Annotated in this window: 51 protein-coding genes (2 of these 51 cut by a window edge); 10 read left to right on the top strand and 41 right to left on the bottom strand. The window is 43.1% G+C overall.

Annotation, left to right across the window (positions count from 1 at the left end; all coding sequences use genetic code 11):
- From OW255_RS20310 to OW255_RS20345, 9 genes are all read right to left on the bottom strand, one after another.
- A protein-coding gene (locus OW255_RS20310) for a ribose-phosphate pyrophosphokinase (RefSeq protein ID WP_268115157.1) crosses the window boundary here: on the bottom strand, positions 1-1058 show its 5' portion. The gene continues 121 nt to the left of window position 1, outside the view; the window shows 1058 of its 1179 coding nt (coding positions 1-1058); the start codon lies at positions 1056-1058; the stop codon falls past the left edge of the window.
- Between the two features lie 342 nt (positions 1059-1400).
- Positions 1401-2402, bottom strand: a complete 1002-nt coding sequence (locus OW255_RS20315; protein WP_268115158.1) for an ATP-binding protein — start codon at positions 2400-2402, stop codon at positions 1401-1403.
- 36 nt (positions 2403-2438) lie between these two features.
- Complete coding sequence (locus tag OW255_RS20320; protein WP_268115159.1) at positions 2439-3494, bottom strand: DnaD domain protein; 1056 nt, start codon at positions 3492-3494, stop codon at positions 2439-2441.
- A gap of 262 nt (positions 3495-3756) precedes the next feature.
- The gene (gene murC, locus OW255_RS20325) at positions 3757-5136 is read right to left on the bottom strand and encodes a UDP-N-acetylmuramate--L-alanine ligase (RefSeq protein WP_024837981.1); all 1380 of its coding nucleotides are present in this window, start codon (positions 5134-5136) and stop codon (positions 3757-3759) included.
- A gap of 212 nt (positions 5137-5348) precedes the next feature.
- On the bottom strand, positions 5349-6140 hold the full coding sequence (locus OW255_RS20330; RefSeq protein WP_268115160.1) for a hypothetical protein: 792 nt from the start codon (positions 6138-6140) through the stop codon (positions 5349-5351).
- Between the two features lie 184 nt (positions 6141-6324).
- Positions 6325-6828 (bottom strand): QueT transporter family protein, encoded by a 504-nt coding sequence (locus tag OW255_RS20335; protein WP_024837979.1) that lies wholly within the window; start codon positions 6826-6828, stop codon positions 6325-6327.
- Between the two features lie 414 nt (positions 6829-7242).
- A complete protein-coding gene (locus tag OW255_RS21015; RefSeq protein ID WP_326498140.1) occupies positions 7243-7332 on the bottom strand; it encodes a putative holin-like toxin in 90 nt (29 codons plus the stop codon).
- A gap of 264 nt (positions 7333-7596) precedes the next feature.
- A complete protein-coding gene (locus tag OW255_RS20340) occupies positions 7597-8451 on the bottom strand; it encodes a type II CAAX endopeptidase family protein (protein ID WP_268115161.1) in 855 nt (284 codons plus the stop codon).
- 116 nt (positions 8452-8567) lie between these two features.
- Positions 8568-9356 (bottom strand): AAC(3) family N-acetyltransferase, encoded by a 789-nt coding sequence (locus OW255_RS20345; protein ID WP_268115162.1) that lies wholly within the window; start codon positions 9354-9356, stop codon positions 8568-8570.
- A gap of 216 nt (positions 9357-9572) precedes the next feature.
- Here OW255_RS20345 and OW255_RS20350 point away from each other — a divergent pair, with 216 nt between their 5' ends.
- The gene (locus OW255_RS20350; protein WP_268115163.1) at positions 9573-9905 is read left to right on the top strand and encodes a PadR family transcriptional regulator; all 333 of its coding nucleotides are present in this window, start codon (positions 9573-9575) and stop codon (positions 9903-9905) included.
- The gene (locus OW255_RS20355; RefSeq protein ID WP_268115164.1) at positions 9898-11340 is read left to right on the top strand and encodes a permease prefix domain 1-containing protein; all 1443 of its coding nucleotides are present in this window, start codon (positions 9898-9900) and stop codon (positions 11338-11340) included. The genes OW255_RS20350 and OW255_RS20355 overlap by 8 nt, the downstream gene beginning before the upstream one ends.
- A gap of 44 nt (positions 11341-11384) precedes the next feature.
- Here the strand turns inward: OW255_RS20355 and OW255_RS20360 are convergent, their stop codons facing one another.
- Genes OW255_RS20360 through OW255_RS20370 form a run of 3 tightly spaced genes read right to left on the bottom strand, consistent with a single transcriptional unit; the run spans position 11385 to position 12877 of the window.
- On the bottom strand, positions 11385-11942 hold the full coding sequence (locus OW255_RS20360; protein ID WP_268115165.1) for a DUF1697 domain-containing protein: 558 nt from the start codon (positions 11940-11942) through the stop codon (positions 11385-11387).
- Between the two features lie 32 nt (positions 11943-11974).
- Entirely contained in the window at positions 11975-12496 is a 522-nt protein-coding gene (locus OW255_RS20365) for a hypothetical protein (protein ID WP_035317726.1), read from the bottom strand.
- A 30-nt stretch (positions 12497-12526) separates the two neighbouring features.
- Positions 12527-12877 (bottom strand): VOC family protein, encoded by a 351-nt coding sequence (locus OW255_RS20370; RefSeq protein ID WP_268115166.1) that lies wholly within the window; start codon positions 12875-12877, stop codon positions 12527-12529.
- Between the two features lie 205 nt (positions 12878-13082).
- Between OW255_RS20370 and corA the strand changes: the two genes are divergently transcribed.
- The 4 genes from corA to OW255_RS20390 all read left to right on the top strand — a co-directional run bounded on the left by corA (position 13083) and on the right by OW255_RS20390 (position 16878).
- Positions 13083-14147 (top strand): magnesium/cobalt transporter CorA, encoded by a 1065-nt coding sequence (gene corA / locus OW255_RS20375; RefSeq protein WP_268115167.1) that lies wholly within the window; start codon positions 13083-13085, stop codon positions 14145-14147.
- A 35-nt stretch (positions 14148-14182) separates the two neighbouring features.
- Positions 14183-14872, top strand: coding sequence for a Crp/Fnr family transcriptional regulator (locus OW255_RS20380; RefSeq protein ID WP_024837972.1), 690 nt, complete (start codon positions 14183-14185; stop codon positions 14870-14872).
- A 118-nt stretch (positions 14873-14990) separates the two neighbouring features.
- Complete coding sequence (gene ric / locus OW255_RS20385; RefSeq protein WP_268115168.1) at positions 14991-15689, top strand: iron-sulfur cluster repair di-iron protein; 699 nt, start codon at positions 14991-14993, stop codon at positions 15687-15689.
- A 1-nt stretch (position 15690) separates the two neighbouring features.
- Positions 15691-16878 carry an oxygen-binding di-iron domain-containing protein gene (locus tag OW255_RS20390; protein WP_024837970.1) on the top strand — a complete coding sequence of 396 codons (1188 nt, stop codon included), beginning with the start codon at positions 15691-15693 and terminating at the stop codon, positions 16876-16878.
- 73 nt (positions 16879-16951) lie between these two features.
- On the opposite strand, the gene OW255_RS20395 is transcribed toward OW255_RS20390, so the two are convergent.
- Genes OW255_RS20395 through OW255_RS20405 form a run of 3 tightly spaced genes read right to left on the bottom strand, consistent with a single transcriptional unit; the run spans position 16952 to position 22196 of the window.
- A complete protein-coding gene (locus OW255_RS20395) occupies positions 16952-18835 on the bottom strand; it encodes a hypothetical protein (RefSeq protein WP_268115169.1) in 1884 nt (627 codons plus the stop codon).
- Positions 18836-21109, bottom strand: a complete 2274-nt coding sequence (locus OW255_RS20400) for a glycosyltransferase family 2 protein (protein WP_268115170.1) — start codon at positions 21107-21109, stop codon at positions 18836-18838.
- Complete coding sequence (locus tag OW255_RS20405) at positions 21099-22196, bottom strand: bifunctional glycosyltransferase family 2/GtrA family protein (RefSeq protein WP_024837967.1); 1098 nt, start codon at positions 22194-22196, stop codon at positions 21099-21101. Before OW255_RS20405 ends, OW255_RS20400 begins: the two co-directional genes overlap by 11 nt.
- A 327-nt stretch (positions 22197-22523) precedes the next feature.
- Between OW255_RS20405 and OW255_RS20410 the strand changes: the two genes are divergently transcribed.
- A complete protein-coding gene (locus OW255_RS20410; RefSeq protein ID WP_268115171.1) occupies positions 22524-24203 on the top strand; it encodes a methyl-accepting chemotaxis protein in 1680 nt (559 codons plus the stop codon).
- A gap of 83 nt (positions 24204-24286) precedes the next feature.
- Here OW255_RS20410 and OW255_RS20415 read toward each other — a convergent pair whose 3' ends face one another.
- The 15 genes from OW255_RS20415 to OW255_RS20485 form a co-directional block, all read right to left on the bottom strand.
- Complete coding sequence (locus OW255_RS20415) at positions 24287-25699, bottom strand: cellulase family glycosylhydrolase (protein WP_268115172.1); 1413 nt, start codon at positions 25697-25699, stop codon at positions 24287-24289.
- Positions 25700-25995: 296 nt separating this feature from the next.
- The gene (locus OW255_RS20420; RefSeq protein ID WP_268115173.1) at positions 25996-26931 is read right to left on the bottom strand and encodes an ABC transporter ATP-binding protein; all 936 of its coding nucleotides are present in this window, start codon (positions 26929-26931) and stop codon (positions 25996-25998) included.
- Positions 26932-26935: 4 nt separating this feature from the next.
- Complete coding sequence (locus OW255_RS20425) at positions 26936-28000, bottom strand: ABC transporter ATP-binding protein (RefSeq protein ID WP_268115174.1); 1065 nt, start codon at positions 27998-28000, stop codon at positions 26936-26938.
- Positions 28001-28010: 10 nt separating this feature from the next.
- Positions 28011-29072 (bottom strand): ABC transporter permease, encoded by a 1062-nt coding sequence (locus OW255_RS20430; protein WP_268115175.1) that lies wholly within the window; start codon positions 29070-29072, stop codon positions 28011-28013.
- Complete coding sequence (locus OW255_RS20435; protein ID WP_268115176.1) at positions 29062-30006, bottom strand: ABC transporter permease; 945 nt, start codon at positions 30004-30006, stop codon at positions 29062-29064. Before OW255_RS20435 ends, OW255_RS20430 begins: the two co-directional genes overlap by 11 nt.
- Before the next feature lie 27 nt (positions 30007-30033).
- Positions 30034-31716, bottom strand: a complete 1683-nt coding sequence (locus tag OW255_RS20440) for a peptide ABC transporter substrate-binding protein (RefSeq protein ID WP_268115177.1) — start codon at positions 31714-31716, stop codon at positions 30034-30036.
- 341 nt (positions 31717-32057) lie between these two features.
- Entirely contained in the window at positions 32058-32585 is a 528-nt protein-coding gene (locus OW255_RS20445; protein ID WP_268115178.1) for a shikimate kinase, read from the bottom strand.
- Positions 32582-33196, bottom strand: coding sequence for a flavin reductase family protein (locus tag OW255_RS20450; RefSeq protein WP_268115179.1), 615 nt, complete (start codon positions 33194-33196; stop codon positions 32582-32584). The genes OW255_RS20445 and OW255_RS20450 overlap by 4 nt, the downstream gene beginning before the upstream one ends.
- A gap of 13 nt (positions 33197-33209) precedes the next feature.
- Entirely contained in the window at positions 33210-34880 is a 1671-nt protein-coding gene (locus OW255_RS20455; protein WP_024837957.1) for a putative manganese-dependent inorganic diphosphatase, read from the bottom strand.
- A 322-nt stretch (positions 34881-35202) separates the two neighbouring features.
- Positions 35203-36147 (bottom strand): ROK family glucokinase, encoded by a 945-nt coding sequence (locus OW255_RS20460; protein ID WP_024837956.1) that lies wholly within the window; start codon positions 36145-36147, stop codon positions 35203-35205.
- A 43-nt stretch (positions 36148-36190) separates the two neighbouring features.
- Positions 36191-38170: a transketolase gene (tkt, locus tag OW255_RS20465; protein WP_024837955.1), complete on the bottom strand. Its 1980-nt coding sequence runs from the start codon at positions 38168-38170 to the stop codon at positions 36191-36193.
- On the bottom strand, positions 38167-39441 hold the full coding sequence (locus OW255_RS20470; protein ID WP_268115180.1) for a DUF5711 family protein: 1275 nt from the start codon (positions 39439-39441) through the stop codon (positions 38167-38169). Before OW255_RS20470 ends, tkt begins: the two co-directional genes overlap by 4 nt.
- A gap of 73 nt (positions 39442-39514) precedes the next feature.
- Positions 39515-40819 (bottom strand): LysM peptidoglycan-binding domain-containing protein, encoded by a 1305-nt coding sequence (locus OW255_RS20475; protein ID WP_268115181.1) that lies wholly within the window; start codon positions 40817-40819, stop codon positions 39515-39517.
- A gap of 62 nt (positions 40820-40881) precedes the next feature.
- Positions 40882-41481, bottom strand: coding sequence for a spore protease YyaC (gene yyaC / locus OW255_RS20480; RefSeq protein WP_024837952.1), 600 nt, complete (start codon positions 41479-41481; stop codon positions 40882-40884).
- 142 nt (positions 41482-41623) lie between these two features.
- The gene (locus OW255_RS20485; protein WP_024837951.1) at positions 41624-42715 is read right to left on the bottom strand and encodes a hypothetical protein; all 1092 of its coding nucleotides are present in this window, start codon (positions 42713-42715) and stop codon (positions 41624-41626) included.
- 168 nt (positions 42716-42883) lie between these two features.
- Between OW255_RS20485 and OW255_RS20490 the strand changes: the two genes are divergently transcribed.
- Positions 42884-43150 carry a hypothetical protein gene (locus tag OW255_RS20490; protein ID WP_024837950.1) on the top strand — a complete coding sequence of 89 codons (267 nt, stop codon included), beginning with the start codon at positions 42884-42886 and terminating at the stop codon, positions 43148-43150.
- Between the two features lie 39 nt (positions 43151-43189).
- On the opposite strand, the gene OW255_RS20495 is transcribed toward OW255_RS20490, so the two are convergent.
- From OW255_RS20495 to OW255_RS20510, 4 genes are all read right to left on the bottom strand, one after another.
- The gene (locus OW255_RS20495) at positions 43190-43960 is read right to left on the bottom strand and encodes a DUF6612 family protein (RefSeq protein WP_051464710.1); all 771 of its coding nucleotides are present in this window, start codon (positions 43958-43960) and stop codon (positions 43190-43192) included.
- A 181-nt stretch (positions 43961-44141) separates the two neighbouring features.
- The gene (locus OW255_RS20500) at positions 44142-45488 is read right to left on the bottom strand and encodes a glucose-6-phosphate isomerase (RefSeq protein WP_268115182.1); all 1347 of its coding nucleotides are present in this window, start codon (positions 45486-45488) and stop codon (positions 44142-44144) included.
- A 110-nt stretch (positions 45489-45598) separates the two neighbouring features.
- On the bottom strand, positions 45599-46540 hold the full coding sequence (locus OW255_RS20505; protein WP_024837947.1) for a hypothetical protein: 942 nt from the start codon (positions 46538-46540) through the stop codon (positions 45599-45601).
- 128 nt (positions 46541-46668) lie between these two features.
- A complete protein-coding gene (locus tag OW255_RS20510) occupies positions 46669-47367 on the bottom strand; it encodes a 5'-methylthioadenosine/adenosylhomocysteine nucleosidase (protein ID WP_024837946.1) in 699 nt (232 codons plus the stop codon).
- 149 nt (positions 47368-47516) lie between these two features.
- On the opposite strand from OW255_RS20510, the gene OW255_RS20515 reads away from it, so the two are divergent.
- On the top strand, positions 47517-47768 hold the full coding sequence (locus tag OW255_RS20515; RefSeq protein ID WP_024837945.1) for a TIGR03905 family TSCPD domain-containing protein: 252 nt from the start codon (positions 47517-47519) through the stop codon (positions 47766-47768).
- A 295-nt stretch (positions 47769-48063) separates the two neighbouring features.
- A complete protein-coding gene (locus OW255_RS20520) occupies positions 48064-49083 on the top strand; it encodes a right-handed parallel beta-helix repeat-containing protein (protein WP_024837944.1) in 1020 nt (339 codons plus the stop codon).
- A gap of 66 nt (positions 49084-49149) precedes the next feature.
- On the opposite strand, the gene OW255_RS20525 is transcribed toward OW255_RS20520, so the two are convergent.
- The 7 genes from OW255_RS20525 to OW255_RS20555 form a co-directional block, all read right to left on the bottom strand.
- Positions 49150-49977 (bottom strand): carbohydrate ABC transporter permease, encoded by an 828-nt coding sequence (locus OW255_RS20525; RefSeq protein WP_268115183.1) that lies wholly within the window; start codon positions 49975-49977, stop codon positions 49150-49152.
- The gene (locus OW255_RS20530) at positions 49977-50858 is read right to left on the bottom strand and encodes a carbohydrate ABC transporter permease (RefSeq protein WP_331485712.1); all 882 of its coding nucleotides are present in this window, start codon (positions 50856-50858) and stop codon (positions 49977-49979) included. The genes OW255_RS20525 and OW255_RS20530 overlap by 1 nt, the downstream gene beginning before the upstream one ends.
- 40 nt (positions 50859-50898) lie before the next feature.
- Positions 50899-52218 (bottom strand): ABC transporter substrate-binding protein, encoded by a 1320-nt coding sequence (locus OW255_RS20535; protein ID WP_268115184.1) that lies wholly within the window; start codon positions 52216-52218, stop codon positions 50899-50901.
- Positions 52219-52360: 142 nt separating this feature from the next.
- Complete coding sequence (locus OW255_RS20540) at positions 52361-52984, bottom strand: nucleoside recognition domain-containing protein (RefSeq protein ID WP_268115185.1); 624 nt, start codon at positions 52982-52984, stop codon at positions 52361-52363.
- A gap of 139 nt (positions 52985-53123) precedes the next feature.
- Positions 53124-55823: a cation-translocating P-type ATPase gene (locus OW255_RS20545; RefSeq protein WP_268115186.1), complete on the bottom strand. Its 2700-nt coding sequence runs from the start codon at positions 55821-55823 to the stop codon at positions 53124-53126.
- Between the two features lie 15 nt (positions 55824-55838).
- Positions 55839-56480, bottom strand: coding sequence for a helix-turn-helix transcriptional regulator (locus OW255_RS20550; protein ID WP_024837938.1), 642 nt, complete (start codon positions 56478-56480; stop codon positions 55839-55841).
- A 203-nt stretch (positions 56481-56683) separates the two neighbouring features.
- Positions 56684-57671: the 3' portion of a sialidase family protein gene (locus tag OW255_RS20555; RefSeq protein ID WP_024837937.1), read on the bottom strand. Its footprint extends 134 nt past the window's final position; the window shows 988 of its 1122 coding nt (coding positions 135-1122); its start codon lies beyond the right edge, outside the window — the gene reads right to left on this strand; its stop codon occupies positions 56684-56686.

Consider the following 57671-nt stretch of genomic DNA (forward strand, 5'->3'; position numbering starts at 1 on the left):
ATATCTACATCAATGTAATACGGTCTGGAAAGAAGATCCGGTGTCTGGTATACCAGGTTGGTAGTAAGAATCCGGTCAATAAAACCATTTTCATAGTATTCATCAAACTTTGCAAGTCCATTGGTGAAGAGGCCAAAGGTCGCGCAGACAAATACCTTTCTTGCTTTTCTTCTTTTTAATTCTTTTGCTACGTCAAGCATGCTTTCCCCGGAGGAAATCATATCGTCTACAATGATTACATCCTTGCCCTCCACACTGCTTCCAAGGAATTCATGGGCAACAATGGGGTTACGTCCGTTGACAATCTGAGTATAATCACGGCGTTTGTAGAACATACCCATATCAAGACCTAATACGTTGGCAAAGTAAACAGCACGTCCCATACCGCCTTCATCCGGGCTGATGACCATCATGTGGTCGCTGTCGATTTCCAGCTCCTTCTCGTTCTTAAGCAGATGCTTAATGAACTGATAAATAGGCTGAACCGTTTCAAAGCCCTTTAATGGAATGGCATTCTGGACTCTTGGGTCATGGGCATCGAAGGTAATGATGTTCTCCACTCCCATATTTACAAGCTCCTGAAGAGCCAGGGCGCAGTCTAAGGATTCTCTGCTGGACCTCTTATGCTGTCTGCTTTCATATAAGAACGGCATAATTACATTAATTCTGCGGGCTTTTCCTGCGGATGCAGCAATGACACGCTTTAAGTCCTGGAAATGGTCATCCGGGGACATGTGATTGGTCATACCGCATAAGGAATAAGTAAGGCTGTAATTGCAGACATCAACCATGAAATAAAGGTCATCTCCACGAACGGATTCCTGGAGTGTTCCTTTCGCTTCTCCTGTACCAAATCTGGGAGTACTGGCTCCGATCAGATAGGTATCTCTCTGATATCCAGAAAAAGCAATGGTAGATTTGTGCTCGCTCTCACGTTCCTTTCTCCAGCCCACCAGGTAATCATTTACCTTGTTGCCCAGATCCTTACAGCTCTTTAACGGAATCAGGCCAAGAGGACCAACCGGAATGGTCTCTATAATTTTCTCTTCGTAAAGCATTCTTTTCTCCTCCAACGTATCTAAATACAATGCAACGGTTCTTTTATAACATTATGTGCCGCTTTAGTCAAGACAATCAAAAGGATTCCATATATTTTCTCAAGTAACCTTCATGATTTTTCCTGATTTATTCCGGCTGATTCCATATGTGGAAAAATATGGAACATTTTGTATGCTTCTGCAAAGCTCCACACATCTTATGTGCCTGTATCTGTGATGGTCACATGTGCGGGTCTATTCGCTTCTTAAGCTTCTACTGCCATATAAAAGCACACGACCAGCCAGGCCGTATGCTCTTTGGTAATCACTTTATTTTATGTCAACTCAATATCTTTTATCCTTCTATCGGTCGCTGACTTTTCCTGCTTTTTTCTTAATACGGATATCATCCCCGTACAAAGGAATGACCGTATAACGGCTGATCAGCCTGGACGTAACTCGTTCTGTGTATCGGTCCCTTAATTCATTGATGGGGTGATTGGTGGATATAATAGTAGACTTTGAGGAATTAAGCCGTTCATTGATGCAGTAAAACAGCTCAGATGAAGTAAAGCTGTTGTTAAGCTCTGTTCCCAGATCATCAATGATTAAAAGATCACAGTCTAAAATATACTGGTACATGCCTCTCATATCATCTTCGTCGTCATAATCAAACCGGTTTTTGGAAAACACCTCAAACAGATCATTGGCAGACAAATAGATGACCGAATAATACTGATCGATCAGCTCCTTTGCGATGCAGTTGGTAAGAAAGGTTTTTCCCACACCTGTTGGACCTGTAAATAATAGGTTTCCCCGCTCTTTGGAGAACGTATGGACAAAGCTTTTGCAGGTTTCTGCCACCTGGGCCATATATTGCCTTACCGTCCGGTTTAATTGGGGAATGACTCTGGTATCATCAAAATAATCCGTGGAAAAGGTTTGAAAGTTCTCGATTGCCACAATTTGTTCAATGTTTGACTGAGCATAAAGATACTTCATCTCCGACTGGCGGAAGCAGTGGCATTTCACCCCTTCGGCATATCCGGTGTCCTTACAGTCTTTGCAGCGGTACTGCATCTCCATATAGTCGGAGGAAAACCCTGCAGATCGTAACAGCACTGTCTTCTGCTCTCTTAAATCAGCTATCTCGCTGCGAAGCTCCTTTAAGGCTTCTTTATCTCCTTCCAGGAGTCTCCTGGCACAGGCAACCGCTCTCGTACTAATGGATTGGTCAAGCTCCCTGATTACCGGTATCCTCTCATAAACGTTTGCAATCCGTTCTTCCTGCTCATGACGGTTCTTAAACTGCTGCTGCCCGTATGCCCTCATGATGGCGTCGTACTGTGAATTGCTCAGCGCCATAATTACCTCCATTCTTTTGCTGCCCTATGTAAATAACTACTGCTGCTTTGTCAGCTGCTCCAGAATCAGTGCATCGTAATCAATCTCTCTTTGAGGAAAGTTCTGAAACTGATTCTGTCCGGTCCTTGGCTTTGTTGCTGACCCCTGGGCTGTCTGCTTCTTTCCGCTCTTTATATCTCCGCTTTTCACCCGTTCTGCGTACTGCTCGTCCAGCCGTTTGATTTCTTCCATGGTACGGACTCCAGCCTTTTTCCAGCCCTCTAAAATCTTATCTGCATAGGGGAAGCTGGGGGAATGGGTGGCGGATAAGGTTCGGTTGCAGGCCTCTATCACGATCTCTCTGGTAAAGCCATAGGTAGTAAACCAGCGGTCCATAAACTCCCGCTCCAAAGATCCCGGATTTCTGTCATTTAATCCAAAGGCCCTCATAACTGCATAGGAATCCTTGGAAAATGATACAGCACTGTTCTTTGCCTCATCAACAGTCCTGATTCCCTTCTCATGCCAGCTGATGGCAACGGTCTCTATGTATCGAATGCTTGAGTGCCCTCCCTGGACGCAGTATTCCACCACGTATTCCAGGAGTTCAGATGGCATATGAAGACCATCATAAAGATATGCAAATACTTCGCATTCTCTCTGGGTAAATACCTTGTTCATGTACTTTTGTGCAATGTAAAGAAGCTGAGAAAAATCCTCATCTCCTGCAAGCCCGCTTATCTTCTCAGGGGAATAGGGGGTTCTTTTTGCAGGTGTCTGGGGCTTTGTCAAAACTTCAGGCACAGCTCCGGAGCAGGCAGTCTCAGAGACCGCCTTAGATGGCTCTGCCTTCGATGGTTCTGCCTTAAGGGGAATCTCCTCCGTAAGCACTCCTGCCTTTTTCCAGTAAGCCAGAGCCCGCGCCACATCTGCTTCCGTGTGGTTCAGTGCATCCGCGATCATGGATATGGACACTTCTTCCCCTTGATGACGCATGAGAAACAAATATTCTTTGATGTATTCTCCATTGGCCATGGCCATATATTCATCTATGAAATCGTTGGATATCACCGTAGCGCTGATCCTTAAACTGCTCTTTACATTCACTGACATAACCTCACCTTTTTATCATGCTCTTATCATACCACAGGTCCTTAGAAAAGAAAATAGGGGCAGTTATCCACCAAATGAATTGTGGAAACTGTGGATAATGTGGAAATCTGGTATACATAATTTGGATTTTCATTTCCAATCCTGTCGATTTGCTGATAAAACCGAGATTTTGTAAATTGTAAGACTTTAAATTATGTAAATCAAAAAATCCACATAGTTTCTTAACATAAAATGTTGAAAACTATGTGGATAATGTGGATAACTATACTCCTAACAGGTTTTCTCCCACTTTTACAATGTCTCCGGCTCCCATAGTTATCAACAAATCACCGTGTATACAATTTTCTAAAATAAATGTTTCTATTTCTTCAAAAGATGGGATGTAGTGTACTTTTACTCCCATTTTCTCGATTCTATCTGCAATATCTCTGGAACTGATGCCTAAATTGTCGGTTTCTCTGGCCGCATAAATATCTGCCAGGATTACCTCATCCGCTAAGGATAAGGATTCTGCAAATTCGTCTAAAAACGCTCTGGTACGTGTATAAGTATGGGGCTGGAAAACAACCCAGAGTTTCTTATGTGGATAATGCTTTGCTGTTTCCAGAGTCGCTCTTATTTCCTGGGGGTGGTGGGCATAATCATCAATGATGGTCACACCGGAAAGCTCCCCTTTCTTTTCGAAACGGCGGTTCGTTCCTGTAAAACGCTTTAATCCTTTTTTGATCATCTCCATGGAAATACCAAGTTCATGGCATACCGCTGCGGCGGACAGAGAGTTATACACATTATGCTCTCCGGAGACTCCAAGCGTTACCGTATCAACCTCTTCCCCATCCACGTAAAGCTCGTAGGTAGCTCTTGCCAGTTCATCAAACCGTATATTCTTGGCCTGATATCTACTGTCCTCATTCTTTCCAAAGGTGATCACCTTACAGGGAAGTCCTTCTATGATGTCCTCCATGTGGTCGATATCTTTGTTTATCACTAATAAGCCCTTCTCCGGCAGCTTCTCTGCAAAGAGACGGAAGGAATGGCGTATATCTTTTAAATCCTTAAAAAAATCAAGATGGTCTGCTTCTATATTTAATATAACTGCTGTGGTAGGGTAAAAGGATAAGAAGCTATTGGTATATTCGCACGCTTCTGTTACAAACAAATCCGGGCCGCCCACACGAATATTTCCGCTGATGGAATTTAGTATACCTCCAACTGAAATAGTGGGATCTGTATCCGCACACAGGAGAACCTCTGTAATCATGGAAGTAGTGGTGGTCTTACCGTGGGTGCCGGAAACAGCGATAGCATTCTCATAATTTTTCATCATCTGTCCCAGAAGCTCTGCTCTGGTCAAAATGGGAATTCCTTTTTCGCTTGCTCTCATAAATTCAGGGTTATCCGGGTGAACAGCTGCTGTATATACTACTACATCAATCTCATCTGTGATGTTTTCTGCTCTCTGACCGTAAGCGACTGTTGCTCCTTTTGCCTCTAAGTGACGGGTAAGATCTGACTCATGGGCATCGGAGCCGGAGACTGTAAAGCCTTCATCAATGAGTATCTCTGCAAGCCCGCTCATGCTGATGCCGCCGATACCAATAAAATGTATTGCTTCCGGTTTATTAAAATCAATCTGATACATGTTTTTTCCATCCTTAATTTTGTATTCGGTATATCGTACTATGTTCACTTACTTTTACTGCTTTTCTTCTGGAAAGTCAACTCTTTCTTCTCTATTATATAAGAAAGCACAGAGAAAATCTACATTAGAATCCAGGACGCCATTTCTATGATATGAAAAAATGCACCTTACAGATTCTATGACCTGTAAAGTGCTATTTATGACACATATTATCAGGACCTGCCTGCTGCCAGAGGCTCCCCTTCTTCCAGAGTCGTCTTAACCACAAACGATATCATATAAATCATCTCTTTAAAGCTTCGGAAGGTCTGCTGTGATTTACCTTCCCGCCAGTAGATCATTCCCTGCCAGGTACAGTGCTCCCGAAACATGACCTTCACGGAAAATGAAGCCTTCTGTCCTGTCCTTATTAACTCCTCTGAGGCTTCTTTGGAAATTAGTCTTCCATAGTGGATACCAGTCACCGGATCATGGCCTTCTGTTATGCTGATATCCATGTAATTTCCCCAAAGGGGTAATGACCAGCGTTCAAACGACGCCTGGCTTAAGAGCTCTTCAACCTCTTCCTCTCCTAACCCATCGCCTTTTCTCAGCACAGCATCGGTAACCATTATAAATTGAAGCACACTGTCAAAGGAAGCAGTTCTGTTTCCATCGTCCCAAATCATGGTTCCCTGCCAACAGGCATGGTACCGGAAGCGTAGATAGATGCGAATGGTTGTTAAGGCTCCCTTTCTGTCGCTCCTTTTGATTCTCTCAATTTCAGAATCCCCAGGGTCGGAACCGGGGAGACTGCGTATCTGAAAGGTCTGCTTTGGAGCTCCCACAGAATCAAATAAATGGTCCATATTTTTGATCATCTCTGAAAAACTGCGAAACAGGACTCCAAAAGAGTCTTCTCTTTGAAAGATTGCTCCCTTAATTTCCCAGTCATCGTAGGAATCCACTGCTATTGTCAGATATCGGTCTGCCTCGCTAACCACGCTCATTCTACCAATTGCCATTTTAATCACCGTCGTCCTTATAGATTATATTTATTATATACAGCTGCGGTTACATACCAGTTACATTTTTAGTTGTTCAAAAATATTTTATTACAAAATGTAACTTTTTGCAATTATTTGTAGAATGAGAACAAAAAAACTTCCGGCCATATTCATGGAGCGGAAGTTTTTATATGGATTTCACTTATTCTGTTATAAAACGTCCAAAGATTATGTGCTTGTAGCGGGTCAATACGCCTAAAAAAAGATTACCGAGAACTCCAATAGCAAGTATTTCTCCCATTCCAACCGTCACCATGGCATACCAGATAAAATCCTGGGAGCCGTAGGCAAAGCGCAGAACCCAGGGAATGACGATGGTATTGGCTACGATTGGGGGAATGCATACCAGCCACTGATTTTTACGCAGCATATAAGAGCCAATGGCTCCGATCAGCGTAGCAAGACTTCCAAAAATTACATCAAGCAAAGCCGCACCGCATAAAAAGTTTGACAGCAGACACCCGATGAATAAGCCTGGAATCGCCGCCGGGGTAAAAAAGGGAAGGATGCAGAGAATCTCTGAAATCCGAAACTGAATGGGACCAAAGCTGATGGGTGCAAAGACCATGGTCAGCACGGTATAGATGGCTGCAATGGCTGCGGAAAAAACCAAGAAATAAGTTTTCCCTGAAGATTTGTAATTCATATTCTGTTCTCCTTTAGTTTTGTTTTAGGTGTGGAAGGTCTCGAACACACCGGTCTGATTTTGTGAAATCTCTTATAATATCAAGAGCTTCACGGCCTTATTACGGGTCATACTATAGCATAGTGGGAGGGAAAAATCAAGTGCGTACCCACAATTATACCCCATCTGGATTATACTGCATAAAAAGATTGATTTACATTTTTCTTAAAATACGTTCTTTACTTGATTCGTATAATAAATAAAGATGGTTCCATGTGTACCCTATAAGGATCTATGGGCTTGAAATACCTTACGAAATATGCTAATATGTTTATATAAAAGAGATAACCGCCCACAAAGTGGTTGACCTCGGAATAATGGTTTGAAAGATCGCCCCTGCTCCGGTCAGAGTACAAGGGGCGGTTTTTTATGTACTTACTTCTTTATCAGCGAATAGATAAAGGCAAGCAATGCAATGATGAACATTCCGAACTGCATTAAGTCCTTAAAGTCAAACATCAGCATCACCTCCCCTCAGGGAGGCCACCACCTTGTACATGATTATCTCATATTATTATGGTAACATATACCATTTCAGTGTACAATCATTATTTACAATTGATACATTGCGAGTTATTGTAGATTAAACGTCACAATAGCATAACACTGGTTATCCCATTATAATCAGAAAAAAGATGTCGTAAACCAGTTTTTCCTCTGGAAGCTGATTTACGGCATCTTTTAGCGTTTCAAGAAGAGACATCTATTTAATCCTCAACCGAATAAGACCTAAGTACGAAATGTTATCTTTTGATTCGCTCTGCTTTTTATATAAATAAAAAGTACGATTAAGAATGATACCGTTTGAGCAATTGAAATTCGGATCACCTGCATTTCATCGATACCAGAGCTGGTGGTTATATGTAAAAGATTAATTATGGTGTTATTAAAAAAATGATCTGCCATAGCCATCCAAAGTGACCCAGTAATTTTAGTCAGCAAACAAAACTTTACACCTGTAATTCCTGTTGTTAATATAAGCATAATTGCTGACAATATCATTCCTGTACCACTTATTTCTCCATCCAGCAGACTGCGCATAGGAGCTGCAATATGCCAGAAACCAAAGAGTATGGAGGAAATAAAGGCTGCTTTTAGAAACGTACATCTGGTCTCTAACATTCGAATAAAGAGTCCCCTGAAGATGCCTTCTTCCATAATGACATTAATTATATTCCCCACCACGCAAAAAATAAAAAATAACAATCCAGTCTGGATTCTCGTATTGCCATGAATTCCATAGCTAGTCACATAGATTTGCAACTCAGGATTATTACCGTTTAACTGCTGTATCAAAATTTCAGATCCATATGCAGCAAGATAAACAGCAGCACCTAAAGTCAAACCATAAAGCAAATATCTAACAACCAACTTGCTTGTAAATCCTACACTTGACCAGCTGAGAGAAAAGTAACGCAGTGTCAAAGCTAGTATTATAATTCCTGTCAGCTTATGAAGGAATGCTTCTCCAAATATACTGTAATCTGTACGAATTACCATATATTCCAATATTCTAAATAGAAAACATATCATATAAATGACCAAGATGCATTTCACCGGATTTTTAGTTAGCCCATCTTTCATATAAATTCTCCCATAACGTTAATATAGGTTATAGTGCCGCGTAATTTCCTAGTCAATATAACTATTACCTGGATAAGTCTGTCCAGGTAATAGTGTGAATGCAATTCATTTATGTCTTATTTCTTCTGCCACCACTCTTTTGGAATGGTATCCAATTCTATGAGACAGTTGATCTGATGGGACAGCACGTTCTTTGTCACCTCAAAAATCCCTTTCGTTTCGCACAAGATACAGGAGGCATCTCCGAATCTTGTTTTCACTGCTGCATTTCTATCGTAGAAAGCTTGTTCCAGCTTTGTGTAATTTTCTGAAATATGGTCCGTAACTGGATTGTCATGCCGGTATACGAAGGAAGGCTTTATGTGTCCGCCTGGCATCACAATCTTGAAATAAGTAGGTTCCTTTGTCAGGCGCTCTGGTACATTTAAGTGCTCTTCCACACAGTGGATAAACGTATTTCTCTCATGTCCAACCCCAAGAAGCAGGATTTTGCCGTTTCTTTCCATGAGACGGGTGTAGCAGCTAGTGGTGGAACAGGGGGTGGGTTGGTTTTCTTCCCCTTCGATAAACGCTTCACTATCCTTTCCATACACAGCTACGCTGTGAGTCGGGTGAAGAGATCTTAATACGCCTTCTCTCTTCCTGAAAAGGTTGGGTAAAATACCGACGCAGGCTGGCTCGATTCTTGGATCATACTCATTATGATACTCGGACATGGAATACCAGGTATGGGTTGGTAAAATAAGAAGACCCTCTGATAAGTATTCCATAAAAGCATCAAGAACCGTATCCGCCCCTCCTTCTACTTCACCAATGGATTTCATGGAAGAATGTACGAGAAGTGTATCATCAGGCATAATTCCCATATCCTTCAAATGCTGTATTAACTCATTTTTCGTAAACATAGTAACACCTTTCTTTCCCAATTTTTTAATAGTTGTGCTGTCTATAATCATAAGGGAGCCACAGGTATTTTGCAAGGGAGGTTAATCTTTCATTTATATTCATTCAGCCTTTGCAGCTTGACTTACCTGGATAATCTATGTATAATAGCTAACATACTTAGATTATCTATGTATACGAATCAATCACTTACATTCTTAAAGAAAGGAGTCAATTCTATGGATAAACGCTATATGGCCCTTGGAACTTCCATGCTGGTTCTAAAGCTTTTAAAACAGCAAAGTATGTATGGTTATCAGATCATTCGTGAGCTGGAACAACAGAGCCAGAATGTTTTTAGACTTCAGGAAGGTACTCTCTATCCTGTCCTTCACATCTTAGAACAGCAAGGAGCCGTTACCAGCTTTCAACGAACTTCGGAAAATGGCCGTCTACGTAAATATTACGCGCTCACCACACATGGTGAAACAATGCTGGATGAAAAATTGAAGGAGTGGGAGATTTATCAGACTGCTATTAACCAGGTAATAGGAGGTGTTTTATTTGAGTAAAACTAGTCCTGATTCCCAGGTGACTCATTTTCTTAATGAGGTGACTGATCAGATATCATATAAACCGTTGCGCCCCTCCATCCGTCAGGAATTGGAATCTCATATTCAGGACCGTATGGAAGATTATGAATCCCAGGGGTTCACGAGAGAAGACGCAGAAAGCCAATCACTTAAGGATATGGGAGATGCCCTTACGATTGGCATTGAACTTAATGAAGCACACAGGATTCAAAAATCTCCGTTGCTTCTATTTATTACAGCATTCCTGCTTCTCACGGGTTTTGTTTTCTCAAGCCTTGTAATATGGTCACCAGTACAGACAGTATATGCCCTTCTTTACTATATACCAGGAGTAATTCTTCTCGTATTTATAGTATTAAAGGGATATCCTCTTTTCATTCGCTATAGAAGAAAGTTGGCAATCTTTATAGGCTTTTTATATCTATTACAAATTAGTTTATTTATACTATCACTCTTTAGTGGAAGACGGTTTGGCATTGTTAATACTTCTTTTTTTGCCACATTACTGCTCGTCCCTGTAATTACAACCTTGCTATATTTTTTCCGACATAGTAAAAAGACACTTCTTGCAATCTTTGTTGGTTGTACTTATGCATGGCTGCCTTTTATGTACACCAGTTCCTGGTTTATTTGGGAAAGCGCCATTATCATTTTTCTTCTAAGTACGTTTGGAACCGTTTGTTTTATGATTCACCGGGAAATCATTAAAGGCAGAAAAAAATATCTCTATTCAGCTGCACTGGGCCTTTTACTTTTTCTTGGCAGCCCTCTTTTATTATCAGATTCAGGCAAGCGAACGGTGGAGAACTTTCTATTTCCCCAGCACTCAGTTAACAGAACCTTAGATGATACATACAATGCAATATTGATTCAGGAATTGCTTTCAAGAACACCTCTTAATCATGGCTTAGAACTTACCCCTGATGAAATGATGGATTATGGTACTGGTGCATGGTATTTTACTCGCATTACCTCAAAGAAACAAGGATACGATCCTAAATCAGTTCATTACAACGTAGAGGACGTAACGCTTTGGGACATTCTGCCTCAGCATTATTATAATAATTACATCATCTCAGTTTTTATTCTGATGTATGGCTGGATTGCCGGATTGATGTTCATAGGAGTCATTGGTGCTTTTTTCTTTCTTCTCTTTACAATTATTAGTAAAATTCATGGACATCTGGCCTCATCTTTGGCATTTGCCTGCGGTCAGTGCCTGCTTTGGCAGACGGTATTTTATCTGCTGGGAAATTTCGGCTATCAGTATTCCAATTTTCCCAATCTCCCTCTGATTTCAGAAGGAAAGCTAAGTATTATTTTTAATATGTTGCTTCTTGGAATGATTTTTTCTGCCTATCGTTTTGACCATGTAATCGAAGAGCCTGTAAATTACAAACCGATTATTTCCTGATAAGTATTCTAATTGAGCCAACAGGATTTTACTCTCTTGTCGGCTCAATTATTTAATCTAAAAAGCTCAAAAAGCTGTAATAATTTTTTAGTAGTATTGGCATTTCTTATTGTTACACTTTGATAAGCAGACTTGCCAACAATCTTTGACCATCTTGTTCTCGAAAACGTTTGAATCGGTGCTGACCAGAAAATCACCTGCCCGTAATAACTCACTTGCTCATACTCCGGTTTCGAATGCCCCACCATATCTATGACCTCCTCTGCTGTGGCAGGAGGTATCACAAAAATTGCATTATGTTTTGACTGTGCATCCTGGTCCCACCAGGTTGGTGCATGGGATAGAGCATCAGACAAATCCTTTTCAGATATAATCGTGACAGTTATAGCTAGATTAAAATAATTTTTAATGGCCAATTCACAGTTTTTTTTAATCGCTTCTTCCATATCTATATTACATGAAAATATAATATTGCCACTGTTGATATAAGTAACTACATTTTGATATCCCATCTCTTCAAACATCTTTTTTAATTCTGGCATCGCTATTTTGTTTTTACCGCCGACATTTATGCCGCGCAACAATGCGATATAATTTCCCATCAATTTATCCTCGCAAAGATCCTTCTTGTTTTTTATTTTTTTATTATAGTATCCATTCTATTTAACCAAAATTCATCTTGTACCTTTATTAATCGCTTCATTTCCTCCAGATAGCTTTCATTCCAGTTCTGAACTGCAATCAGCTCCCTTCCACATCGAAAAACACTTCTGCCATCGGGATAAAGATAGGTATAGCCTTCTAAGGTTCCTTTGCATCTTCCACAACCATAACAGCCGGTATAGCGTCCTTCAAATTCTTCAATCACCCGCTTAATACCTTGACTGAAAATATCTGAATACGATGGATTGGCATAGAATTTGAACCTTAAACCCGGTGGCCTTGACGGTATGCCATTGTCATGGTCTTCAAATTTCATGATAGATGTTTTTACTTTATTTTTTGAGAAATCTATGGAAAGATGTTTTGTCTTGTTTTTTTTGGGTGTGTAGCCCAACATATCTGCATATTCTGCTAAACTTTGAAACATTGGTTTGTATGAATCAGGAACTGCATTTAGAAATTCAATTAACAATGCCTTACTTTTTTCTTTCATAGCGTACCCCCAAATGTTATTTAAATAAATTTACTCTACCGGAAAGCTTCTAAACGTAATTAAGTTATGATCCGGGTCCAGGAAACTCATATTCTTAGCTCCCCATGGCCGCATGGTTGGAGGATCAACGATTTCTACTCCCATGTTTTTTAAGCGTTCATATTCCATATCAACATCATTTACTGTAAAAGCAATGCAGATATTGTGTGGGTTTACATTCCGTACAAGTCCATCATTGTAAATAGTTAATGAAGTTTCTTCCGTTAGAATTGCCTGGTGCACAGGATCACTGCTGCCGTTTTCTACCCCTAACAATGTCTTATAGAATTCAGACAAACGAATTACATCGCTGGTCATGAAGCATACCTCACCTACTTTCATAGCATCCTCCTTAAATCACTGCAATTTTATAAAGATATTATACTATAAAATTCCAAGCGTGCTATACTATAAACAAAAGAAATAAATAAAACTTTAGTCCTTAAAACCTTATGAATATAGACCCAAAGCAGCTTAAAAGTCCCCGACTTCTATTCAAAGGGCTATAGGATTAAGAGGAAACTAATTTTATAGAAAAGAGGATGTCATGGATTCAAAGGATACGATACAGCCCGGTAGTGCTGACAGGAAAAATCAAAGTAATAATGCCCCTGACATTACAGACAAGATTACAATAGAAATCATTGAATACAGTCCAACAAGCTATAAGACATACCAAAAGAACCTCAGGGATTTAGAACATTTAAAGGCGTTAAAAAATATTCCGGAGCACAGTGTGCGATGGATTAATGTTGATGGTGTGGATGATGAGACCGCGCTAAAGGCTTTGGGCAATTCCTTTCATATTCACCCACTGATTATACAAAGCATCTTAAGTCCCAATGAACGGGCAAAGATTGAGGAATATAAAGATTCTCTTCACGTGACCGCTAAAATGCTATATTACTCTAAAAATGAACTGGTGGTGGAAAAGTTAAATCTGATTCTTGGACCCAACTATGTAATTACCTTTGGGGAAATTTCAGGTGATGTGTTTGACGGCATACGAAACCATGTGAAGGCTGAGGGATCTCCGGTGAGAAATTATGGTGGGGATTATCTTATGTATTTGATTTTAGATGCCCTGGCAGAGAGCTATTTTGATATTCTGGAGACCTTAAAAGAACAGATTGATTCTCTTGAGGACCGGGTGATGGAGAAAACTGACCAGGACCATCTCTTAGAAATCAGAAGAATCAAAAAAGAGCTGATGAAAATAAGTAAATATATCTGGCCCTTAAGAGATGTGGCCTCCCTGTTAGGACGGGAAGCCATGGAACTGATACGCCCCGCCACAGAACCTTATTTAAGGGATGTTTACAACCGTATTGTTCAGGCCATTGATACAACGGAAATATGCCGGGATCTTCTCTCTGGTCTGGCAGACCTTCATTTATCCAATACCAGCAACCGGCTCAACGAGATCATGAAGGTTTTGACTGTCATATCTACCATATTTATACCTCTGACCTTTATTGCCGGAATCTATGGCATGAATTTTGCCTATATGCCGGAGCTAAAACTGCCATGGGGGTATGCCGCCACCTGGGGGGTAATGCTGGCTATTGCTGGCTGTATGATTTATTACTTTAAGAAAAAGAAATGGTTTTAATTTGTCCATAAAGCTTTATAGGAAAGGAGAATCTTATGGCTCATGAATGCAGCTGCTGCAACCGACTATGTACGTCCAGAATCTCTCTTTTTGATTCTCTCTCCTTTGAGGAGCAAAAGGAATTGATTACAAAGGCCCAGCATCTGGACTATGGAAAGGGCGATACCATATTTATTGAAAACGATCCAGCTGATAAGATTATGATTATTCGATATGGAAAGATTAAGATTAACCGATATTCCATGGAAGGAAAAGAATTTGTCCTGGATATCCTGGATGAAGGTGATTTTTATGGGGAGCAGAATATTTTTGGCGGAAACCTTTTGGAGGCCAATGCAGTGGCTTTAGGGGACAGCGGAGTCTGTATGATTTATCTCAAGGATATTCAGGATCTGATTTTACGAAAGCCGGAAATAGGAATTAAGCTTCTTCATGTCATCGGCCACAAGCTTTCCCTGGCCAATGAACTGGTACGTTTACTTTCTGTGAACAATGCAAAAGCAAGAATCGCAGGTTTTATTCTATTTCGAAGCAACCGAATCAACAGCGAGACCATAGAACTGACCAGAGAAGACATTGCTGCCTATATCAATGTGCGAAGAGAGACCATCAGCCGAAAGATGGGGGAGCTCTCCCGGGAAGGAGCCATTGCTTTAGAGGGAAATCGTAAGGTACGGATCTTAAAGAAAGACCTGTTAAGAGAAGCCTTTGAAAACGATGTGTAACAGAAATTATAATTATTTTAAAAAAAACTCAAATAATGATTTAAATCACATTTTTCTTTTCCTACCCGGGTTATACTAGGCTTACAAAACAGAGATGCACCGGAAAGGAAGGATAAATATGATTACACTTCAAATGAAATTAAGTGACATTGTTAAGGCTTATCCAAGAGCCGTTGATATTTTTAATGACTTTCACATTGACTATTGCTGCGGTGGAAAGGACCACCTTCTAGATGCCTTAAAGGAGCTTTCCATTGACCCCAAGAGCTTTATGGATGTGATGAATAAAAAACTGGCGGACGCTAAGAATAAAACCAGTAACGGTGAGGTTCTAAACGTAGACCAGCTTATGGATATGGAAGTCCCTGATCTGATTGACTATATTATTGACACCTATCATACAAAGGAAAGAAGGCTCATTGCAGAAATAGACGGCCTGATGAACAAAGTCCTTCTTGTCCATTATGAGCATCATCAGTCTCAGCTGGTTTCCCTTCACAGCCTTTTCTCTGATTTGAAAAAAGAGCTGGAAGAACATTTTGCCAAAGAAGAAAAACTGGTTTTCCCATACATGAAAAAAAGCTTTTCCGAAAGCAAAAGCGACGGTTACGTAAAGGAGCTGGAGGATGAGCATGATGCAGCTGGAGACCTCATTAAGGAGATTACAGCCTGCACCAATGATTTTAAGGCTCCCGAAGGCGCATGTGCTTCCTACCGCATGCTGTTTGAGAAACTAAACGAACTGATTAAGGATATTTATAACCATATATTCACTGAAAACTCACTGTTATTTCCAAAGTATGAGGGAGGACGTTAAGATGAAGAAACTTGTAAAGAACAATGTAAACTGGGTCGGTATTATTGATTGGGAGCTGGAATCCTTCCATGGAGCCGACTACTCCATCAATCATGGCTCCAGCCAGAACGCTTATTTGATTCAGGAGGAAAAAACCGTATTGATCGATACGGTGTGGAAGCCTCATTCCACAGAGTTTGTAGATAATCTGGAAAAAGAAATCGATTTAAAAGAGATTGACTTTATTGTAGCCAACCACGGAGAGGTGGATCACAGCGGCTCCTTGCCAGCTTTGATGGAAAAGATTCCGGGAACCCCTATTTACTGTACTGCCAATGGCGTTAAGTCTCTTACCGGACAGTACCATCACCCGGAATGGAATTATCAGGTGGTAAAAACCGGAGATTCCGTTGATATTGGAAACGGGAAAAAGCTTGTGTTCGTGGAAATGAAGATGCTGCACTGGCCTGACAGCATGGCAACCTACTTGACCGGAGACAATATACTCTTTTCCAACGATGCCTTTGGTCAGCATTTTGCTGTGGAAGAACTGTTTAATGACAAGGCTGACAAGTGCAGGCTTTGGGAAGAGGCTCTTAAGTACTATGCCAACATCTTAACACCATTTTCACCTCTGGTTAAAAAGAAAGTGGAAGAAATTCAGGGACTGAACATTCCGATTGATATCATTGCCACCAGCCATGGTGCGATCTGGAGAGAGAATGCCTTACAGATCGTTGAAAAGTACTACGAGTGGTCCCAGGATTACCAGGAGGACCAGATTACAGTGGTTTACGATACCATGTGGGATGGAACCAAGCAGCTGGCCCATAAGATCAGTGCTGAAATCGCTGAAATTTCTCCTGAGACCAGAGTAAAGATCTTTAACATTTCAAAGGCAGATAAAAATGATATTATGACGGAAGTATTTAAATCAAAGGCCATTGCCTTAGGCTCTCCAACGGTAGGAAACAATATTTTATCTTCTGTTGGCGGATGGCTTGACTTCTTAAAGGAATTAAAGTTCAAACATAAAAAAGCGGCTGTATTCGGCTGCTACGGCTGGAGCGGGGAAGGCACAAAGGTCCTTCGTGAAAGGCTGACGGATGCAGGCTTTTCCGTTGTGGAAGCAGAAGCCAAATGTCAGTGGAACCCAAGAGATGAGGACTTTGACAGAGCTGCCGGAATTGCTAAAGCATTGTGTGAATAACGTACGGCAGGAAACAGGGAAAGCCCCCTTTATAGAACCTAAACCAATTGGTTCTATAAAGGGGGCTTTCCAATTACGTCTGCGGTACAAGCTCCACCTTTTTTTCAGCGCCTTCACCACCGGAAGCAATGATTTTATAAATCCCTTCTCCACCGGTAACTCCATAATGCTTTTTCAGCAGATACTTGGCCGGAGCATCACTTTCTACCATGACCAGATAATCGTATCCGCTTAAGAGGTTTGTCATATTATCCTCATAGAAAGCACATATTCCGTCCACGTGAGGTGCGTAAAGCATATATTTCCCAAGGTATTGCATGTAATAATTGGTCACCTGGCTGTCTCTGTCTGACGCGTAGAATAAATATTTGCTCTGATCCACGTCTCCTTTTTTATACCACCGGTCTCCAGTCACTGCCTTGACCTCATAGGGCAATGTGGTCTCATACCCTTTCTGTATGGTATACATACCATTATATTCGGACATGAGAAGGGCCATGGACACGCCGATTACACCAATGACTCCCTTTTGATACCGGTCCTTACTCTCCACCGTTTTAAATGCCCGGTAATCCGGTACTTCATTCATCCGGTAGTAGAATGTATTTTCTATATCAACGGTGGCGCAAAGGATCAGACCGCCTGCAAATAGCACCACAATACTGGAAGCATACCGGTCAAAGCCTGCCAGCCGAATAGCTTCATCAAGAGGCATTGAAAAGATATAAAGGGCTAATATACCCAGATAATAGCTAATGAGCACCACATCAAGAGCAATCAATGCTTTCCATAAGTTCCATTTCTTTTTTAAGACGGTAATTGTAAATATCATGGTCAATATGACAGCCACATGAAACGCCAGAACACCCAGGGCGGGCCTGGTGTTTATATCAAGGGCGGATTTCACAAAAAGAGTCACGATTTTATTGATGTCCTCCCCGCTTTTGCCTGCTGAAGCATTGTTAAGGGTATCTGTGGAAACATCAAATTTATTTTTCACTCCCTGAAAGCTCACAGCCATATGAAGGCTCCAAAGCACATAGGGAAGAAATGAGGCAGAGATAGAGGAAAGAAGCATAATGCCTGTCTTTAACAGCGGTTTTTCTCGATTCTTAAGCCACTGATAGACCAGAAACAAAAGCCCAATGCCTGCATAGATCGTACCTGTATTTTTCACGATCATCAAAAGTCCTGCAATGGGAACGGTACAGACACAGGCTTTTTTCATACAATCCTTATATCGGTATGCGATTACAAATAAGACCAGGGTGTAGATGGGCAGGATAAAATCCACCAGCAGGTTATTAATACGGATGGTTATATTAAAAAAGGAGAGAACCGAACAGCCAGCCCCTAAAAACCCATAGAGGAGAAATCTCTTTTTTTCTTTAATTATGCCGAATATCCCATAGAAGCAGGCAAATATCAACAGTCCCTGGCCAATCAGCATGACAGCCTGGGAATGACCGGCAAACCGGCAGATATAATATAGAAACGAAGTCGTTCCAAGCGGATAGTTTTTAAAGTCAATCAGCTCTGAGGCCGCGGTGGGAAATGCGTTGGTACTAAGCATGACCTTTAATGCAATGGCCCAGTGGGAAAAATTATCATAATGGGTCAATTTACTGATGCTTAACAGATAAAGGAAGAACATGCTGCCCACAAAGAACATTCCCTGAAACAGGGTGATTTTAAAGTGAATGCACTCTTTTTTTAAGCATGTCTTACTTAAAAAGTAAGCAAAGGAAATAAGGCCAACTAAAAAAACAAGTATGGCACCAGGAAGTAAAAGGTTAAAAATACCTCCGATATAAACAACACAGGCTATGGAAGAAAAAACAAAGACAGGAATAAATTCCGGCAATAGCTTAAGCTTTTTCCCCACTAATTTAAAATAGCCGATCATGGAACACAGGAGCAGGATTGCCATGACAGCATGAACGATAATACTCATCATTTATTCTCCATTCTCCTCTGCACTGGTAAGGTCCATAAGGACCTGATTGATTTGATCTTTTTTCATAAGCTGATTGAGGTTAACTAACTCAAAAAGCTCTTCCGATGAATGTTTCACAAGCTTACCAGTCCTTTTAAGCACCAGCATGATACCGCTTTTTGTTTTGTATAGAAAGCGGTCATCCTTACTCTCTGTTACGAAATCTACCACGGAAAAGTATTTATAATTAAAGCTTTTTAACCTGCAGGCTCCCCCATTTTTAAATACGATCTTCTGATCCAGAATGATGCGGGGAAGGGCTCTTTTATCTGACACGGGCCTGCTGGTACGCATTTTCATATTTCGTATCAGGTCGTCATAGGCAGTAATCCATAAATCCATCTGCTTTGGCAAGGTATGGTTTCTGTCGTAAATGACCTGCATGAACTGGCGTTTGCTCTCCTCATTGACAGGCTTTACTTCTGCCGAGTACCGCCAGCCGCCTTTATACTCCTTCACATAAACGATCTTACCTAAAAGCTTTGCCTTATAATAAGGGGTCACTATAGTAAAATGAATGGTTTTATCCCCAGGAAGATAAATCGGTGTCTTAGAAGAAAAAGAGACTCCGGTATCCGATACATCTATGGTCTTCGCCTCATATTGTTTGTTCCCGTCCTCAATCAATATGGTTTCTTCCGCACCGATTCGTTCACTGAACCGGTAAGCTTTTCTACCTGACATAAAGAGTATAGCATAACAAAGGGCAACCATGTTATAGGAGATCCAAAAAATAATAACACTGCTGTAAAACAGAGCCGAACCATATTTACCATGAACAAAACGTATCATGGCTGCCAGAGACAGGGCAAGCAATATTACGTGGGGAAGGGCAAAGAGTATCAGGTTATATCCGGTACCATCGCCTTCCTTTTTCTTGTTGGTTACTTTAAAGGTCCTCTCATGAATATGAAGGGTCTCAAGGACAACTGGAAGGATAAGATATGGCATGAAAATAGTATCGATGACCTGGCTCCATCGCTGATTTCTGATGTTTCCCGACAAATATCGCATGGAGAGGCTGTAAAAAAAATAAGCCGGCAGCCAGATGATCACCACATCCCAAAAGCTTGCATTTACAATCTGAAAATCAAAGAGGGCGAACAGGACAGGTGATATAATAAAGATCAAACGGTTAAAAAAAGACCACCAATATAAAAAGCTGTTTAAATACGTGATTCTTGCTTTAAACCTGAGCTTTTTCGTACAGATGGCATGGGTGTTCTGAAGGCTCTGGATCACACCTCTGGCCCAGCGCACTCTCTGCTTTAACATACTTTTTATGGTGGTGGTGGTCAGACCTGCAGCGAGGACTTCATCCGTTGCATAGGTGACATAGCCTGCTTTCTGCAGACGTATGCTGGTCTCTAAGTCTTCTGTAATGGTCTTTAATGGAAATCCGCCGATTTCTTCCATACCTTCTCTTAAAATAACGGTATTGCTTCCGGTATAAGCAACGGCATTGGAGGAATTTCTCATTATATTGACTTCTTTGGAAAAAAAATCCTGTTCGTTTGGGATGTTTCCCTCCGCATATAAGTTAAACTGAAATAAATCAGGGTTATAAAAGCTTTGAGGTGTCTGGACCAGACCCAGCTTTATGGCAGATTCCATTTCATCCTCCCGCCGTAACCTCCAGGTGCCATCCTCTTTCTTAAACTTAGACAGAAAAAAGTAGGGGACTGTTTTCATTAGGAACATGCGCTGAGGAATCATGTCCGCGTCAAAGGTGGCAATAAGGGGGGAGGAGGTATTCTTAAGGGCATTGTTGTAGTTACCAGATTTTGCCTCTTTATTTCCAGACAGTCCCAGGTACCCGATGCCAAACTGGTCTGCCAGCTCCTTAACCGCTTGTCGGTCTCCGTCGTCACAGAGGCAAATGTGCACCTTATCCTTATCCGGATATTCCATAAAGGTGCAGGCATTGACGGTTTTATAAAGGATATCAACAGGCTCATTGTGAGTGGCAATAAACACATCCACATGGGGATAATGTTCCTCAGAAACTACAGGGCGCTCCAGCTGGAACTTATTAAGCCTCATCTTTTGATAAAAGAGCTCGAAGGTGGTAAATACGGTAATCATCTCAGCACCCACAAGGAGAACTCCAGATATGAGGTTAAGGATTCCTTCATGAATGGGCAGCGTAAAGAAGATGCGCCAGCCCAAATACAGCGTCATGAGAATCATCGTTATAATAAAAAATATATTTCTCTTTTTCTCTTCATGGCTCATGGTTTAATCCTCTGATTGCAAATACCCAGCGAGATTGCAGCTGATAATTAAAAAGAAACAAAATCACATCACAAATAATCTTTGCTGCCTTTTCATCCATACGCAGATAGGTATGAAGAAGGTAGACGCTTAACGCAGATAGCACCATATTTAAGGCGCACAAAGCCAGGTACCGGAAGAGGGAATTCGTTCCGGTGTGCTCATTGCAGAACACCAGGTTCTTATTTAAGAAATAATTAACACCAATGGATACCACTCTTGCTGCTGCTGTGGCAGTCATTATTCTTAAAAAGTCAGCCCCCGGCAAAAAACGCCGTAACAGGTCAAAGAGGAGCCAGGCCAGTCCTATATCAATGGCAGCGCAGAGAATGCTGGTAGAAATAAACTTCATAAAATCCGAGGTGATTACAGATATAATCTTAAAGCTGTCCTTTATGGGGTGAAAATGTGTGCCTCTGTTCTCATTCTCATATATGGTCTGAATCTCAACCGGTACGATGGGAACCTTTGATCGGATACAATAGATTAAGACTCTGGTTTCATACTCGAACCGCTCTCCTAAGATTCCCCACATAAGTTCTGTCAGCATTGGTCCAAACGCCCGTAAGCCGGTCTGAGTGTCGGGAAGGTAGCGGCCAAAGAACAAGGCAAATATGGTTGAGGTCAGCCGGTTTCCCATAAGAGATTTTGCTGGTATTCCTGATTGTTTAAAATTCCGCTCCCCTAATATAAGGCTGTCCGGATTTTTTACAGCTTCATTGGCCATACGAAACACATCCTCGGCCGCATGCTGACCGTCAGCATCTGCCGTGATGATACAGGCATAATCCGGATAGGTATCATGGATATAGTGATAACCGGTTTTAAGGGCCATTCCTTTTCCCTGATTGTATTTATGGGTAAGAACTACACAGCCCATTTCCTTCAATGTGCCAAAAATATTCTTATGGGATTCTCCTGAACCGTCATTTACGATTACGATGTCATGCAGCCCATGTCCGTTTAATTCCTTCACATAAGATATCAGCCTGGAATCCGGTTCATAAGCGGGTATGAGAATGATTCTGTTTTTTTCCAAAATCTCCATTTTTATATCCCATCCCATCATCTTTATTTAGTAAATTCATATTTTATCATATCCAATTAAAAGATTAAAGTCAAAGATAGTGTTCAGTAATTAGTGGATGGATGCAATTTGCAAATTACCATAATTTTACATGGAAGTAATTTGTATAAATAGACCTTCATTTATTAAAATACTTAACAAATATAGTATAGTATGAGCATTGACTATTAAACTTAAAAAAATTATAATGAATCAATAAACCAGGCATGCAACTTATACTGAATCAACGTGTAATATGATACATAGATCAGAGGCTTAAGAAGGGCATGAAACCGGGGAGGAGAACGAATGATAAACAAATTAAAAGTCAAAAAAAGATTATTAATTGCGTTTCTTATCGTAGTAATGTTTTCCGGACTTGCAGGAGTCATCGGAATCCAGCTTATCCGCACTACAGATAAAGAATACACCAGAGAACTTCGGGATTATGGTTTTTCTCAGGGAGAGATTGGAAGTCTGGGACAGGCGTTCCAGGCACACAGAGCCACCGTTCTATACATTATTCTTGCGGATAATGAAGCGGATGCAAAAAAACAGGAAGAGACGTTAAATAGTCAGATTCAATTGATTAGCGAAAAGATGGAAAAGGTCAAGGAATATATGAAGACCGATTCCGAGAAAAAGCTTTATCAGGAACTGACCGAGAAGATGAAGACCTATGAGGGATTTAGAGATCAGACCGTTTCTCTCAGAGCAAAGTCATCCACCGAAGCGATGAAGTTCTTCCGCAGCAATGCAGCACCTCTTGCGGCTGAAATCGGTACTTTAATCAACACCATGCTCACGGATAAGTCGACCGCTGGAGAGTCCATGTCTGCTAAGCTTGCTGGACAGGCGGAAATCTTTATGGTGATTATGACGGTTATTGTTATTTCTTCCATTATAGCATCTGTCATCATCGCACTTCGTATTACAAAAGGAATTACAGATCCTCTTGATGAACTGAAAGAAGTGGCAGACCGTATGGCCCAGGGAGAATTAAAATGCAGCCTAAAATACCAGTCAGAGGATGAGCTTGGTAACCTGGCCGACAGCATGAGAACCATGATGTCACGAATCTCCTACTATATGGATTACATATCTGACACCACCGGACGTATGGCTCAGGGTGATTTTAATATTCCCAATGACGTGGAAGAATTCAAAGGCGAATTCCGGCCCGTTCAGATTTCCATACAAAACCTTACCGACTCTTTAAATGATGTTATGGGAAGAATCGCAGAATCCTCTGATCAGGTGGCTAACGGTGCGGAGCAGGTTGCAAGCAGTGCACAGGCCTTAAGCCAGGGTGCTACTGAACAGGCATCTGCCATTCAGGAGCTGGCTGCTACCATCACTGATATTTCCAATAACATTTCCCTCAATGCGGAAAATGCAAAGGAAACAGATCTCCAGGTATCAAATACTGCCACTGAGTTAGAATCCGGAAAAGCAAGAATGCAGGATTTAACCGGTGCCATGGACAATATAAGCGAAGCCTCCTCTGAGATCAGTAAAGTCATTAAGACCATTGAAGACATCGCATTCCAGACCAATATCCTGGCTTTGAATGCAGCCGTAGAGGCCGCCAGAGCAGGAGACGCCGGCAAAGGCTTTGCCGTGGTCGCCGACGAAGTAAGAAACCTGGCAAACAAGAGTCAGGAAGCATCGAAAAATACCGCCGTTCTCATTGAACGCGCCTTAAGCTCCATTGAAACAGGAAATCACATTGCCAGAGAGACCGCAGAATCCATGGACCGCATCGTTCATTCCTCTCAGTCCGTGGCTGAGCTTGTCTATCGGATTTCCAGTGCTTCTGAGGAACAGGCGGACGCCGTAGCTCAGGTGACCCTTGGAATCGACCAGATCTCAAGTGTAGTACAAACCAACTCAGCTACCTCAGAAGAAAGCGCAGCTGCCAGTCAGGAAATGGCAAACCAGGCACATATGTTAAAGGCTCTGATACAGAGATTTCAGTTAAAGATGTAAAAAGAATAAATTTATGGTCCCTCAAAGGGATACACCGTTTCAGGTGCATCCCCTTGAGGGACCTTTTTAATCTGTCTATCTATTTATTTGTGATTATAACTCAGCAGGTAAACGGTCACTGGTTTGTCCGTAGCTCCTACATGAATGATATCCAGCAGATTTTCAAAATCTGAACCAAATGCTTTCACACAGTTGTCGTAAGAATATTTTGCATAATAATGTCCATCAATACTTCCGGATTCACTCATAGGAATTTTACACCAGTTATTACCTCCAGATAAGCTCTGGAAAATCAGCTCTACCTGATCTTTGGTGCCGCTGTATTCAATATAGAAATATCCCCCTTGCTTAATAATGGAAGGATCCAGCCTACCGCCGTATCTTGAAGTGGGAGCGGTAACAGCCTGTGCCCAATTAGTAGCAGTGGAGGCACCCTTAAAAAGGGGAGGGTTCGTATCGTCATCATCGTCATCGTCGGTGTTGCTTTTGTAAACATTTATAATAGCATCAGCAATGCCGCCGTAGACAAAGTTTAAGGATGTGCGGTCAAAAATACCAAACATCTCAGCCCCCGTACCAAAGAGGTTATTATCCCACCAGACACAAGGCATTTTATATTTCTTTGCAAACGTCGCATATGCTTTCGCAAATTTTTCACGGTCAGCCACATTATCCTTACCCGTTGCACCAAACTCTCCAATGACAACAGGCAGGCCTTTTTTTATAAACGTTGAATTAAGCCGAAGGAAAACGGCACTTAAATCATAATAATCGGATTCCGTCCAATTGGAGTGTCCCTTGCCATCAAAAGCAAAATCATAGGGCAGATACGCATGAATGGAAACTGCAATCATATCATCAGCAGCAAGTTTTTTCCAGATGGAAATTTTAGTGCTGTCAGAAGAAGCAGCGTAAGTCGGCATCATAATCAGTCTGGAGCTATTGTTACCACCGGTACCACGCATAGCAGCACGACTGGCTTCATTATACTCGTTCACACATTCATAAAATGCTGTATTTCCATTCCAATCCTCTTGATATCTTGGTTCATTGATGGTTTCAAAAATCAAATAATCTCCATAATCTTTAAAACGGTTCCCCACCTGTTTCCAGATTGCTATGAGTTCATCCTTTACTCGTTGCTTTACGGAGCCGTCTGTTGAGACCATGGTCTGCAAATCATTATGGTGAACATTAATAATCACGTACATTCCATTTTGAAGACCATAGTTCACAACGGTTTCCACCCGATCCATGAATTCAGTTTTTATGGTATAGTTTGATGGATTGGAATAGCTGTCGTCCCATCTCACTGGTACACGTAAGGTCTTAAATCCCTTTGCTGCAATTTTATCAATCATTTCTTTTGTGGTCGCTGGATTTCCCCAATAAGTCTCGTTGTACTCAGATTCCAGAGAATTTCCAAGGTTCCATCCCGGGCCCATATCAGCAACCAGCTGGGCTGCTGTAAGACCTCTCATTTTTGTATTAACCATTTTAATTACTTCCCTTCATTTCAATCAACCTCTATAGCCAGTTGATTTTTTATTCCCGGACCTCCCTTTCTATGAAATGATTTTTTGTTCCTCATTGTGCCCCCTCCCTTTCTCATATGCTTCATTTCATACAAAGCATTTGTTATGAGTCCGGTTATACATCAATATGTGATGGGGGGTAATTTTATTAGAATTTGATAAAATTTAAGCAATATAAACAAATAGACCTTACGCATAGGACCTAACTTTGTGCTACACTTTTTTCATAGACAACTCACCAATCCATGGTTATCACTTTATGCCTTTTTTCTCCAGCTCTTAATCTCGTCCTCTGTCCCTAATACATAATGCTGTCCCTGAATGAAGTGGCTGGTTCCTGCCTTGTAATCAATTCCCATTTCCCCGTAATCATAGGACAGGGCCACCCGCTTTTTCTCTCCAATGGGATCCGGCTGTGGAATGGCGGACAGGAGCGATCTCGTGTAGGGGTGAATGGGATTTTCAAAGATCTCTTCCGTAGTTCCGGTTTCCACCAAATGCCCCAGATGGAGGACTCCAATCCGGTCAGAAATATATTTTACCATGGATAAATCATGAGCAATGAAAAGGATGGCAGACCCGGTCTGTGCCTGAATCTCTTTCATTAAATTCACCACCTGCGCCTGTATGGATACATCAAGAGCGCTGATTGCCTCGTCTGCAATAATGAGATCCGGATCCATAATTAAAGCTCTTGCGATTCCAATTCTCTGTCGCTGGCCCCCGGAAAACTGATGGGGATAGCGGGTGGCATGTTCCTTTGATAGCCCCACCATTTTAAGGATACTGTAAACCTTTTCTTCCCGCTCCTTACTCGAATGGCACATACCATGGAGATCCAGCCCCTGGGCCACGATATCCAATACTTTTTTTCTTGGATTTAAGCAGGCCATGGGATCCTGAAAGATCATCTGCATCTTGGTGCGAAGGTGCTTTGTCTCTTCTCCTGTAAGGTTTCCGGAAATCGTGACTCCCTTAAATTTCACCTCTCCTGATGTTGGCTTATAAAGCCGGATCAAGGAACGGCCGATGGTGGATTTGCCGCTTCCTGATTCCCCTACCAGACCATAGGTCTCGCCTGGGAAGATCTGAAAGGAAACTCCGTCCACCGCTTTTACCTGATAGTTTCTGCTCACTCTGAAATACTGCTTTAGATTGCTCACTTCCAAAAGGGGCTTTTTTTCTTCTTCCATCTCTTTAAGCCTCCTTTCTCATTCTTAAAATCCTGGCTTTCAGAGCATCGGGCATGCCTACCTCCGGCGCTTTCTCATGAAGGAGCCAAGTAGCCGCATAATGGGTATCCGTCACTTGAAACATAGGCGGCTCCATCCGGTAATCAATGTTCAGGGCGTATGCGTTCCGGTCTGCAAAGGCATCTCCCGTTCCTTTCCCAAGCAGATTATAAGGACTTCCTGGTATGGTGTAGAGCGCCTCATCTGAGGTATTTAAATCCGGCATGGCAGATAAAAGTCCCCAGGTATAGGGATGTCTTGGGTCATAAAAGACTTCTTCAGAAAGCCCCTTTTCTACGATCTTTCCCGCATACATCACAGCCACATAATCCGCCACCTTTGCTACTACTCCAAGGTCATGGGTGATGTAGATGACCGAAATTCCGGTTCTATCCTGTATTTCCTTAATCAGCTCCAGTATCTTAGCCTGAATGGTAACATCTAAAGCTGTGGTCGGCTCGTCGCAGATGAGCACCTCAGGATCGCAGGATAAGGCAATGGCAATGACCACTCTCTGGCGCATACCTCCTGATAGCTGGTGGGGGTAACACTTCATCCGCTTCTCAGGCTCTGTAATTCCAACCAGGGACAGGAGGCTCACGGCTTTTTCATAGGCCTCTTTTTTCGGTGTCTTATAATGACACCGCATTCCCTCCATAATCTGCTTTCCTATGGTCATGGTGGGATTTAAGGAGGTCATAGGGTCCTGAAATACCATGGCAATCCGCTTTCCATTGATGCGGCGCCGCATTTCCTTCTTTGTTAGCTTTAATAAATCCTGATGGACGGTCTCCCCGTTTCTTTCATAGGTAAAATCAATGGTGCCGCCGGTAACCGTACCATTTCCGCTTAAAATGCCCATGATGGCCTTAACTGTCACCGACTTTCCTGACCCGGATTCCCCCACGATTGCAAGAGTCTCTCCCTTATATAAATCAAGCTTTACTCCCCGAATGGCATTGGCCTCCCCAGCCGTGGTCTGAAAGGAGATGGAGAGATCCCGAATGGACAATACTTTTTCTTTATTCATGACACGCCTCCTATATCTCCTTCATTTTTGGATCAAATGCATCCCGGAGTCCGTCTGCCAGCATATTAAAGCTCAGCATGATAATAGCCAGCACCAGAACCGGAGAAATAATCATATACGGATGGGTGGTAAATGACTTAAAGGAATCGCTGATTAAGGACCCCAGGGAGGCCAGCGGAGCCGGAACTCCAAGACCAATGAAAGCCAGGAAGGCTTCCGTAAAAATGGCATTTGGTATGGAAAACATGGACATGATGATCAGCTGCCCAAATATGTTTGGAAGAATCTCTTTAAATATAACGTAAAAATCTCCTGCCCCAAGTGTCTTTGAGGCAAGAACAAATTCCTGCTCTTTAAGTTTTAATACCTGGGCTCTGGCAATCCGGTTCATTCCAATCCAGCCCGTAATGGCAAGGGCCAGAGTAATGGTAAATAATCCAGGCCTTAAGACCAGCATAAGAAGGGTCACAATGACCAGGGTGGGAATCCCATTTAATATTTCCGCGAATCGCTGCATGATATTATCCACCGCTCCCCCAAAGTATCCGCTGATCAGCCCATAACTCATTCCAAAGCAAAGATCAACGATGACTGCCACCAGAGCGATGTATAAGGATATCCGGGTACCCATAAAGGTCCGGGTGAAAATATCCCTCCCAAGAACATCCGTGCCAAACCAGTAATAGGTATTTTCCAGACCAGTTGTCTTACCTGAAATTACATACTTGTTTACAACGTTCACGCCCGTGGAGGTGGACATGTGTTCCGTTCCGTCAAAGATTCCCCAGGTTTCAAGACCCGGTATTCTGGGCGCAAGGTTCTGGTTTGCAATAATCTGTCCATCATAGGTATAACCATTCATATAAGGACCTGCAATGGCAAAAAAGATGATGAATAAAATAGCAATGAGGCCAATGACTGCCCCTTTATTTTTTATAAAAGCAGAGAAAACATCGCTCCAATAGGAGCGGGCCGGATATACCTGATCCATGCCAAGATTCTGGTTCTCTGCCAGGAGAAAATCATCCGGCAGAAATTCAAAGGACTCTCCAGATTTCTGATCAGTGCTCATAATTTTCCTCCTTTGCCAGACGGATGCGTGGATCAATGATTCCGTAAAGGATATCGACAAAAAGCATGATTCCAATGTACATGGCACTGTAAATAAAGGCCAGAGTCACAATGACGTTATAATCATTGGACTGTATGGCAGTGACTAAAAGACTTCCTATTCCTGGTATGGAAAATATTTTCTCCACCACAAGAGAGCCTGTCATCAGACTGACGACGAGAGGCGCCAGAACCGTAATAATGGGAATCAGGGCATTTTTTAATCCATGGACCAGAATCAGCCTCCACTGGGGAAGTCCCTTACTTTCTGCCAGGAGCATGTAATCCGAACCCAGAACCTCAAGCATCTCCGTTCTGGTAAAACGGGCCACCGTAGCCACCGTGAACATGGCAAGGGATATGGTGGGCAGTACAGAGGATTTGACTGCCGCTTCCTGCTGATACAACAGCGGAAACCAATGGAACCGGTATCCCAGAGAATATGAAAGCGCCAGCGCGAATACATAGGACGGAAGACTGACTCCCAGTACGGAAATAACCGTAGTTAACGTATCAAATACGGTGTTATGCTTTAAAGCCGCTAAAAGCCCCAGAAACAGCCCTATGATGGTTCCAAGAAGCACAGCCTGACCTCCGATGCGGATAGACACCGGAAGTCTGGAGGCTAAAAGTGTGGTGATGGAGGTGTTCTTGGAAATGGTATAGGACACTCCAAAATCTCCGGTCACCATATGCTTCACATACTGAATAAAGCGGTAGTAGACGGGTTTATCAAGGCCATACTTATCATTTAAAAGAGCTACCTGGGACTGGGTCAGCTTTTCATCGTTAAAGGGGGACCCTGGCATCAGCTGAAGCATTAAAAACAGAATAAAAAGGATTGCCAGTAAGGTTGCCAAAGAAATACAGACCCGCTTTGCAACGTATCGTTTCAAGGGTATCTCTCCTATCTCAATCAGCCATTAATTCTTGACTGTATTTTTAAAATAACGGTTAATTGCTATGGAATGGAAGTCAATGCCTTCCACATTTGCTTTCTGCATGACTGCATTTCCTTTTTGATATACCGGGAAGATGACTGCGTCGTCGCAAACGATTTTTTCTGCATCAATCAGGGCTTTCCATCGTTTTGCCGGATCAAGGGCAAGCTCTCCCTTTTTGCTGGATTCTATGATGGAATCGTAGTCCTTATTGGACCAGAAGCCATAGTTATTGGGGCTGTCTGTGGTCCACATGTCAAGATAAGTCATAGGATCAGCATAATCCGGTCCCCAGCGGGTAAGACCTATCTCAAACTGTCCCTCCTGCATCCTCTCCACACGGTTTTTCTTTGGCATCTGCTCCAGAGTGATGGTGATTCCGGGAAGGGTAGTCTGAATCTCCGACTGCAAGAACTGGGCAACATTAATGGCTGACTCCGTATCCTCAACAATCATGGTATAGGTAAGGCTGTCGACTCCCAGCTCTTTTTTGGCTTCCTCCCAATACTTTAAGGCTTCTGCCTTGTCAGTTTTAAAATAATTACTGCCTGCGCTCTCTCTGTAGTCCTTTCCATCGGGGCCAGTCGCCAGCAAGGTTGGAACTGCAAAATAAGCAGGAATGGAGCCATCCTTTAAGATATTGGTGCACACAGCCTCCTTATCAAAACAAAGAGACAATGCTTTTCTCAAATTTAAGTTTTCAAGCCCCTTCACCTTGGTATTGGGGGAAAGATACCATAAATAGCCTGCCATGATGTTCTTAAATTCAGGGTCAGCCTGGAACTGCTCCACCTGTTCTCCTGATAAGGTCACTACGTCTAAATCCCCATTCTGATATGCCAAAATGGCCTGCTGGGAATCCTTGATGACCTGATACTTCATTCCGTCAAGCTTTACCTTATCTGCGTCCCAGTAGTCCTTATTCTTCTCCAGGGTAATGGTAGTAGCCGCCGGTTCGTAAGAGGTGATCTTATACGGTCCGTTGGATAACAGAGTATCCGGGGTTGAGGCATACTGATCTCCAGTTTTTTCAAAAAACTCCTGATTCACCGGATAAAAGGTGGGGAATGCCATTAAGGATTCGAAATATGGGACAGGAACGTCAAGCTCTACCTTTAACGTCTTGTCATCTACGGCTGTGACTCCAAGCTCCTCCAGTGGCTTTTCACCTGCTGCCACTGCTTCTGCATTTTTAATTCCTGCGATTCCTACGATAAATGCATACTCACTTGCTGTCTTTGGGTCAACGGCCCGCTTCCAGGCAAATACAAAATCTTTGGCAGTCACCGGAGTGCCGTTGGACCATTTGGCATCTCTTAAATGATAGGTGAGGGTGAGGCCATCTTCGCTTTTCTCTACGCTTTCTGCAAGTGCTGGTATAGGGTTTCCGTCAGCATCCAGCTCATAGAGCCCATCGGTGGTATCAGCAATGACTTCAAAAGATGTCCCGTCGGTGGCAATCTGTGGATCCAGGGATGCCACTTCCACATCAATATGTACATTTAAGACCTTCCCCGCTTCACTGCTTCCTTCTTTTGTCTCCGCCTTAGCCGCAGTATCTTTCGTTTCCTGAGATACTGTCTTTGAATTCCCGCATGCGGCCAAAGACCAGGCCATAATGCCTGCCAAACTGATTGCTGCTAATTTTTTCAGGTTTTTTTTCATGAATGTTCCCCCTCATGTTTAATAATTATTTTAAAAAAATAGCATCTGACAGAATAACCCTCTGCTCAGACACTATTGTCCAAAAATATTTGTAACATTATTATATTTTTCAATATATGTCAAGAACAGCTCCGGCAGAAACAAAATAATTAAGGCAATTCATTACTTTACAAGCCCAAAGCGTCTTTTTCTAATGCATATGCTTTTCCTTCTTTTTTGAGAACCACTAATTTTCGTTATAAAGGTATGTCCCGTTTCATAAAAATAAGGCGGAGAATTATCACTTCCTTCTCCGCCTTATACTTATTTTTTGTATATTCATGCATCAGCCTTACCTGGTTTTATGTAGTAAGCCCAAATTTTTCTTCCATAATGGCTCTCAGCTGATCTACGATATTTCCTGCTTCAAGACCTGTCTCATCAATGGTAATATCTGCATAGGATTCATAATATGGCACCCTCTCCTGATATAAATCGCAAAGGGTCATGCCGTCTTTTAAAACCACGCCACGGTCTACCAGATTCCCCAGACGCTCCTTTACACTTTCATAGCTGAGCTTTAGATATACCACAATGCTGATTTCCTTTAAATGCTCCATGGCCTCTTTCCCATAGATCACACTTCCGCCTGGGGCAATGACACTTTTACACACGTTAAGCTCCCGGTTGATTCGGTTCTCCACCTCTAAAAAGCCGTCATCGCCGCGTTCTGCAATGATTTCCTTTAAAAGCTTTCCTTCCTGTTCCTGTATCACGATATCCACATCCACAAAGGAATATCCCAAACGCTTTGCTAAAAGGACACCGATGGTACTTTTGCCGGAGGCCGGCATCCCAATGAGTGTTATGTTATCCCGCTTATCTGTCATTTGCGTTTCCTCCTGCCGGCGGACTTTTTATCCGTCTTTCTCACAGAATATCCAAAGCTGCCAAGCTTCTTTCCCAATTCAAAGTATTCTCCATGAGAATAGGTTACAAGCCCGGCCTGATTTAAATGAAATTTATTTTTCTCATCCATATACCGGTTATCTACGGTCACGCCTAAGATCTCGGCGATAAACATATCATGACTTCCAAGGTGCTTTACTTCCACCACCTTACAGGCTAGACAAACAGGACTCTCTTCGATTCCAGGAGCTTTGACATGATTTAAGGTGCAGGGCGTCAGCCTCATCTGAGCGAATTTGTCAACATCCCTGCCAGATTTTACGCCGCAGTAGTCCGCAGCTCTCACTAACTCCTTAGAAACCAGGTTGACTACAAATTCTCCGGTCTCTTTTATAATATCATAAGAGTATCGTTCCCGTCGTACGGATATGGAAAGCATGGCCGGAGTGGAGCATATGGTACCAGCCCAGGCAACGGTTATGATGTTGGGTTTCTCTCCCTCTCTCTGGCAGCTTACCATAACAGCTGGAAGAGGATAAAGCATATTTCCAGGCTTCCATTCTACCTTACCTGATTTTTCCGGGTTTTTCATACAACCGGCCTCCTTATCCCTGAACGGCTAACACAATACTTGGAATCAACTGTTTCTTTCTGGATACTACGCCTGGAAGACTTACCACATGTTCTTTCTGATCGTCTTCCCTGTTATCGGTTCGGAAGGCTCTTAAGATCATCTGTTTTGCCCCCTGGCCCTCGCATAAGAGAACGGTGGATTCTGTCAGAATATTGGTGAGCATAAAGAACATCATGTCCACGCCATGCTCTTCTCTCGCCTTTACCATATATGGAATCATACGGTCTTCCAGCTCTTCCAGCTCCTTTGCATTTAAAGAGGTAATCTGTCCCACACCAAAGGCGATTTTTCCAACAGAGAACTTTTTGAAATCCTGATAGAAGATCTCTCCGTCTGTTTTTCCCTTCAAGTTGCTTGCAGCCTCAAACATACAGGAAGCATACTTATCCGCGTCAATTCCTGCAATGTCAGCCAGGGCAAGTGCCGCCTTCTTATCTGCTTCCGTACAGGTAGGAGATCGGAATAACAGGGTATCGGAAATAATAGCGCTGCAAAGAAGGCCTGCAATCTGAGGCTCTATCTTTACATTGTTCTCCTGATACATCTGATACACGATGGTGGCCGTACATCCTACCGGCTGGTTGCGGAAGAATACGGGTGCGATGGTCTCTACGGTGCCGAGTCTGTGATGGTCGATGATCTCTAAAATCTCCGCATTTTCCATTCCCTCTACTGCCTGAGATCTCTCGTTGTGATCCACAAGGATGAGGCGTTTTCCTTTTGCACCAAGTAAGTTACGGCGGGAAATCATGCCCTTATATTTTCCGTCCTTATCAAGAACCGGGAAATCACGGTGACGCTTGCTTGCCATGACATCTTTAATTTCATCAATATAGTCTTCTTCTTCAAAGGTAATCAGCCCTTCGGTCTTCATAAAGTAGCTGATGGGAATGCTCTGGTTTACCAGACGCGCTGCGGTATACGTATCATATGGAGTCGTCATAACCGTACAGCCCCGTTCCTGAGCCAGCTTTTTGATGGTCATGGAAACAGCAGCACCTTCGCAGACGATGATACAGGCTGCCTCCATCTCAATGGCGCAAAGCTGGGATTCATACCGGTTTCCAAGGATAACAAGGTCCCCTTGCGAGATATAATATTCCATCATATCAGGATTGGCTGCAGCAATCAGAACCTTTCCTTTATCAAAGTAAGCAGTCTCATCACCTACCACAAGACTTCCCTCCAGTGTCTCCACAATATTGGAGTACTGGGTACATGCCTTGGATAAAATGCTGCTGTCATATACGTTCATATAAGATTTGGCAATATCGCCAACTGTAATCAGTCCTTCCAAAATCCCGTCAGAGGTAACCGCAGGAATGGTGACTACGTTCGCCTCCTGCATCAGGTTCCAGGCCTTTTTCAAGGATAGTTTTTTCTTTACACCCCTGGTCTCCCGGATCTCAATATCCAGAACCTGTGTCTTTACATTCTCTATAAGTTCCGGGGCTTCCATACCGAAATAATTCAGTACGAACTGGGTCTCTTCATTAACTCTCCCCGCCCGTCCCGGCTGATAATCCTCACCAGTTATAATCCGCTTTAGGTTCGCATAGCTGACTGCAGAGCAGATGGAATCCGTATCCGGATTTTTATGACCGATGACGATAGTTTTCCTATTTTTATGGTTGTCTCCCATGGTATCTCCTTTTTTCATAATCTGTTTACAGGTCGTTCATATCCTGTTCACATCTGTTTTTTATACTAAATGTATAGAAAAACAGCAATATAAATAAGTTAATCAGTCAAGTTGCACATAGATTTTTCATAATTGCCCTGGTTGTCCTACAACCGGGGTCTCCTCATTTCATCCCATGTTTCGTCTTGTGAAGTATTCCCATTATATCATAATTTAGTAAATTGTAAATAAGTGTAGAGCTAAGGAAAAGACTGGACGAAAAAAAATACCAGACATGGCTTTAAGATCACGTATCAGCCATATCTGGTATTCTGTTTATAGCCTAATCCAAGATCAGTCTTGCAGCACCGTATATTCCTGCATCATTCCCTAATGTCGCCAGAACAATACTGCCCTTATTCTTAGAAATAGGTGTAAATTTTTCATAGTTTTTATTTACGATATCGATGAGGAACTGACCGGCTTTTGACACACCTCCGCCCAGTACAAAGACTTCGGGATCTACGGTCATGGCAACCTGGGAAAGACACAGCCCAAGATAATGTCCAACGACCTCCATCACTTCCAGAGCCAGGGGATCTCCTGCCTTTGCTGCATCAAGCACATTTTTTGCCGTGACCTGACTGCCATAGCCTCTTAAAGAAGACAGGGTATCCTTTGATTCCATCATACGTCTGGCTTCTCTGGCGATTCCAGTCGCACTTGCGACCTGCTCCACGCAGCCTACGCCGCCGCAGTTGCAGGTTTCTGTCTCATCGCCACGGACATGGATATGTCCAATTTCTCCAGCCAGACCATGTCTTCCAGACACAATCTTCTCGTCAATGATCACGCCTCCACCTACTCCGGTTCCTAAGGTGACCATAACAATATCCTGATAGCCTTTTCCACCGCCCTGCCACATCTCTCCCAGAGCTGCTACATTGGCGTCGTTGGCGCTTTTTACCGGCAGTCCATGTAAAAGTTCACTGAGCTCCCGTTCCGGGTAGCGGTCCCGCCAGCCTAAATTGACGCAGACCTCCACATAGCCATTGGGCAGAACAGGGCCCGGAATACCAAGCCCGGCCCCCTGGATCTGATCAATGGTAATGTTAAGCTCTTCCAGTTTTTTTAAGATGGAGGCAGCCACATCATCAAGGATGTATCTTCCTTCCTCTTCCTTTCTGGTCCCTACTTCCCATTTGTGTAAAAGCTCCCCCGTAACCTCAAAAAGTCCCATCTTTACAGAGGTACCGCCTACGTCAACACCAATACATTTCATTCCCATGACCTTATGCTCCTTTTCCTTTTGTATCAAGATGCCGGATATATTATAAGGATTTTGCCACTTCTGCAACCCGCTCAGCTGTAAATCCAAAATGATCAAACAACTGTCCTGCAGGACCGCTGGCGCCAAAACCTGTCATGGTCACGTATGCCCCGTCAAGACCAACATATTTACCCCAGCCAAAATCACTTAAGGCTTCTACTGCCACGCGCTTTCTTACTGCCTTTGGAAGAACGGATTCCTTATATTCCTCGGTCTGCTCTTCAAAGAGATCCATACAAGGCATGGATACGACTCTTACCTTACGGTCAGAGAGAAGCTCTTTTGCCTTAACAGATAGCTCTACTTCAGAACCGCTGGCAATGAGAATGATATCAGGAGTTCCTTCGCAGTCATCAATCACATAGCCGCCCTTTAATGCCTCTTTGCTGCTGCCAGGCATTGGAGTTAAGTTCTGTCTTGTAAGAACAAGGCCGGTAGGAGTCTTTTTGGAGGTCAGTGCAGAATACCAGGCTGCTTCTGTCTCTGTTTCATCACAAGGACGGAACACATGGAAATTCGGCATTGCCCGTAACATGGCAAGCTGCTCGATTGGCTCATGAGTCGGTCCGTCTTCTCCTACGCCGATGCTGTCATGCGTGAACACAAAGGTCTGAGGAATTCCCATAAGGGAAGCCAAACGTGCCATTGGCTTTGTATAATCACTGAATACAAAGAAGGTAGCAATGTAAGTACGAAGTCCGCCGTGAAGAAGCATACCGTTTCCGATTGCAGTCATTCCAAGCTCTCTTACACCAAAGTGCATGTTGCGTCCGCTTCTGTCCTCTTTGGAGTAGTCTCCTACCTCAGACATATTGGTCTTATTGGATGGTGCAAGGTCTGCAGAACCACCAATAAGGTTTGGAATATAATTCTTTACACGGTTTAAGATCTGACCGGAAATATTTCTGGTAGCATCTGCTTTCTCTGGCTTTTTCCAGAAATCAGCGCAGGCTTCAATGGCTTTTTCTGTGCCATCTGGATCATGGTAGGCATTCCATAATGTTTCCATCTCCGGATATTCCTCACAGTAGGCTGCAAACATCACGTTCCATGCAGCTTCTGTTTCAGCCTTTTCCTCAGCCAGCTTCTTATAGTGGCTGTATACCTCTTCCGGTACAAAGAATGGCTCTGTGGATGGCCAGCCTAAATTCTCCTTTAAAGCAGTGATGTTATCCGCACCAAGAGGCTCTCCATGGGCACTTGCTTTTCCCTGCTTTGCCGGGCAGCCAAAGCCGATCTGGGTCTTGATGGTGATAAAGGATGGACGCTCGGTATCTGCCTTCGCCTCTTCAATGGCGCGGGCGATAGCTCCTAAATCATTGCCGTCTTCTACGGTAATAGTCTGGAAATGGAACGCCTCCATGCGTTTTTGTACATCCTCGGTAAATGCGATGTCAGTGCTTCCTTCGATGGAAATCTGGTTGGAATCGTATAGAACGATTAACTTGGAAAGACCTAAGGTGCCTGCCAGGGAAAATGCTTCAGAAGAGATTCCTTCCATCATACAGCCATCTCCGCCAAGAACATAGGTGTAATGGTCTACCACCGGGTAATTGTCCTTATTGAATACAGATGCCAGATGGCTTTCCGCAATTGCCATACCAACTGCCATACCCATACCTGCACCGAGAGGTCCTGTGGTTGCTTCTACGCCAACCGTATGACCATACTCCGGATGTCCCGGTGTTTTGGAACCAAGCTGGCGGAAATTCATTAAATCCTCTTTGGAGAGATTTCCGTATCCAAACAAGTGAAGCAGGGAATACAATAGCATGGAACCATGGCCTCCTGATAACACAAAACGGTCCCTGTTTTTCCAGTCAGGATCAGCCGGGTTATGGTTTAAATGGTTTGCCCATAATTCATAAGCCGCGGATGCACAACCTAAAGGGAGTCCGGGGTGTCCGGAATTGGCTTTCTGGATCGCATCTGCAGATAGGATGCGGATTGCATTGATTGACATGGTTTCGACGTTGCTCATTGGTATTGTCCTCCTATTTGTAATCTTATTTCTTTCATATTTTTGGGACCCGTAACGATTAAGGTATTGGGAAACCTTCCGTTTCGGATCTTAGTTACCGGAAAATCAAATGTGCCGGAAAATTTTAGCCTGCCGGACATATTATAGACTCTGCACGAATCCTCATTATACAGAAATACATGTTCCCCGTCAATATCAGCATTGGTATACTGATACTGGAACACTCTGGAAAAAACCTGCTTTCCATCAGGCCTGTAAACTTCCAGGCGGTAGGGATTCTCCCCCTCAGGGTTGTCCACAATGAGGCCTACGTATTTTTTGGAATAGAATACACTCTTAATCTCCTCTTTGATTGGAATCTGTTTGACCAGTTCCGGAGAAAGAGCATTCCTGGTGGAGTAAAACGACACGCTGTTGTCTGCAAATGCGCAGGAATAGGTATCATCAAGGAAATGCACCTGGGCGACTAAGGCTGCGTCATAAGGCTCATCAAAGCCTCCCACCAGCCTGTCCGGTACGCTTTTTCCAATCTCCGCAAAGTTATGAAACGCTACCCTTCCATTTAAGGTACCGTTCTTTAAATAGGCATAGGCCCCCATAAGCTGGGTTCCATCGGGAGATAAGCTGATATCTACCGGGTAACCGGAATCCCCTCCTAAAAGGGCCTTGATCTTCACATCAAGGGCTGATCCGTCCTGCTTGAAAAAATATATGTAATTGGCGGCGGAATCCTCCAAAATGGCAGCCACCACTCCATGGGAGGATACGGTTGCTTTTACAATGGGAAGGACCGTGGTGGCGACCCCGGTTTTTCCTGCCTTATCAAAGATATAGATGGAATTGCCCTGCAAATCGGCAATGGCCGCATAATCTCCGCTTACCACTGCCCTGGGAGATTTCATCTCATAGCTTTGAATCCAGACTTCCTTTCCCTGGGCATCCAGATAGGACGCGCCATCTCTGCTATATTTCAGCACATTGGAGCCAAAGTCCAAATATCCCTCATAGCTTCCCTCGTTCAGCTCTTTTGACCATACAATACCGTAATTCGTATAATGGTATAAGCTGAAATACTGGAACGCACCGATTCCGCCTGCTGCCAGCAATCCAAACACCACAAGAAAAATCCTAAGCCTCTTCTTCCTTACCTTAGTACGGGCTTTTTTTATTATCTCTTCACTGGATTCGTCATTACTTACGGACGTTTGAACGATTTGACGACGAAGCTGGTTTTTTTTAATCTCTCTGTTCATTGAGTTCCATTCGCTCATGCAGTTTTCTCCTAAAAATGCCCATATATAGTTGTAGTATACATCATTTTTATGAGAAAAGCATTCTTTTTTTCTACGGAAGCAGTAATTTCTGACCTGCTACAATCTTATTTTCATCCTCCAATCCATTGAGCTCACAGATTTCCTTTAGCTTATTTACCGTATGGTATTCTGCCAGGCTGATTCCGTAAAGCGTCTCTCCTTCCTGCACCACATGGACCTTGGCTCCTGCTGCTGACGCTTCCTTGGTCTGAGCCGGAGGCGCACTGGTCTCTTTTTGTGCGTTGCTTTCACCGGCAGGAGCCTTGGTCGTTTCCGCGGAAGCTGCACTTGTCTCTTCCGGTGCCTTTTTCGTCTCTGCACTGGCCTGGCTTTCCTTTGTCTCCTCCGGCTTTGCCTGACCTTCCACCGCCTCCGGGCTTACCGCGGCTTCTGTGGGTGTCTGACTTTCTCCTGCCTGTGTCCCTGGCGGAGTGTTTGACATGGTCTCCTTATTCACTGCCGTTGTAGGAGAAACGCCGGCTTCCACCGTTTCTACAATGACACCTGGTTCTACTTTTCCCCCTTTTTTCTGGACACCTCCTAATATTTGTTCGGCCTTAGCCGGAATGGCAGATACAATGACGCTTTCCATGTTCTGCATCCGTTCATAGTTGTTAAACATAACAATTCCGCCAGCTACTATGACGACTGACATGGCAGTGCACATGCCCCGGAGAAGCCCGGCGGTCTGATGCCTGTCCGTTGCTTCATCCTTATGTTCGTCCATTCGCTTGCGGAATTCTTCAATTACCTTATCATTTGTATCGGTTTCGATACGTTTTACATCCTTTCGCAGAACCATATAATCCTGCATCATCTGATTTCTCTCATAATATATACTATAGCCCTGGAGCTTGTAAAATCCGTCTTCTGAAGTTATGTAAACTGTCTCATCTCCTTCGATTCCATTGCTTAAATACATCAACTTGTTGGTGCCTTCAAAATACTGAATATGTTGTTTCCAGAAATTTAAAGGAGTTAAATCGTCTCCGGGACTGCCGCATAAAAACCAGCCCTGAATGGATCTCTTTGGGAAAAGCTGCTCCATGTTCTGATAGGCTTTTTTCCAGGAAATCTCGGTAAATGCTACCTTTCCTGCTTCTGTCACATCCTCCATCTCCAAAGCACCATCTATGAAGATATAAGGCGTTCCATCATTAAGCTCCATACTGCCAAGCAGTAAGCCTACCCGCAGCCCTTGTCCTCCGACAGGATACAGACGTTTTAAATACGTATTGACATAATCCTCGACATATAGCTTTACGATCTGATCCCGCTCCCCGATCTGCCTGATGTTCTTCGGCAGCTTCGGGTACGGATTGTATAATTCACCCATTGGCTCACCCCGCTATTCTTTATAATCCAGTGCATCATAGCATACAATAGGCGAAAATCATGTCAAAGCATGGACGTGTTCTCCCATAACTTTTCGACAAGATAAATACTATGGCTGATGCAGTCAGCCATTCTCATAACGATGGAAAGTCTGATACTTTGGAGCATTAAAGGGTCATAATTGCTGCAGCTTCCAACAATTCCGGTAATGAAAATGTCTCCCACCGATCTAAGCTCTTTGCTCACTCCAAGACCGGGCTTTAGTGCTCCTCTGCCAAGAGTCACATAGCCGATGTGCTCCATATTGCCAACGGAGGCATCCACTGCAACAATCACATAGTTTGGATATCTTAAGCGAAGAATGGTCTGGTAGGTCTCAAGATTCATGGCATGTACCGGACGCTCTAAAGTCCCAATGACCTCTAAAAACTCCAGTCTTTTTTCTTTTAGCTTGTAACCGATTAAGGGCCCAAGGCTGTCTCCCGTGGAACGGTCGGTGCCGATGCACAAAAAAAGGACTCCTGTTGCCTTCTTATTTTCCATTTCCATACTGATCATATCGTATAGTCTGGAAGCAAAGTCCTCTGCTTCAAAGGAATGCTTTGTGTCATAATAAAAAACGTCCCGGTTGCTCCGGATCGCAATTCTTTCCCATAATTTCATAATATCCTGCCTTGCTGTCCTTATTTTCTCTGTTCTATTATAAGCCGTGATTTATGGAATTATTCACTCCACCGTCATGGAAAAATCGCAAAAAAATAGTGCAGGAAACAACCGCATCCGCGCGTTTTCCTGCACCTTCATTTTATTCCTTAAGGCTCTTATAAAGGGCCTTGGCTTCACTTATGGTGGCAGCCTTACCCATTCGAATCATATCAGCCAGTTCATCAAGGCGTTCCGGTATCATGAACTCCTTACCGATATAAGAAGTATAATTGTCATTGATGAAGAGTGTTTGCTCCTTTACCCGGATCTCAGCCTCTTTCCCATTCGCCAGAGCCTCTTCAAATTCCCTCGTAAGCTTTGATATGATGTCTTTTCTTCCATCTGCGATTTCGTCAGATATAATAGTCTTTGTAACCTTATCAAAGGTGTTAAGGGCTTCCCTTTTCTTCTCCATGATACTTGATAGTTCCTGCTCAATCCTTGCGATCTCATCATCATACTTTTCCAGATTATAAACTGCCTCATCCCTGTCCCTTTTAATGGAATGGATGATGACCTTCATCTTCCGGTCGTTGGTCTTAATAAGGTCCCTGATAGTCCTGCCTTTTCTTAAGGCAGTAAGGTGTCTCATCTTCGTCCTGTTATAAATAAGGATGTAAATGCCCCCAACGATAACTATAGTCAAAAAATAGATTCCAATTAAATAATATAGCTTTTTTTCTGGTAGCAGAAAATAAATTCCTGATGGAATGGCCAGAAAAAATATCAGAAACGTGGTAATGAGTAAGAGCCATTCCCGAAAACCGCCAGGCATATAAAGGGCATAATAAAGCCGGCTGTTACAAAAGCCGGGAACTCTCTCCTGCCGGAACACATCTTTCATCTGCTGTCTCAGCTCTTTATTGTTGTCTTTAAGCTCCTCTGTCTCCTCTAATATCCGTTCCTTGATTCCCTGATTCTTGGCCTTTTCCCGTTTGCTCCTTACCTTCCTTAGAGCATCCTGCTCCCTGGCAATCTCTTTGTCATATGTGCCCTCGATCTCTTCAATTCTCTCTTTGATCGTAAGGCTGATATCATCTGCCACTGCCTTTCGTTCTGCTTCCAGCTCCTTTTCCAGATGTCTCTTCTCCTGATGGAACTCTTCCAGCAGATTCCTGCTTGCAGACAGCTCCTGGACGGCTCTGCAGGCCTCTCCAAGAAAACCAACCTGATCCGTAATGGGTTGTGCCATCTTAAGTCTCCCTCCTTGGGTTTTTCCTATCAAGATTCTATCATATATTTCACTGTTTTACAATGTCCGTCATTTTCCTCCTTGCACTCTTTCCTCAGACAATGTTATAATCGTTTCATCACGAAAACAAAGGGTTTTAGCCTCTGCATTTAGAAGGGATAATTTGTTATGTTTCGCATATGGGCAAAATTAATCAAAGATACAAGGGTCCTTAAGGATACTGTTATTTGCAATCCTGATTACAACCTTTCTCGGACAACTATGGTATTTAACGCTCTGGAAGAGATCTGCTACCAGTTTGATCTTGGAAAACCCATGTGGCTTGATGCCACTATTCAGGAGTTCAAAAAACACTCCAAAGCCAGATTCACCCAGGATAATTTTATAGAGCATATAGAATTTGACTTTTTGGAAATCCAGGTCATTGAAGAATAAAAGGCTGTCGCAGCATGTGCGACAGCCTTTTTTTATTGATTACTGACCACCCAGAGCACTTGGATCGACTTCTGTATAGCCTTCCAAATCCGGTGCTGTAACCTCTACAGCCTGGCCTGGGTTGTTATAAACAGCGTCGGTATCCATAACCATGGAAATGGTTTCTCCCTGAGCTGTCATTTCCAAAGACATGTTGATCTTTGACTTTGAAAAATAACCGTCTTTGTTAACGGTAGCCTCACCCTTTACTTCCTTGATGCTATAAGTAACGCCATCTAAATCAGTTCCCATCTGGCTCATTAAATCCTTTACATAGGTATCCATCTTCTGCGCATCAACGGTAAAGGTAATAACCTGATTGTCTCCGTCCTTCTTCGCAGTGATATCCTTCATATAAGAAGAATCCAGGCTTGCACCTTCTGTGCTCTGCTTTACCTGTTCCATCATCTTATCTAAATCCATGGCATATTTGATCTTCTGACCCATGGAGGTCATATAGTAATATCCGTTTTCGTAATACATGGAAATATCAAGATCCTGGCCCATGACAGATGTGGTACCGGAAGCGGAATATCTCATGGATTCCGTATTGATATCAGCAATCTTCATATCCAGATTCATCTTCATGTCTGTTTTTTGCTCTCCCTGAGTCATCTCTGTATTGACTGTGGAAGTAACATCCATAGATGTCAGTTCTGAGGTCTTCTTGGTTGCCTCATCATAAATGGTCTTTGCGCTCTTTGCTCCTCCACAGGCAGTCACAGAGAATGCCATTGCAAAAGCAAGTAACATGGTTAATGTCTTTTTCATATCTTCCTCCATAAATATATGTTTTTTTGATACTCCTCCATAATATCATAACTTACACTTATTTCCTAATTAAGTTTTGTTAAACGATTGCTTAAGAAAATAAGATAACATGAAAAATCCGGTGCCCCGAACCGAACCTCAAAAGGCTCAGGCCGAAACACCGGTATTAGATTCATATACCTTATAATCGCTTTAACAGTTCTTCTCTTTCCTTCTCAAAACCAGGTTTCCCTAACAGTGCGAACATGTTCTTTTTGTAGCTCTCCACACCTGGCTGGTTAAACGGATTTACACCAAGAAGATATCCGCTGACCCCGCAGGCATACTCAAAGAAATAAAAGAGCTGGCCTAAGCTGTATGCATCCTGTTTTGGAATATCAATGACCAGATTCGGCACATGGCCGTCGGTATGGGCCAAAATGGTACCGTTCATGGCACTCTTGTTGACAAAGTCAACGCTTTTTCCAGCCAGATAGTTCATGCCATCTGTATCCACTTCTTCTTCCTTTAAAAGAATCTCTGCAGGAGATTCCTGGACATTCAGTACGGTTTCAAACATAACTCTTGCCCCATCCTGAATAAACTGTCCCATAGAGTGGAGGTCTGTGGTCAAATCCACGGCAGCCGGAAAAATACCTCTCTGGTCTTTTCCTTCACTCTCTCCAAAGAGCTGCTTCCACCACTCGGATACATAATGAAGGCTTGGTTCATAATTGGCAACGATCTCAACGGTCTTGCCCTTTCTAAGAAGGATATTGCGTACAGCTGCATACTGAAGCGCGCCGTTTGACTCATAGGGAGTTTCTTTGGCAGCGATTCTCGCATCGTTTGCTCCTTCCATCAGCCGGTCTATGTCAGCGCCAGATACCGCAATGGGAAGAAGTCCTACGGCAGTGAGTACAGAGAAGCGGCCTCCTACATCATCGGGCACCACAAAAGTCTCATAACCTTCCTGGTCTGCCAGATTCTTAAGGGCTCCTTTCTTCTTATCTGTGGTGGCATAAATCCTTTTATTTGCCTCCACACGGCCATACTTTTCAATCAACATATCCTTAAACACACGGAAAGCGATGGCAGGCTCCGTCGTGGTGCCGGACTTGGATATAATATTTACGGAGAAATCTTTTCCTTCCAGCACATCCTTTAAATCATGGATGTATTTGCTGCTGATGCTGTTTCCAACAAAATAGATCTCCGGAGTTTTACGTGAACCTTTTGGTAAAACATTATAAAAACTATGGGATAAAAATTCAATGGCTGCTCTAGCCCCAAGATAGGAGCCGCCAATTCCAACGACCAACAGTACGTCAGAGTCACTTTTGATCTTTTCTGCAGCTTTCTTTATTCTATGAAACTCTTCCTTATCATAATCTGCCGGAAGATCGATCCAGCCTAGAAAATCATTGCCTGCTCCGGATTTGCTCGTTAAAGTGTCTCTGGCACACATAACTGCAGATTTCATGTTTTCCATCTCTTCTGCTGAAACAAAGCCGGATGCTTTGGAATAATCAAAAACTATATTTCCCATTGCCCATATCTCCTTTTTCCTTATGTTCAGGTTGCTGACTGCCTGTTTAGGGAAATTATATCATAAAGTTCATCCATTTGCGACATGATTTTCCTGGGGCTGCCAAATGTTCACGTCAGATATTCCTGAAGAATCTCTCCAATTAACTTTAATTCTTCGGGATTTAAATCCTTAAGCCAGTCCTCTCCTGCCCGGCTGGTTCTCTCCTTTTCCCGGCTTGCCGCAATCTGCTCCAGACTTCGTTTCAAATAATCTACATCCCGTCTGGAACCCACTGCCTCCGAGGACTTCTTGTCCACCTTTTCCATTTGAGGACCAATTTCATCGGCATACTGCTCCATTTGGGCAACCTGACGGTTTCTTACTGGTTTTTCCGGCCGCTCCGATTTTAGTCTCTGCCGTCCACTTCTTCGATCCGGCTTTGACTCGGTCTCCTGGGTTGCTTCTACAGCATTTCTCCCTCCCTGGGAGTAAATGGATCTTATATTTTCACGAGGCTCCAAATGCGGACCCGACATTGCATCTAAATCATCTCTTTCCTGGTCCAGCCTGTAAATCAGGATATTTTCCAGATAGTTATCAAGTGCCGCAAACAGCTGCATTCGTTTTTCTGAAATTCCTGCGCCATGCTCTACCAATATAGTAAAGAGTCCTGCCATAATTCCAACGGAACCATATAATACGATATAGTACGGATCCGTACGATACCAATAGGAAGCAAAGGCTGCACCGCCGCCTACCAGAAAACACCACAGTGTCATCTGATTGGAGAATATGTTCCAGCCGTGGAGTGTGACTCCCATACATTTGAATTCATACATCTGGCGCTCCAGATAAGGCTTGATTCTTGGGATACCCTGGTTTAACTGATATGTAGATTCCGTCTTCTGCTTAAAGGCACGAAGACTCTTATTCTTCGTAAGTGTCAGGTTATCTGATTCTTTAATCAATCTTTTGTAGAGGTTACGTGTCAGCCATCTGGTGATAACACCAATACCGCAAAATGCTGCGAGCACGTATAACGCTTTGCCTGTCTGTAAAAATTCCAGCATAATAATAGCTCCCCTTTCTTGCCCGGTCTCCCCGGGTGATAGGTTTATTATAAACACCCGGAAAGGCTTTGGGAAGATGAGAGAGCCTAGAATCGTTCGTCAAATCCTGCCAGGATTCGATTCTGAACTTAATATGAAACCCTTTGTGCAACGGCTAAAATAAGGTTTACGGAGTGCTTCACAGCCAGCGGTTCAAACTCGCTATAGTCCATATCTGCGCTGTCATCCGCCTTGTCTGAGATCGCTCTGATAATTAAAAATGGGATATGGTTTAAGTATGCAGCCTGGGCTATGGCAGCCCCCTCCATTTCCGTACATGCACCCCCAAAAGTTTTTGAAATCCACTCTTTTTTAACCCTGTCGGAAATAAACTGATCCCCTGAAACTACTCTTCCAATGAAAACTCCAATCTCAGGATTAACTTCCTTACAACAATCATAAGCCAGTTTTCGAAGCCCCTCGTCAGCCGCAAAAGAGAATTCTTTCATCTGTGGGATCTGTCCGGCAGGATAACCAAAGCCGGTTGCATCCATATCATGATGTACCACATCCGTGGAAAGGACTACATCTGCAATGTTGATTTCATTCTTCAGTGATCCTGCAATTCCTGTATTGATCACTGCGCTCACCTGGTATTGATCTACAAGAATCTGGGTACAGATGGCTGCATTCACCTTTCCAATCCCGCAGCGTACCACAACGGCTTCTTTTCCTTTTAAAATTCCTTTATAAAAATCCATACCTGCGATGGTCTTTACGGTTACGTTCTCCATGGATTTTTTTACTTCTGCCACTTCCACATCCATGGCTCCGATGATTCCTAACATATGATTCCTCCTTTTATTGTATTTCTTCTATTATATATATTATAGCGTCTTTATTCCTGTTTGAAAAGCGCTATTGACACCACCTCACGGTTTGACTATAATTTAGTTTGTTTACACGTAACAGGCATAAGGAGTTGGAGGTACCAATCATGAATTATAAAACACGAGGCGTTTGTTCCAAGGAAATCAGTTTTGAAGTAGAAGACCACAAAGTAGTTAAGGTTCAGTTCGTCGGCGGCTGCTCAGGAAATACTCAGGGCGTATCCAGGCTTGTGGAAGGAATGGATGTGGATGAGGCGATTAAGCGACTGGAAGGAATTCAGTGTGGATTTCGTCCTACGTCCTGTCCGGATCAGCTTTCCCAGGCATTAAAAGAATACAAGGATCAGGTTTCTTCCTAAAGAAACAGCTCCATTTAGAGCACGGAACGGTATTTGTTAAAAACAGATATCTTTCCGTGCTTTTTTCGTGTTTTTTACGCTTTTTTAACATATGTATTCCATTTTTGCATAATTGGCAAGATTTTACATTTAATTATTGACAACCGTTTGTAAATAACCTAATATAAATTTATATATAATGCACAAACATCTGCTTCTTTGTGATTCTTAACTTTCCAGGTTTGTGATTTTTAAGCTGGATCTTCCGGACCAAATAACTGGCCAGGAATCTAGATATAAAGAAAGGGGTAATTATATGAGAAAAAGAAAAAGCATTATCGGTATCATCACAACCTGTTTTATGGTGGCAAGTTTAGCTTACTTTGGCCCGCTTACTACAAACGCTGCATCTTCGTTTTATGTATCCACGAGCGGCAACGATTCCAACAGCGGTCAGTCCGCGGACAAGCCCTATAAGACCATTGACAAGGCCATTTCAAAAGCCTCCGCAGGCACCACGATTTACTTAATGGGAGGAACCCATTCCTCTTCCACTACCTTTAAGCTGAGTGCCAAGGGAAGCTCCAGCGCTCCCATTAAGATTGTAAACTACAATGGACAGAAGCCAGTGGTGGATTTCTCCAGCCAGCCATACGCAGACAGCTCCCGTGGCTTCCAGATCACAGGAGATTACTGGTATATTGAAGGCCTGACCATTCAGAATGCCGGAGATAACGGCATCCACATCAGCGGCAACAATAACCAGGTAAAAGACTGCTTTATTACAAAATGCGGAGATACCGGTCTTCAGATGAGCAATGGCGCATCTAACAATACGATCACTAAGGTTACCTCCACCTATAACTATGACAAGAAAACAAACGGCGAGAATGCAGACGGTTTTGCAGCCAAATTAAGCATTGGACCTGGAAACGTGTTTAGGAACTGTATCGCTTTAAACAACTCCGATGACGGATTTGACTTCTACTCTGCAGGAAATGCTGTAAAATTATACAATTGTGAAGCTTCCTACAACGGAAAGTACGATGGCAATGGACAGGGCTTTAAGGTTGGCGGTAATTTCACAGCTGACAATCATTATCTGGAAGGCTGCGTTGCAACCGGCAACAAGGCAAGAGGCTTTGACCAGAACAACAATACCGGAGCAGTTACCCTTAAGAACTGTACCGGAAACAACAATAACGTAAACTTTAACTTCCCCAAGGCTCCAAACTCCGGTAAGCACAACTTTAGCGGATGTATCTCCAACGGCGGAAAGAACAAAGACGTTATCGTAGGAGCAAATGTAGTAAACTGTTCCTTTAAGACCAAATAAGCAGTTAATGATTATAAATAGGATGCCGCACAATATTTTGGTGCGGCATCCTATTTTTAAGCCTTTTTATCCCTTTACGGAACCCGCGGAAACGCCGCCTACAATATATCTCTGCCCAATAATAAATACCACCAGCACTGGAGCCAGGGTAAGTATAATATCAGCTGCCACCAGATTCCAGGAATACTCAAAGGCACCAAAGAAATTATAGACCGCCAGGGTCATGGGCCATTTTCTGGAATTATTAAGGTAATACAAAGGCATGGTAAAATCATTCCAAACATCCATAAAGTCAAGAACAAATAAGGTCGATACAATAGGCTTCATTAAGGGTGCTATTACCCTGATAAATAACTGACCAGGCCTACAGCCATCTATCACGGCAGCTTCATCAAGTTCTCTGGGGATGGTTCCTATAAATCCATAGGTCAGAAACAGGCTTAAGGGGATGTTAATGGCTGCATAAAGCAGTATGATTCCCAGCTGAGTATTGACCAGATGAAGCACCTGAAGGACCTTCATAAGTGCTACGTTATTGATAGGCAATGCTATTCCTGAGATGATGAAATAATAGAGAAACCGGTTGATACCTTTTGGATTTCTTGAGATCACAAAGGCAGCCGCTGACACCAGAATCACTACAATTACTACGCTGAACACTGCATACAGTAGTCCATTAAAGAAGGAAGAAAGCAGTTTTCCCTGTTCAATGACTTTTCCATAGTTTTCAAACATCCATTCTTTAGGAAGGGATAAAGTCATCTTGTTTGCCTCACCGGCTGTCTTAAAGGAATTTAAAAACAAAACAACCAAAGGTATGATGACAATAAGACTGGTCAGCACTGCCACCAGATTGCCCAGCATACAGCCTATGACTTTTCTGGTCTTTCCCATTACCCCTCCACCTCCCTTTGTTCCATGGACTTAATAATAAAATAGAGCAAACTAAGAACCACAAGAAACAGGATGCTTGATAAGGTCGTTCCCATGGCCAGATTGCCTTTGGAAAATTCCTTGTAAACAGCCGTATTGATAACGCCGGTGGCATTACCCGGACCGCCATTGGTAAGGGAATAAATCATGTCAAATACCCTTAATCCATAAGTCACATTAAGGACTGTAACATTAATAAGAACAGGCTTTAACAATGGCAGTGTAATGGATTTGAATTTCTGAAAGAAGCTGGCACCATCTATGCTGGCTGCCTCATAATATTCTGGGGAAACCGATAAGAGCCCGGCAATTACCACCACCATAATGTATCCCATGCCCCTCCAGGTATCTACGGCCATGACAGTAGGAAAGACCAGATGCAAATCCGTCAGCCAGTTTTTTGCCAGCCAGTCAAGGGAAAGGCTTCGCAACAAATTATTTAAAAAGCCGGTTGTGGGATGGAGCATGCTTCGAAATACCAGCCCTGCAACCAGATAAGACATAACCTGAGGGGAAAAAATAACCATTCGGTGAAAATTCTTAAACCGGATAAATTCCTGGGTCAGTAAGAGTGCCAGGGCCATACCTGCCACTGTTTTCATGATTGTTGTAACAACCGTAAATAAGAGGGTATTGCTTATATATTTCAAATATTCAGAGTTATTCAGAAAGACTGCTTTATAATTGGCAAGGCCCACAAAATGAATCTCACTGCTGAAATTATTCCAATCGGTGAAAGAAAAAGCAATTCCTAAAATACCTGGTACAAAACACAGCAGGAAAAAGAGTAAGGCAGCTCCTCCGGCAAAATACCAGGGATATAATTTATTCCGGTTCATCATTTCCTCCTTCCTGTACTCATCTTAAGGCACAGCTTTAGGGCTATTTTACCCAGCCCGGGTCCTTTTGCAGCTTTGCCTGCTCTATACGCCGTTCCATAATGGTCTTTAAAACCTCTTCCGGTGTCATAGCACCTGTATACATGGACTCTAAGTCCTTTCCTACATCCATCCACTGGCTGTCAATATAATTAACCGAAGTCTGCACAACATTTGCCTTTTTTAAGGAATCCAGAAAGGCCTGATCCTCTTTGGTATATTTACTTGTTATCTCCGGCCAGCAAAGAGCACTTAACTCTGGCTGCCCATCAAGCCGCTTTTGCAGGTTCTCAGGTCTTGCCAGAAAATCAAAGAACTGCTTTGCCTCTTCGATGTATTTGCTGTCTTTATTAATGAAGTAAGCATTGCTTGCAGGGTTCACACCTATTTCCTGATTGTCTCCCCATGGCATAACAAACGCTCCTAATTTTTCCGTTGCTTTAAAATCCGGATATTCCTTTTCTATCTGTCCGCGAAATCCCAGCTCTGCAACGGTCATGACACAACGTTCTGTTGCCATGGCTTCCTTTGCATTCTCCCATGCATTGCTTAAGTAATCAGCCCCAAAGTAACCAGCTTTTGCGCATTCATCAAGCTGCTTAATAATGTTTAAAAGGGAGGGAATTCCATCGAGATCTATCTTGTTTTCATTTAACTTCTCATACATATCAGGGTCCTGATTGAGCCACAAGCCACCGGTTTCAAATAGAGGAAGCACCTGATGCCAGCCATTGGTGGTCGCTTCATAAATGGGGGTGTATCCTGCTTCCTTAAGTGTTTGGCAGACACTTAAAAATTCTTTATATGTAGTGGGAACGGACAATCCCAGTTTCTTAAAAATATCCTTGTTATACAGATAGAAATACATTTTAGCCCCTGGAAATGTAATTCCATAAACCTTATCCTTTACGCTAACGGCTGCAAGTGTTGTTTTTTCGATTCGGCTCACCCATGGCTGGTCTGTCAGCTCTGGGCAGTACTGGTCCATATGAAGGCTGGAGGCCAGACCAATGGGAGTATCTACACAAATAATATCAGGAGCCTCTCCGGAATCCAGTTTCACTTTGATTAAATCCCTCCACTGAGCATCAGGAGAAATCTGAAAATCAATCTTAATCCCTGTTTCGCTCTCAAAGTCTTTTGCAAGCTCCTGAACAATTCCAGAGGTGGGAAGTCCACTTTGATGGCTTCCAAAGGTCAGGGTCACTTGTTTCTTTCCTTCTGCGCTTCCACTTTCTTTGCCTGTGCTGCAGCCTGCAATCAATCCTACCACCAGACCTGCTGCCAGTGCCAGGCTGACTACTTCTTTAACCTTCCTTTTCATAGCTTCCTCTCCTTTTGGGGCACACGTTTATACGATCTGTCGCTATTTTAACTTATTTACCTGTTTATTTTGCCTTGATTGTACTTTTTAGAACTACCCCTGCCAACTCGCCGCAAAGGAGGGTGGTAATCATTTAACCGTATCATCTGTCCAGAATCTTACATGCTGCAATACCAACCAGAGTAGAGAATAAGGTGGCCGCAAGTGCAGGACCTACAATGGCCGTGGGATTAATACTTCCATACTGGCTCCGGTAGGCAATCATGGTAACGGGTATCAGCTGGAGGGAGGAAATGTTAAGAATCAGAAAATTGCACATCTCATTGTTCGCAGTTCCCTCTGCCACAGGCTTTCTCTTCCCTTTTCTTTTTCCCTGGCTCTCCTCTTTCCTTCTGTCATCCTCTAACTCATTTAAAGCTTCCATTGCCTTTAACCCAGCCGGAGTGGCCGCCCAGCCAAGACCTAAGATATTGGCGATGATATTGGTAGCTATGTAAGCAAGAGATTTGTGGTCCTCCGGGATTCTTGGAAACAGAAATCGTAGGATTGGTCCCATTTTTTTTGACATTTTCTCAATAAGGCCGGACTTTTGCCCAATTTCCATAATTCCGGTCCAAAAGGACATGATTCCCAGCATGGTTATGCTTAACATGACTGCTTCTTTTGCGGAATTTAAAGCACCGTCTGTTACCGCGCTTAAATTCCCCTGAAATGCTCCCCATAAGATCCCAACAAGGATCATAAACGCCCAAAGATAATTTAACATCTGTCATTCCATCTACTATTTTTCCTTGTTTTATCTTATTCCTTTCCATGAATCCTTATGTATCATAATAAAAATGAAACAAGGGCCCGGCTCTTAAAAATGAGCCGGACCCCGTTACTGGTGTCTGGATACTTTTTATTTAAAAACTATCATCCCTTCTGATCTTATGACGGATCACACGATGTCTGTATTCACGAATCTCACGAATGTTAGTCTGGTTGTCAATGAATTTTCCAATCTCAGCGACGATGGTAGGAATCAGGGAAAGTCCTGCTGCAATCAGCCAGTGATATCCGCCAATTGCTGTTAAATCAAAGATTTTTCCAACGGAAGGTACCGCCGCCAGGAAGCTGAATACGGCAATCATAGCCATGGTGCTGTAGACCACCGGAGGATTATCCCTAAGAGTTCTCTTAAAGATGGATTTTCTGCTGCGGACCGTAAACAAATGAAGAATTGAGGTCCAGCCTAAGATTAAGAAAGCAACCGTCTGACCTACTGCCTGAGATGGTCCCAGGTTTCCCGGAAGCACCCGGAAGGTTCCGATATAATATCCAATCAGTACCACTGCGGAACAGGCTATGGTCTGCTGTATGATAACCGTTAAAAGACCACCGCTTAAGAAGCCTTCATCTCTGCGTATAGGTTCACGGTCCATAAGACGTGGGTCAGAACGTTCCCTAGCTAAGTAAAGTCCAGGGATACCATCTCCCAGTACGTTGACCAAAAGAAGCATAATAGGGGTGACCGGGATTCCCCAGCCCCTTAGCTGAGCTACCAGCATAATAACAATCTCAGAAATATTGCAGACCAAAAGGAAGTAAATCGTCTTTCGGATATTAGAATATACATTTCGTCCTTCGGATACCGCATCGATAATCGTTGCAAAATTATCATCGGTTAATACCATATCAGAAGCGCTCTTTGCTACTTCTGTTCCAGTACGTCCCATGGAAACGCCAACGTCAGCGGCTTTTAATGCCGGAGTATCGTTGACACCATCCCCGGTCATGGAAACCACTTCTCCATTCTCCTGCCATGCCTCTACAATACGGATCTTATCCTCAGGAGATACTCTGGCATACACGGAGTAATGATGGATATCACGGCAAAGCTCTTCATCAGACATATCCTTTAATTGCTGTCCGGTTAATACCTTTTCATTTTCTCCAAGAATTCCGATGTTCTTTGCAATGGCACTGGCAGTCACTGCATGGTCTCCAGTAATCATAATGGTCCTGATTCCTGCCATCTTAGCCCGTTCCACAGCCTGAGCCGCTTCCGGTCTTGCCGGGTCAATTAATCCAATGAGTCCGCAAAGGGTAAGCTCCCGTTCGATTTCCTCTGGTCTATCCATATCCGGCATCTCATCCACATGTCTGATTCCAAGGGCAAGTACTCGTAGGGCTTCTTTCGCAAACAGCTCATGAACATGAGAAACTGCTTCTTCCATTCTCTCATCAAATTTATGAAGAGGCAGGCGGTCCAAAGCACCCTTGGTCAAAATGATATATCCACCGGAAGTATCCTCTAAAACAATGGTCATCATCTTACGTTCTGATGAGAATGGAATCTCTCCCACCAGACGGAACTGCTCAGAAATACTTTGCTTTGATAAGCCTTTTTCGTGAAGCAGCCTCATAATGGCTTTTTCGGTTGGATTGCCCATGATGGTCATGGTTCCGTCGTTTTCCATCTGAACCGTTGCATTGCTTGCCAGGGCGAATCTTGTTAATAGCTCTTTTTCCTTCTGACCAAACTCTTCCTCCGCTCCAAAGGGTTCCTCCCCTGGTAACCAGAGTTTTTCAATGGTCATAAGATTCTGTGTTAAGGTTCCGGTCTTATCGGAACAGATTACGGATGTGTTTCCAAGAGTTTCTACTGCGGAAAGCTTACGAATCAGGGCGTTTTTATTCACCATGTTTTTAACACCCTGAGAAAGAGATAATGTTACGATTAGATTTAATGTCTCTGGTACTGCCGCTACTGCTAACGTTGCCGCAAGAGTGACCATGGACCAGAAGGATTCTCCCTGTAACAGACCAATCACGAGAAGCAGCACAGCCGCAATTATGGCAATCATACTGATGGACTTTGCTACTTTTTCAAGACGTCTCTGGAGCGGTGTTTTAATCTTCTGGGAGTTATTTAAGTATCCCGCGATTTTACCCATCTCACTGTGCATACCAGTTCCAGTGACAACAGCCACACCATGACCGGAGGTCACGTGACAGCCGGAAAATACCATGTTAAGCTGATCTCCCAAGGGAACTGTGCCCTGAAGAAGTAGGTCTGCATTCTTTTCGGAAGGCTCACTTTCACCGGTCAGTGCTGATTCATCTACCTGTAAATTCGTTGAAGTAATGAGCCGGGCATCAGCAGGAACAATGCTTCCAAGCTGGAGGAGAATAATATCTCCCGGAACCAGCTCAGTGGTATCCATTTCTTTTTGTACGCCATCCCTTAATACGATACAATCCGGCGAGTTTAAGCTGGTCAATGCCTCCAGCGCCTTTTCGGCACTTCTCTCCTGGGTGATGGCAAGAACCAGGTTCAGTATAACAATGGATACGATTACCACCGGCTCAATAAAGCCATGGCCATCCTTAAGCGCCATGCCTAAGGACAGCAGCGCGGCTAGCAACAGGATAATCGTAGAAATATCCTTTAAATGATGAAGAATATCCTTGATCAGGCTTGTTTTTTCCAGCTTATCAAATTCATTCTTACCGTATGTTTTCTGGCGGTTAACTGCCTCATTTTCTGACAGACCTGTGTTTTCGTTTGCATTAAAATGTTGTAGTGTTTTGGACACACTGGCTTCATACCAATTTTCCACTCCATCATCCTCCTTTTAATCAAGCGCATCATTCACGGGTTTCTTAAGCTCCTCCCCAACAACCTTTTCAAGGTTTCGTTCCATAATTTCCGCACAACGATTAAGCTCCTCATCGATTCGCTTTGTTGCATGAAATGCGGCATCGTAAACCACTCTTGGCTTATAATGCACGGCTCCCCGGATCACATCCTCCGGCACAGAATGTTTTTTTAATTCCTTTACAGATGTTACGATATCTTCATTTAAATTCTCAAAGCCGTATAAGGTCCTTCTTACCTGTAAACAGCAATGATTCATGACACGAACGATATCATCAGCCATCTCAAGCTCCACAGACTTTTCCAAAGTCTCAATAAGTGCAGAGACCATCTCCTGGATCTCAGGCTGAGGAAGCTTTTCCATAATGCGGAACAGAGTTTCCGAACGTTTCAGAGAGATTACCTCATCCCTTTTGTAACGGTATTCTGTTCCCCCCATAAGAAATTCTACGGTCACGCCAAAATAATCTGCCATCTGTCTGGCAAAATCAATGTCAGGTACCCGCTTCTCATTTTCATAATTATTAATCGTCATTCGGCTGACACCCAGCTCCGCTGCCAGCTTTTCCTGACTGTAATGCCTCTCCTCACGAAGAGTCTTAATACGTTTACCTATCACGAGTCTCACACCTTTCCCATGATTTATTATAAATGAAAATGATAACAATGTAAATCTTTTTTTTATTTGATATCGAACGTTATCATTTTTTTATATTTTTTATACTTTTTTTATAACATAGAGTCTGAAAGACTTTTATGTAGTGGAACTCAAGTTTCTAGTATACAAAAAAAGACGCCGGATATACATCCGACGCCAATTTCTTATTCACCTTCCGGGGCCCTTTTCTCACCTATGATATCGGCTTCTGTAAATCGCATGTATTTGATACATGCCCTGCCTTTATAGGAAAATACCAGATGCAGGTCCCCATTTTGTCCCTGCATGAGATACGGAGTCTCGTACTGCCTGTTGTTGATCTGATTTTCTGCTCCTGCATAACCTTCTCCCAGCTCCACATACCGGATTAACGGCCAGGTAATGCCGCCATCCTCTGACAGCGCCACTGCAATGGGACAACCGTTCTCTGTCTTTTCCTCGGCACTGTCTACAGCAATATGGTTATAGACAATGGCGATTCGTCCGCTTTTTAACCGGAGTGCGCTGATACCGGAATTGTTATTAGGAAGTACAGTCTTAACGGGTGCAGACCAGGTGCTTCCCCAGTCAAAGGACTCGCTGCGGTAGATTGCATCTGCTGACCGGCTTCTCATAAATGCGATAAGATGTCCTTCTTCCAGTTCAACTATGTTCGCCTGAATCCTTCCCTGGCTCTCAGGCATAAATACGGTTTTCCAGGTAGATCCCTCATCCTCTGAAATCCGAAAGACCGTAGGATCTCCGGATAACCCTGTCATGGAATCTCTTGAGATCCAGTTGGAGAAGATCAGCCTTTTGTTCTTTAGCATGATGATAGGCTGGCTGCATAAGCTTCCCGTATCCGGAAAAAGACCCTTGGGATCTTCCCATGTCCTGCCTCCATTAAAGCTTTTCTGAAAACGAATCATAGCGGTGTGGTTGGTATCATTTTTCCCCGACACCCCCGCGGCCTGGGACGTGTAAACCACCCATACCGCATTATCCGGGCCAAGGAATAAGGATGGACTCTGCTCACAGCGCTTGGAATCTCTGGATACCTTTACCGGCCGATGCCAGCGGTCGTCTCCTTTTTTCAGTTTTGCACAAACGATGCTTTCGTCTGCGCCGCCTTCTTTCGAACCGGCAGACCAGGCACACAAAAGATCTCCTCCC

The organism is Lacrimispora xylanolytica (genome assembly GCF_026723765.1).
Lineage (GTDB): Bacteria > Bacillota > Clostridia > Lachnospirales > Lachnospiraceae > Lacrimispora > Lacrimispora xylanolytica.

What these genes read in the sequence shown, in the direction of transcription:
- OW255_RS20535 (WP_268115184.1), bottom strand. Translation starts at nt 52,218, where the DNA reads ATGAAAAGGAAGGTTAAAGAAGTAGTCAGCCTGGCACTGGCAGCAGGT.
- OW255_RS20485 (WP_024837951.1), bottom strand. Translation starts at nt 42,715, where the DNA reads ATGGCACAACCCATTACGGATCAGGTTGGTTTTCTTGGAGAGGCCTGC.
- OW255_RS20390 (WP_024837970.1), top strand. Translation starts at nt 15,691, where the DNA reads ATGAAGAAACTTGTAAAGAACAATGTAAACTGGGTCGGTATTATTGAT.
- OW255_RS20445 (WP_268115178.1), bottom strand. Translation starts at nt 32,585, where the DNA reads ATGACAGATAAGCGGGATAACATAACACTCATTGGGATGCCGGCCTCC.
- yyaC (WP_024837952.1), bottom strand. Translation starts at nt 41,481, where the DNA reads ATGAAATTATGGGAAAGAATTGCGATCCGGAGCAACCGGGACGTTTTT.
- OW255_RS20490 (WP_024837950.1), top strand. Translation starts at nt 42,884, where the DNA reads ATGTTTCGCATATGGGCAAAATTAATCAAAGATACAAGGGTCCTTAAG.
- murC (WP_024837981.1), bottom strand. Translation starts at nt 5,136, where the DNA reads ATGTATCAGATTGATTTTAATAAACCGGAAGCAATACATTTTATTGGT.
- OW255_RS20340 (WP_268115161.1), bottom strand. Translation starts at nt 8,451, where the DNA reads ATGAAAGATGGGCTAACTAAAAATCCGGTGAAATGCATCTTGGTCATT.
- OW255_RS20335 (WP_024837979.1), bottom strand. Translation starts at nt 6,828, where the DNA reads ATGAATTACAAATCTTCAGGGAAAACTTATTTCTTGGTTTTTTCCGCA.
- OW255_RS20365 (WP_035317726.1), bottom strand. Translation starts at nt 12,496, where the DNA reads ATGAAAGAAAAAAGTAAGGCATTGTTAATTGAATTTCTAAATGCAGTT.
- OW255_RS20395 (WP_268115169.1), bottom strand. Translation starts at nt 18,835, where the DNA reads ATGATGAGTATTATCGTTCATGCTGTCATGGCAATCCTGCTCCTGTGT.
- OW255_RS20540 (WP_268115185.1), bottom strand. Translation starts at nt 52,984, where the DNA reads ATGTTAAATTATCTTTGGGCGTTTATGATCCTTGTTGGGATCTTATGG.
- corA (WP_268115167.1), top strand. Translation starts at nt 13,083, where the DNA reads ATGGATTCAAAGGATACGATACAGCCCGGTAGTGCTGACAGGAAAAAT.
- OW255_RS20350 (WP_268115163.1), top strand. Translation starts at nt 9,573, where the DNA reads ATGGATAAACGCTATATGGCCCTTGGAACTTCCATGCTGGTTCTAAAG.
- OW255_RS20380 (WP_024837972.1), top strand. Translation starts at nt 14,183, where the DNA reads ATGGCTCATGAATGCAGCTGCTGCAACCGACTATGTACGTCCAGAATC.
- OW255_RS20460 (WP_024837956.1), bottom strand. Translation starts at nt 36,147, where the DNA reads ATGGGAATGAAATGTATTGGTGTTGACGTAGGCGGTACCTCTGTAAAG.
- OW255_RS20525 (WP_268115183.1), bottom strand. Translation starts at nt 49,977, where the DNA reads ATGGGAAAGACCAGAAAAGTCATAGGCTGTATGCTGGGCAATCTGGTG.
- OW255_RS20360 (WP_268115165.1), bottom strand. Translation starts at nt 11,942, where the DNA reads ATGGGAAATTATATCGCATTGTTGCGCGGCATAAATGTCGGCGGTAAA.
- OW255_RS20345 (WP_268115162.1), bottom strand. Translation starts at nt 9,356, where the DNA reads ATGTTTACGAAAAATGAGTTAATACAGCATTTGAAGGATATGGGAATT.
- OW255_RS20470 (WP_268115180.1), bottom strand. Translation starts at nt 39,441, where the DNA reads ATGAGCGAATGGAACTCAATGAACAGAGAGATTAAAAAAAACCAGCTT.
- OW255_RS20495 (WP_051464710.1), bottom strand. Translation starts at nt 43,960, where the DNA reads ATGAAAAAGACATTAACCATGTTACTTGCTTTTGCAATGGCATTCTCT.
- tkt (WP_024837955.1), bottom strand. Translation starts at nt 38,170, where the DNA reads ATGAGCAACGTCGAAACCATGTCAATCAATGCAATCCGCATCCTATCT.
- OW255_RS20330 (WP_268115160.1), bottom strand. Translation starts at nt 6,140, where the DNA reads ATGGCAATTGGTAGAATGAGCGTGGTTAGCGAGGCAGACCGATATCTG.
- OW255_RS20430 (WP_268115175.1), bottom strand. Translation starts at nt 29,072, where the DNA reads ATGAGCACTGATCAGAAATCTGGAGAGTCCTTTGAATTTCTGCCGGAT.
- OW255_RS20520 (WP_024837944.1), top strand. Translation starts at nt 48,064, where the DNA reads ATGAGAAAAAGAAAAAGCATTATCGGTATCATCACAACCTGTTTTATG.
- OW255_RS20405 (WP_024837967.1), bottom strand. Translation starts at nt 22,196, where the DNA reads ATGGAGATTTTGGAAAAAAACAGAATCATTCTCATACCCGCTTATGAA.
- OW255_RS20510 (WP_024837946.1), bottom strand. Translation starts at nt 47,367, where the DNA reads ATGTTAGGAATCATCGGAGCCATGGATGTGGAAGTGGCAGAAGTAAAA.
- OW255_RS20515 (WP_024837945.1), top strand. Translation starts at nt 47,517, where the DNA reads ATGAATTATAAAACACGAGGCGTTTGTTCCAAGGAAATCAGTTTTGAA.
- OW255_RS20420 (WP_268115173.1), bottom strand. Translation starts at nt 26,931, where the DNA reads ATGGAAGAAGAAAAAAAGCCCCTTTTGGAAGTGAGCAATCTAAAGCAG.
- OW255_RS20455 (WP_024837957.1), bottom strand. Translation starts at nt 34,880, where the DNA reads ATGGGAGACAACCATAAAAATAGGAAAACTATCGTCATCGGTCATAAA.
- OW255_RS20400 (WP_268115170.1), bottom strand. Translation starts at nt 21,109, where the DNA reads ATGAGCCATGAAGAGAAAAAGAGAAATATATTTTTTATTATAACGATG.
- OW255_RS20425 (WP_268115174.1), bottom strand. Translation starts at nt 28,000, where the DNA reads ATGAATAAAGAAAAAGTATTGTCCATTCGGGATCTCTCCATCTCCTTT.
- OW255_RS20415 (WP_268115172.1), bottom strand. Translation starts at nt 25,699, where the DNA reads ATGGTTAATACAAAAATGAGAGGTCTTACAGCAGCCCAGCTGGTTGCT.
- ric (WP_268115168.1), top strand. Translation starts at nt 14,991, where the DNA reads ATGATTACACTTCAAATGAAATTAAGTGACATTGTTAAGGCTTATCCA.
- OW255_RS20370 (WP_268115166.1), bottom strand. Translation starts at nt 12,877, where the DNA reads ATGAAAGTAGGTGAGGTATGCTTCATGACCAGCGATGTAATTCGTTTG.
- OW255_RS21015 (WP_326498140.1), bottom strand. Translation starts at nt 7,332, where the DNA reads ATGCTGATGTTTGACTTTAAGGACTTAATGCAGTTCGGAATGTTCATC.
- OW255_RS20475 (WP_268115181.1), bottom strand. Translation starts at nt 40,819, where the DNA reads ATGGGTGAATTATACAATCCGTACCCGAAGCTGCCGAAGAACATCAGG.
- OW255_RS20320 (WP_268115159.1), bottom strand. Translation starts at nt 3,494, where the DNA reads ATGTCAGTGAATGTAAAGAGCAGTTTAAGGATCAGCGCTACGGTGATA.
- OW255_RS20315 (WP_268115158.1), bottom strand. Translation starts at nt 2,402, where the DNA reads ATGGCGCTGAGCAATTCACAGTACGACGCCATCATGAGGGCATACGGG.
- OW255_RS20450 (WP_268115179.1), bottom strand. Translation starts at nt 33,196, where the DNA reads ATGAAAAACCCGGAAAAATCAGGTAAGGTAGAATGGAAGCCTGGAAAT.
- OW255_RS20505 (WP_024837947.1), bottom strand. Translation starts at nt 46,540, where the DNA reads ATGCTGGAATTTTTACAGACAGGCAAAGCGTTATACGTGCTCGCAGCA.
- OW255_RS20440 (WP_268115177.1), bottom strand. Translation starts at nt 31,716, where the DNA reads ATGAAAAAAAACCTGAAAAAATTAGCAGCAATCAGTTTGGCAGGCATT.
- OW255_RS20530 (WP_331485712.1), bottom strand. Translation starts at nt 50,858, where the DNA reads ATGATGAACCGGAATAAATTATATCCCTGGTATTTTGCCGGAGGAGCT.
- OW255_RS20410 (WP_268115171.1), top strand. Translation starts at nt 22,524, where the DNA reads ATGATAAACAAATTAAAAGTCAAAAAAAGATTATTAATTGCGTTTCTT.
- OW255_RS20500 (WP_268115182.1), bottom strand. Translation starts at nt 45,488, where the DNA reads ATGGGAAATATAGTTTTTGATTATTCCAAAGCATCCGGCTTTGTTTCA.